Origin of the sequence: Pseudomonas sp. RW409, from assembly GCF_003184125.1 — a bacterium.
GTDB classification, from domain to species: domain Bacteria; phylum Pseudomonadota; class Gammaproteobacteria; order Pseudomonadales; family Pseudomonadaceae; genus Aquipseudomonas; species Aquipseudomonas chlororaphis_I.
In genome coordinates this window covers 706,282-761,696 of sequence record NZ_QHHP01000042.1, presented here as the reverse complement: position 1 = coordinate 761,696, position 55,415 = coordinate 706,282, and the positions used below count along the sequence as shown (strand labels likewise).

Here is a 55,415-nt window from a genome sequence, read left to right as displayed (position 1 = left end):
GCCAGCCTGACTGAAGAAAGCACCCTGACGCTCGACAAGGACACCCTGCTGCCGCAGTCCTATCACTTCGAGCGCGGCGGCCTGGGCAAAGCCAAGAAGGCCGACCTGGACTTTGACTGGAACGCCAAGATGGTCACCGGCACCGATCGCGGCGATGCGGTCAAGATCCCGCTCAATCGCGGCATGGTCGACAAATCCACCTACCAGCTCGCCTTGCAGCACGATGTGGCCGCCGGCAAGAAAAGCATGAGCTATCAGGTCGTCGATGATGGCGAAGTCGACACCTACGACTTCCGTGTCCTGGGCTCGGAAAAAGTCGACACCAAGGCCGGCCAGATCGACGCGATCAAGGTCGAGCGCGTGCGCGACCCGACACAAAGCAAACGCATCACCGTCATGTGGTTCGCCAAGGACTGGGATTACCTGCTGGTTCGCCTGCAACAGGTCGAAACCGACGGCAAGGAGTACAACATCATGCTCCTGAACGGCACCGTCAACGGCAAGACCGTCAAAGGCAGCTAAGCCGCACGACAATGAAAAAGCCCCGCCGATGCGGGGCTTTTTTTCGCCTGGTGTTTCTATTTGGCCGCTCAAGCACAGCCCTCCTGGCGACCCGACAGGCTCGCTCGCCGAGCAAAAATGCCCGGCACAACAGCCGCCCAACATGAAACTTTTGTCATGAAACTCCGGCCCCTGCGACCGAATGCCACAGTTTCCGCGGCCTGCGGGACTGTTTCGAAATCTGCAAAAGATTGTTGCATTTGAAAGCAATTTACTTAGCCAGCTAACAAAATATATAACGAAGTCCTGCACACGCCTTGCTGCAGATCAATAGAGATTGGAGCTAGCAGATGACTGTAAAAGTAACTGAACGCGACGATTCACACATGTCCCATGAAGGCGTAGCCGCAGGTGTACGGATCTGGGACGTGCATCAACAAGACTTGCTGGTGGGAATGTTTCATTCCGAGAGCGATGCCCATAATTACAAGGCCGAACTGGAGAAGCTGGAGCAGAACCGCGCACCGCAAAGCTCCTGACCTCACACTGACTGCCGCGGCTGCCGCCACGCATCGGTAGCCGCTTCAGAAACAACAAACCCCGCTCATGGCGGGGTTTGTTGTTTCTGCGGGTTTACCACATCAGATCGTCAGGGATCTGGTAGGCCGCGTACGGATCGTCCTCGTCCGGCGCCTCGGTCGGCGTGTTGAGCTGAACGATGCGCCGTGGATCGCGCTCCTGGATCTTCAGCGCGGCTTCACGCGGGATGACTTCATAACCGCCGGCATGGTGCACGATGGCCAGCGAGCCGCTGCTCAGCTTGTTGCGCATCAGGGCGTTCACCGACAGGCGCTTGACCTTCTTGTCGTCGACGAAGTTGTAGTAGTCCTCGGTGGTCAGCTTTGGCAGGCGCGACACTTCGATCAGTTGCTTGATCTGCGCGGCACGGGCCTTCTGCTCGGCCTTCTCTTGCTGCTGGCGGTTGAGTTCCTGGTCGCGCTTGACCTTCTCGGCTTGCGCCTCCTGGGCCAGGCGCGCCTGGGTATCGTCCGCCTCGACCTGGCCCTTATGGACCAGGCGTTGCTGCTTCTGTTTCTCTTTGCTGACCTGCTTGGCCTGCTTTTGGTTGACCAGCCCTGCTTTGAGCAACTGGTCGCGAAGGGAAAGGCTCATTGGTGCTCACTCACTTAGGCAACAGCCTCAGCCACAGCTGGGCAAATTCTTTTCCTGACATTTGGCTTCGCCCCACAAGGCGTCCAACTCTTCGAGGGTGCAATCTTCCATGGGTCGGCGGGTATCGCGCAATGCCTGCTCGATAAATCGAAAGCGCCGCTCGAACTTGGCATTGGCGCCACGCAAGGTGGTTTCCGGATCGACCTTCAGATGCCGGGCCAGGTTGACCACGGCGAACAGCAGGTCGCCCACCTCGTCGGCGATCGCCTGCGGGTCATTCTCGGACATGGCTTCGAGCACTTCATCGAGCTCTTCGCGGATCTTGTCCACCACCGGCAAGGCGTCCGGCCAGTCAAAACCGACCTGGGCCGCGCGCTTTTGCAACTTGGCCGAACGGGACAGGGCCGGCAGCGTCGCGGGTACATCGTCGAGCAAGGACAACTGCAAAGGCTCTGCCGATTTCTCAGCGCGCTCCTCGGCCTTGATCTCTTCCCAGCGCTGCTTGACTTGTTCTTCATCCAGCCGTGGCGTATCCAGCGGCGCGTACAGGTCCCCGGTAGGGAATACATGGGGATGGCGACGGATCAGCTTGCGGGTGATGCTGTCGACCACGCCGTCGAACTCGAAACGCCCCTCCTCCCGCGCCAGCTGGCTGTAATACACCACCTGGAACAGCAGATCGCCCAGCTCGCCCTGCAAGTGCTCGAAATCGCCTCGTTCGATGGCATCGGCCACTTCGTAGGCTTCTTCCAGGGTGTGGGGGACGATGGTGGCGTAGCTCTGCTTGATATCCCAAGGGCAGCCGTACTGCGGATCCCGCAGCCGCGCCATCAGGTGCAACAGGTCTTCAAGGCTGTACATCGGTCACTCTCATTGCCAAACCATGTTTTCTGTAGGAGCGAGGCTTGCCCGCGATGGCGATTTGTCTGACATACCGCTATCGCGGGCAAACCGGATCGCCGTCCGCTCGCTCCTACGCTCCGGATTTCAAGGGGTACGGTTACGGCGGGTCTCGATGATGTTCGGCAACTGGGAAATACGCCCCAGCAACCGCCCCAACGCGTCCAGCCCCGGAATCTCGATGGTCAGGGACATCAGCGCAGTGTTGTCCTCCTTGTTCGAGCGGGTGTTGACCGCCAGCACGTTGATCCGCTCGTTGAGCAGCACCTGGGAGACGTCACGCAGCAGGCCGGAGCGGTCGTAGGCGCGAATGATGATGTCCACCGGATAGGTCTGCACCGGCACCGGGCCCCAGCTGACCTGGATGATCCGCTCCGGCTCGCGGCCGGCCAGTTGCAGCACCGAGGCGCAGTCCTGACGGTGAATGCTCACCCCGCGGCCCTGGGTGATGTAACCGACGATCGCATCCCCCGGCAGCGGCTGGCAGCAACCGGCCATCTGGGTCAGCAAGTTGCCGACGCCCTGGATCTGGATGTCGCCGCGCTTGCCCGGCTTGTAGCCGGTGGCCTTGCGCGGGATCAGCTCCAACTGTTCGTTGCCGCGTTCCGGCTCCACCAACTGCTGCGCCAGGTTGACCAGTTGCGCCAGGCGCAGGTCGCCCGCGCCCAGGGCGGCGAACATGTCCTCGGCGGTTTTCATGTTGGCCTTGTCGGCCAGCTTGTCGAAATCCACCTGCGGCAGGTCGAGGCGATTGAGTTCGCGCTCGAGCAAAGTCTTGCCCGCCGCCACGTTCTGATCGCGCGCCTGCAGCTTGAACCAGTGGACGATCTTCGCCCGTGCCCTTGAGGTGGTGACATACCCCAGGTTCGGGTTCAGCCAGTCGCGGCTCGGCGTGCCGTGCTTGCTGGTGATGATCTCGACCTGCTCGCCGGTCTGCAGGCTGTAGTTGAGCGGCACGATGCGCCCGTTGATCTTCGCGCCCCGGCAGTTGTGGCCGATCTCGGTGTGCACGCGGTAGGCGAAGTCCAGCGGCGTCGCGCCTTTCGGCAAGTCGATCGCATGGCCGTCGGGGGTGAAGATGTACACCCGGTCCGGCTCGATATCCACCCGCAGTTGCTCGGCCAGGCCGCCGATATCCCCCAGTTCCTCGTGCCACTCGAGCACCTGGCGCAGCCAGGAGATTTTCTCTTCGTAGTGGTTGGAGCCGGACTTGACGTCGGTGCCCTTGTAGCGCCAGTGGGCGCAGACCCCCAGCTCAGCCTCTTCGTGCATCGCGTGGGTACGGATCTGCACTTCCAGCACCTTGCCCTCAGGGCCGATGACCGCCGTGTGCAACGAGCGGTAACCGTTCTCCTTGGGGTTGGCGATGTAGTCGTCGAACTCTTTCGGAATGTGCCGCCACAGGGTGTGGACGATCCCCAGCGCGGTGTAGCAGTCGCGCATTTCCGGGACCAGCACGCGCACCGCGCGCACATCGTAGATCTGGCTGAACTCCAGGCCCTTGCGCTGCATTTTGCGCCAGATCGAATAGATGTGTTTGGCCCGGCCGCTGATGTCGGCGTCGACGCCGGTGGCCTGCAGTTCGTTCTGCAGCTGGTTCATCACATCGGAGATGAAGCGCTCACGATCGAGGCGCCGCTCGTGCAGCAACTTGGCGATCTGCTTGTACTGCTCAGGCTCCAGGTAACGGAAGGACAGGTCCTCCAGCTCCCACTTGATATGGCCGATACCAAGGCGATGAGCCAGCGGTGCGTAGATGTCGAAGACTTCCCGGGCGACCCGGTTGCGCTTCTCGTCGTCGGCGTTTTTCACCGCGCGAATCGCGCAGGTCCGCTCGGCCAGCTTGATCAGTGCCACACGCACGTCATCGACCATCGCCACCAGCATCTTGCGCAGGTTTTCCACCTGGGCCTGGGTGCCGAGCACGAGGGATTGGCGGGGGCTGAGGCTGGCGCTGATCGCCGCCATGCGCAGCACGCCGTCGATCAGCTTGGCCACCACCGGGCCGAAGCGCTGGCTGACGGCCGGCAGCGGGATCTGGCCTTCACGGACGCCACGGTAGAGTACCGCGGCCACCAGCGAATCCTGATCCAGCTTGAGGTCGGCAAGGATCTCCGCGATCTCGAGGCCGGTGCTGAAACTCGACATGTCTTCGCCACTGAGATTCTTCGCGGCGATGTGTTGTTGCTCTGCCTCACGAGCGAACTCGCAGGCTTCTTTCAAGGCTTCACGGTCCAGTGCCATGTCGACGCTGACCGCATGATCGAGCCACGCCTCGAGATTGATACTGCCGTCGGTGTTGATCGGCTGGTGCGCTCTCACCTGTACCATCTTGCTTTACCTTCCCTACGACGCACATTCAATGCGTCAAATCGCTGACCTTCACTGCCAGTATTTCCTCGCTGGGCCGGCGAGTGCTGCCTGACGGGCCAACGGATTAGACGAGCCATCCTAGCTCGCTTCAAATAACGCCATGGCCTCGACATGTGCCGTCTGAGGAAACATATCGAGGATCCCGGCACGTTTTAACCGGTAGCCCTGCCTGACCAGTTCGACTGTGTCACGCGCCAGAGTGGCAGGGTTGCATGACACATAAACCAGGCGCTTGGCGCCCAGGCTCGCCAGCTTGCGTACCACCTCGAAAGCCCCGTCCCGAGGTGGGTCCAAGAGTACCGCAGAAAAGCCTTCGCGGGCCCACTCGGCGTCGCTCAGGGGCTGCGATAAATCGGCCTGAAAAAACCGGGTGTTATGCAAATTGTTGCTAGCGGCATTCTCCGCGGCACGCGCGACCATGGTCGCCACCCCTTCGACCGCCACCACTTCACGAACCTTCTGCGCCAGTGGCAGGGCAAAGTTGCCCAGGCCGCAAAACAGGTCCAGCACGCGCTCGTCAGCCTGTGGCGCCAGCCACTCCAGGGCCTGGGCCACCATCGCCTCGTTGACCCCGGCATTGACCTGGACAAAATCCCCCGGCCGATAAGCCAGCTGCAGATTCCACGGCTCCAGGCGATAGCCCAGGGCCTGGTCCGGGTCCACCGGTTGCGGCTCGCCTTCGCCATGCAGCCACAGCTGGGCCTCATGGAACGCGCAGAACGCCTGGAGAATCTCCAGGTCGGCCGCGGACAACGGCGCCATATGGCGCAGCAGCACAGCAATCGCCGAACCGCTGAACAACTCCACATGCCCCAGCGCCTGCGGTTTGCTCAGGCGCTGCAGCATGGCCGGCAAGCGGCTCATGATCGGTTGCAAGGGCTGTACCAGCACCGGGCATTCGTCGATGGCGACTATGTCCTGGCTGCCGGCGGCGCGAAAGCCCACTTCGAGTTTTTTCGCCTTGGCGTCCCAGCGCACCGCGACCCGCGCCCGGCGTCGGTAGCCGAACTCCGGACCGCTCAAAGGTGGCGCCCACTCCTCTGGCTCGACACCGGCAACCCGCGACAGCTGCTCGGCGAGCATGCGCTGTTTCAGGGCAAGCTGTTCGTCATGGGGCAGGTGCTGCACGCTGCAACCGCCACAACGGCCGGCATGGGCGCAAGGCGCTGGCCGGCGCAGATCGCTGGCGCTGAATACCCGCTCGGTACGGGCTTCCACCACTTTGCCGTGGGCGCCCAGTACTCGCGCCTCGACCTCTTCGCCCGCCAGTGCACCGACAACGAACCAGGTACGCCCTTCCAGAAAGGCGATGCCACGACCGTCGTTGGCCAGGCGCTCGATGGTCAGGCGCTGTTTTTTTCCAACGGGGATCTGCGCCGCCCGGCTCCCGCCCGAAGGCTGGAAGCGCAGGCCTCTGACTGGCTTAGCCATCAGTTGGGCGCATCGAAGATGCCGGTCGACAGGTAACGGTCGCCACGGTCACAGATGATCGCGACAATCACCGCGTTTTCGACTTCGCGGGACAAGCGCAACATCGCCGCCACCGCACCGCCCGAGGACACGCCGCAGAAGATGCCTTCTTCGCGGGCCAGGCGCCGGGTCACGTCTTCGGCTTCGCTCTGCGTCATGTCGACGATGCGATCGACGCGAGTGGCCTGGTAGATCTTCGGCAGGTATTCCTGCGGCCAGCGACGAATGCCGGGGATGGCCGAGCCTTCCATCGGTTGCAGGCCGATGATCTGCACGTTCGGGTTCTGTTCCTTCAGATAACGCGAGGTGCCCATGATGGTGCCGGTGGTGCCCATGGAGCTGACGAAATGGGTGATGGTGCCCTCGGTCTGGCGCCAGATTTCCGGGCCGGTGCCGGTGTAGTGCGCTTCCGGGTTATCCAGGTTGGCGAACTGGTCGAGCACCTTGCCGCGACCTTCGGCCTGCATCTTCTCGGCCAGGTCGCGCGCGCCTTCCATACCCTCTTCCTGGCTGACCAGGATCAGCTCGGCGCCATAGGCGGTCATCGCCGCCTTGCGCTCGGCACTGGAGTTGTCGGGCATGATCAGGATCATCTTGTAGCCCTTGATCGCCGCAGCCATGGCCAGGGCAATCCCGGTGTTGCCCGAGGTCGCCTCGATCAGCGTATCGCCGGGGTGAATCTGCCCACGCAGCTCGGCGCGAGTGATCATCGACAGCGCCGGGCGGTCCTTGACCGAACCCGCCGGGTTATTGCCCTCGAGCTTGAGCAGCAGGGTGTTGCTGGTGACGCCAGGCAGGCGCTGCAAACGGACCAGCGGGGTGTTGCCGACGCAATCGGCGATGGTGGGGTACTGCAAGGTCATGGCGTATTCGCAATCCGGACTGCGGGGGCGACTATCATACCGGCAAACGTTCGCAGGCCATATCACGCAAAGTGAGGGTCTTATGGCTTAACGATATAAGGCAGCGAATCAGCCTCGCTCGAAGGCGCTTGCACCCTAACGGCAGCCCGCAGACGCATGTTCAGGCGCAAGCCACGCCCGGCATTTTCCGCCCACAGCTGGCCGCCCTGACGCTGCACGGCGTTGCGCGCGATGCTCAACCCCAGGCCAAAACCGCCATTGCCCGGACGCGAGCCGTCGAGACGGGTAAAGGGATCGAAGATCCGCTGCAGATCGGCGTCGGCCACGCCAGGCCCTTCATCCTCCAGCCACAGCAGCCAATACTCGCCCTGGCGCTGGCCGTCCAGCAGCACACGACCGCCCGCGGGCGAATGACGAATGGCATTGCGCAGGATGTTCTCCAGGGCCTGGGCCAGGGTATTGAGGTTGCCCCGGACCCAGCACGAGGCATCCAGCGCGCAGTGCAGTTGCGCGCTGGACCAGGCGCTTTCGAAGCAGGCGTTTTCCGTGAGCATTTCCCACAAGGCCTGGATCTGGATGTCTTCCTCGGCCAGCGGCGCCCGCTCGGTGTCGAGCCAGGCCAGTTGCAAGGTGTCGTCCACCAGCCGCTGCATGCCATCGACTTCCCGCGCCAACCGCTCGCGCAATGCCGGCAGGCTCTGCTCGCCGTCGCAGGCCACCCGCAGTCGACTCAAGGGCGTGCGCAATTCATGGGAAAGGTCGCGCAGCAATTGCTGTTGCAAGGCCACGGTGCCCTGCAGGCGCTCGGACATCTGGTCGAACGCCCGGCCCAGTTCACCCAGCTCGTCCTGGCGACTGGTGGTCTGGCTCGACAGCCGCGCATTCAGTTGATCGGCGCGCCAGGCGTTGGCCTGTTCGCGCAACTGGTTCAGCGGCACCACCAACAGTCGATACAGCCCGACACACAGCAACAGGGTGAACAGGCCGGGAATCACCCCGTTGGTCAGCACCCGCCAGAACACCCGATAGCGCCCGGGCATGAAGCGCTGGGGCAGCTCGATCACCAGGCTGCCGGCGGACGGGTCGTTGGGAAACGGAATCTTCAGCCAGGGCAAACCACGGGTATGACGGCTGACCGGCCAATCCAGGCCGCGCAGGAATGTCAGGTGCTGGCTCTCGGCTTCGCTCAGCGGATAACTGCTCAGCGATTGTAGGTCGCGGCCGATGACCCCGATCCAATGCCGCTCACGCCCGGCCATGCCCTGCAACCAGGCATCGACCCCGGCGCTCTGCCCCTGGTTCCAGGCCTGTTCGGCCTCGGCGGCGTAACCGGTCAGCGTGCCGCGGGCCTCGTCGGAGAGGAACAGGTTCTTCTGTTCCATGTAGCGGCCCCAGGACCAGCTCAGCCAGATCATCAACAGGCAAAAGGCGACCAACAGACAGGCCAGCTTCCAGAACAGCGAATGCCTGCCGGGCAGCTCAGGCCATTTCATCGACGGCACTCAGCACATAGCCCTTGCCCCAGACCGTGCGCACTTCCCGCGCGACATAACCGACCGCCTTGAGTTTGCGGCGGATCTGGCTGATGTGCATGTCCAGGCTGCGATCATGGGGGGCGTAGCCGCGCTGCAGCACATGCTGATAAAGGAAGGGTTTGCTCAGGACCTCATCGCCGTTGCGGTTGAGTGTCTCCAGCAAGCGGTACTCGCTGCGGGTCAGCCCGGCCCACTGTTGCCCGTAATGCACGTCGCACAGCTCGTCGTCGAAACGCAGCCCCTGGGCTTCCTGCCTGAGCGGCGCCGGGGCCGGCCGGCGATCCAGGGCCACGCGCCGCAGGATGGCTTCGATCCGTACCCGCAACTCGGCCATGCTGAAGGGCTTGGGCAGGTAGTCGTCGGCGCCCAGGCGAAAACCGCTGATGCGATCGGCCTCGGCCCCCAGCGCCGACATCAGCAGCACCGGCGTGGAATGGCTCTGGCGAAAATGCGTGAGCACCGTCAGCCCATCCATCCCCGGCAGCAGGATGTCCATCAGCACCACATCGAAAGGCTGCTGGCAGGCCATCGCCAGCCCTTCCTGGCCGTTCTGGCACCAGGTGACATCAAACCCACAACGGCCCAATTGCTCGTGCACATAGGCACCGAGCACCAGGTCGTCTTCGATGCTCAGGATCCGGGGATGGCCGACAGATACGGGATTCATTAGCTTCTGCAAGTAATTCTCAGTTGGGCGATTATTCAAGATTGTCCGCGGCCGGGCAACCGACACCGGTCGACAAAGCGTCGCTACACCGGGGGAAGGCCGAGCGGTTCGACGGTTAATTTTGCGAAGATTGCGGCAAAGCAAATGGCTACACTGCGCAGGTGGTGCGCACCGGATGTGCGCAGGGTTCATTCAACATGGCGTGTTAGCAGGAGAGTTGCGTGCTTAAGAAACTGGGGATCAAAGGCCGCGTGCTGTTGCTGACCTTGCTGCCAACCAGCCTGATGGCGTTGGTGCTGGGCGGTTATTTCACCTGGATGCAGCAGTCGGACCTGCAAACCCAACTTCTGCAACGCGGCGAAATGATCGCCGAACAACTGGCGCCCCTGGTGGCACCGGCCCTGGCCCACCAGAACACCGCCCTGCTGGAACGCATCGCCACCCAGTCCCTGGAACAGCAGGACGTACGCGCGGTGACCTTCCTTGCGCCCGACCGCACGCCCCTGGCCCATGCCGGCCCGAGCATGCTCAACCAGGCGCCCACCGGTAACGGCAGCCAGATGCTGCAACGCACCGGCAGCGACGCCACCCGCTATCTGCTGCCGGTGTTCGGCCGCCACCGCAACCTGGCCGGCGACCTGATTCCCGACGAGTCCGACCGCCTGCTCGGTTGGGTCGAGCTGGAACTGTCCCACAACAGCATGCTGCTGCGCGGCTACCGCAGCCTGTTCGCCAGCCTGATGCTGATTACCGCCGGGCTGATCTGCACCGGCCTGCTGGCGCTGCGCATGGGGCGCACCATCAACAACCCGCTGAGCCAGATCAAACAGGCCGTCACCCAACTCAAGGACGGCAACCTGGAAACCCGCCTGCCCTTGCTCGGCAGCCAGGAGCTGGACGAACTGGCCTCGGGCATCAACCGCATGGCCGGCACCCTGCAGAATGCCCAGGAAGAACTGCAGCACAGCATCGACCAGGCCACCGAGGATGTCCGGCAAAACCTGGAGACCATCGAGATCCAGAACATCGAACTGGACCTGGCGCGCAAGGAGGCCCTGGAGGCCAGCCGGATCAAGTCGGAATTCCTGGCCAACATGAGTCACGAAATCCGTACCCCGCTCAACGGCATCCTCGGCTTCACCCACCTGTTGCAGAAAAGCGAGCTGACCCCGCGCCAGCTGGATTACCTGGGCACCATCGAAAAGTCCGCCGACAGCCTGCTGGGGATCATCAACGAAATTCTCGACTTCTCGAAAATCGAAGCCGGCAAGCTGGTGCTCGACAGCATTCCGTTCAACCTGCGCGACCTGTTGCAGGACACCCTGACCATCCTCGCCCCGGCCGCCCACGCCAAGCAGCTGGAACTGGTCAGCCTGGTGTATCGCGATACGCCGCTGTCGCTGGTGGGCGACCCACTGCGCCTCAAGCAGATCCTCACCAACCTGGTGAGCAACGCCATCAAGTTCACCCGCGAAGGCACCATCGTCGCCCGCGCCATGCTCGAAGAAGAACACGAAGACAGCGTGCAACTGCGCATCAGCATTCAGGACACTGGCATTGGCCTGTCGAACCAGGACGTGCGCGCCCTGTTTCAGGCCTTCAGCCAGGCCGACAACTCACTGTCGCGGCAACCCGGCGGCACCGGTTTGGGGCTGGTGATCTCCAAGCGCCTGATCGAACAGATGGGCGGCGAGATCGGCGTCGACAGTACGCCCGGCGAAGGTTCGGAGTTCTGGATCAGCCTGCGCCTGCCGAAAACCCGCGACGACGCTGAAGACCTGCCCGCCCCGCCGCTGCTCGGCAGGCGGGTCGCGGTGCTGGAGAACCATGAGCTGGCGCGCCAGGCCCTGCAGCATCAACTCGAGGATTGCGGCCTGGAAGTCACGCCGTTCAATACCCTGGAAGCCCTGACCAACGGGGTGACCGGGGTGCACCAGACCGAACAGGCGATCGACCTGGCGGTTCTCGGCATCACCACCAATGACATGCCGCCGGAACGCCTCAACCAGCACATCTGGGACCTCGAACACCTGGGCTGCAAAGTGCTGGTGCTGTGCCCGACCACCGAACAGACGCTGTTCCACCTGTCGGTGCCCAACCCTCACAGCCAGTTGCAGGCCAAACCGGCCTGCACCCGCAAACTGCGGCGCGCCCTGGCCGACCTGGTCAACCCCAAGGCGGTGCGCAGCGAGCCGAGCGAACCGATCGCCAGTCGCCCGCCGCGGGTGCTGTGTGTCGATGACAACCCGGCCAACCTGCTGCTGGTGCAGACCCTGCTCGAGGACATGGGCGCCAAGGTGCTCGCGGTCGACAGCGGTTACGCGGCAGTCAAGGCAGTGCAGAACGAATCCTTCGACCTGGTGATGATGGACGTGCAGATGCCCGGCATGGACGGTCGCCAGAGCACCGAGGCGATTCGCCAGTGGGAAAGCGAGCGCAACTGCACGCCGCTGCCGGTGATCGCCCTCACCGCCCACGCCATGGCCAACGAAAAACGCGCGCTGCTGCAAAGCGGCATGGACGACTACCTGACCAAGCCCATCAGCGAACGGCAGCTGGCTCAGGTGGTGCTGAAGTGGACCGGTCTGGCCCTGCGCAACCAGGGCCCGGAACGCACGGGCGAACCGTCCGGCAACGGCCTTGAGCTGCAAGTGCTGGATCACGACGAAGGTTTGCGCCTGGCCGCCGGCAAGGCGGATCTGGCCGCCGACATGCTGGCGATGCTCCTGGCCTCGCTGGAGGCTGATCGCGAAGCGATTCGCGCCGCCCGTGCCGCCAACGACCACAATGCCCTGATCGAACGGGTCCACCGCCTGCACGGGGCGACCCGCTACTGCGGAGTGCCGCAATTGCGCGCCGCCTGCCAGCGCAGCGAAACCCTGCTCAAGCAGGAAGACATCAAGGCCTTCGCCGCCCTCGACGAACTCGAACGGGCGATCAACCGCCTGGCCACGGAGGCCCGCATCAACGCCTGACTCAGGGCAACGACCCGGTTGCCCCGAAGGTTCATGCTGGGGGCAACCACCCACAAGGACGACGCCATGCGCACGATTCTCTTCAGCAGCCAGAACTATGACCGCGACAGCTTCCTCGGCGCCGAGCGGCCGCCGGGCCTCGAGCTACAGTTCCAGGCCGCGCGCCTGAGCCTGGACACCGCGGCCCTGGCAGAGCACCACGAAGTGGTCTGCGTCTTTATCAATGACGACCTGAGCGCCCCGGTGCTGGAACAGCTGGCCGCCGGTGGCACGCGCCTGATCGCGCTGCGCTCGGCCGGCTACAACCATGTCGACCTGGCCGCGGCCAAGCGCCTGGGCCTGAGCGTGGTGCGGGTCCCGGCCTACTCGCCCCATGCCGTGGCCGAGCATGCCGTAGCCCTGATCCTCGCACTGAACCGCCGCCTGCACCGCGCCTATAACCGCACCCGCGAAGGCGACTTCAGCCTGCACGGCCTGACCGGTTTCGACCTGGTGGGAAAAACCGTCGGTATCGTCGGCACCGGGCAGATCGGCGCCACCTTCGCCCGGATCATGGCCGGCTTCGGCTGCCAGTTGCTGGCCCACGACCCCTTCCCCAACCCAGAAGTCGAGGCCCTGGGCGCGCGTTACCTGAGCCTGCCGGAGCTGCTGGCCCAGGCGCAGATCATCAGCCTGCACTGCCCGCTCACCGCCGACAGCAAACACCTGATCAACCGCCAGAGCCTGGCCCGGATGCAACCGGGGGCGATGCTGATCAACACCGGCCGCGGCGGCCTGGTGGATACCCCGGCGCTGATCGAAGCCCTGAAGAACGGCCAACTGGGCTACCTGGGGCTGGATGTCTACGAAGAGGAGGCGCAGCTGTTCTTCGAGGACCGCTCCGACCTGCCGCTGCAGGACGACGTGCTGGCGCGGCTGCTGACCTTCCCCAACGTGATAGTCACCGCCCACCAGGCCTTCCTCACCCGCGAAGCCCTGGCGGCGATCGCCGACACCACCTTGCACAACATCGCTGCCTGGGCCGCCGGCACGCCCTGCAACCAGGTGGAAGGTTGAGTCGACGGACCGGCGGTAAGCGAAGGTCATCTGCCTGCAACCTGAGATATCAGGGTGCGTGCTAGCATACGCGCCAGATTTGGAGGACCCATGGTCGAACACGATTTCCGCTACAGCCTGATGAACCCGCAACACACCCTGATCGAATGCCGCGCCCTGGTGCCCGGCCGTTATCAGGTCACCGGCAACGGTGGTTCCATCCGCAACGACGACGTGCTGATCGTCACCCTCAAGGGCAGCAAGGACCTGTCGATGCGCCTGACGGTGGAAACCGTGCGGCACCTGATCAACCCGGTCGGCCAATGGGTCGCCGTGGCCCGCGGCCCGGTATTCGGCGAGCTGGCGATCCATCAGTGGCAGGTCAACTGCGACAGCTGCGCGGCCGAGCTGAGCTTCGAGTTCGCAGTGGATGCCAAGCTGGGCAGCAAGGCGCAAAAACCCGCGGCCAGCGCACGGATCGCCGAGCTGGGCTGGATCAGTGAAGGGGAAAAACACCTCTGCCCGAAATGCCAGCGAGCCGCCCAATGAAACGCCTGGCGTTGACCGCCGCGTTCGGCGCCGGCCTGCTGGGTTGCGCGGCGGAGCCGGTGAAACTGCAGCAGGATCGCAGCTATATCCTGGAGTGGATCGGCGAGCGTCCGCTGATCGACTACAGCCACCTGACCATCACCCTCGGTGAAGACGGTCGCGCCTACGGCAACGGCGGCTGCAACCATTGGTTCGCCCCCTACACCCTGGACGGCGACAAGCTCAGCTTCGGCAAGGTCGGCAGCACCCGCAAGATGTGCGCGCCCGCACTGATGGAGCAGGAACGACGCTTCCTGCAGGCGTTGGAAACCGTCCAGCGCTGGGACATTTCCCCGATCGAACAAGTGCGCTTCTGGCCGGCCGAAGGCAAGCCATTGCGCTGGTGGCTCGAGGAAGGCTGACCGCCCCCTGTAGCCGCTGCAGCAGGCTGCGATAAGGTCCGCAGGCCTTCAGCGATCCCGAGATCGCAACGGCCTTGCTAGCCGTTCGCAGCCTGCGGCAGCGGCTACGGATCAATGCCCGCGCAGGGCTTCCAGCTTCGCCATCACGCCCGCCGCGGTCTGCTCGCCCATCAGTTGCTCACGCACCTTGCCCTGGTCATCGATGATGTAGGTGACCGGCAACCCTTCACTGCGTGGCAGGTCGAAAATCTCCGCCGGGTTCTGCGCCAGCACGGTGAACTTGATGCCCAGTTTTTCACTGGCGCTTTTCAGTTCTTCGCCCTGGACGTTATCGAAATTGACCCCCAGCACACTCACCGGCTGGCCCTTGAGCCCTTCGGCCAATGCATTGAGTTCGGGGATCTCGGTGCGGCACGGCCCACACCATTCGGCCCAGTAATTGAGCACCAGCCACTGCTTGTCCACGCGCTCGGCGGCGACTTGCCGGCCATATTGATCGACCCCGTAATCGTTACCGCAGCCGCTCAGCAACAAGGTGCCGATGATCGCCAATGCCGCTGCCAGTTGCCTTGCCATGCCTTGATCCTTGTATTGAAAAAAAACAGTCAAACCCGCTTTCTCGTGCGACCCATCGCCTCGCAAGGTTCAGGACTGCCCGTCGCACAGGTAGAATAGCCGCCACCTTACGCAAGATGCGACCCGCCCATGACCGATCTGACGCTTTATCACAACCCGCGCTGCTCGAAATCCCGCGGTGCGCTGGAACTGCTGGAAGCCCGTGGCCTGACCCCGACCGTGGTCCGCTACCTGGAAACCCCGCTCGATGCCGCCCAGCTGCAAAGCCTGCTGGGCAAGCTCGGGATCGGCGCCCGCCAGCTGCTGCGCACCGGCGAAGACGAGTACAAGAGCCTCAACCTGGCCGACGCCAGCCTGAGCGAAGCGCAGCTGATCGCCGCCATCGCCGCGCACCCGAAACTCATGGAACGGCCGATTCTCGAAGTCGGCGACAAGGCCATCATTGGCCGGCCGCCGGAGAACGTGCTGGAGATCCTGCCTTGAGTACGCCGTACATCCTGGTTCTCTACTACAGCCGCAACGGCTCGACCACCGAGATGGCCCGGCAGATCGCCCGGGGTATCGAACAAGGTGGCATGGAGGCGCGCCTGCGCACCGTGCCGGCGATCTCCGCCGACTGCGAGGCCGTGGCCCCGAGCATCCCGGAAGACGGCGCGCTGTATGCCAGCCTCGATGACCTGAAGCACTGCTCCGGCCTGGCTTTAGGCAGTCCGACGCGCTTCGGCAACATGGCCGCGCCGCTGAAGTATTTCCTCGACGGCACCAGCAACCTGTGGCTGACCGGCGCCCTGGTGGGCAAGCCGGCCGGGGTGTTCACCTCCACCGCCAGCCTGCACGGCGGCCAGGAAACCACCCTGCTGTCGATGATGCTGCCGCTGCTGCACCACGGCATGCTGATCACCGGCCTGCCCTACAGCGAATCGGCCCTGCTGGAAACCCGTGGCGGCGGCACGCCTTACGGGGCCAGCCACCATGCCGGCGCCGACGGCAAGAGCCCGCTGAACGAGCACGAGGTCGCCCTCTGCCGCGCCCTGGGCCTGCGCCTGGCCAAGACGGCCCTGCAACTGGAGAGCAGCCGTGGCTAAAAAGCCGAAGATCCTGCCGGCCATCGAATGGCTGGAGCCGCGCGTACGCATCACCCGAGTGCTGAGCCTGATCTGCTTTTTCGGCCTGGTCGGCCTGCTCTGCGGTTACTACCTGTTCGTCGCCGACCTGCACGGCGCCCGGCCCTGGGTGATCCTGCTGATCGAACTGGTACCGCTGCTGCTGATGGCGCCGGGCATGCTGGTGGGCAGCGCGCGCGGGCATTCGTGGATGTGCTTTGTGGTGAACCTGTATTTCATCAAGGGCGCGCTGGCCGCCTACGATCCGAACCGCCAGCTGTTCGGCGTCCTGGAAATGCTCGCCAGCCTGGCGGTGTTCTGCTCGGCCCTGCTCTACGTGCGCTGGCGCTTCCAGCTCAACCGCAAGCTGGCGGGCGAAGGCGAGGTCAGCGCCGCCTGACGGTACGCCATCGCGGGCAAGCCTCGCCCCTACAGAAGCATGCGGTTTTCTGTAGGAGCGAGGCTTGCCCGCGATGAGATCAACCCCGAATCAGTGGTTGACCGTATAGGCCAACATCATCGAGATCTGGCACAGCGGCCGGCCACTTTCGGCGTGCCACTGGTTGAAGGCGCCCTGCACAGTGGCCAGGTCCTTGAGGCTGCTGGGCACCTTGTCGATGATCTGCTGCGCATTCAGCGCCGCCACCACGTCATAGGTCGGCACGAAGGTGTCCTTGCCGACCATCCGCAGAAAGCGCGGGGCCGACAGGCCGCCCAACTGGTGACCGTGCTTGGCCAGGTACTTCCACAGGCCGACGATGTCGGTCACCGGCCAGTCGGCGATCAAGGCGCCAAAGCTGCCCTTCTCCTTTTCCACGTCGAGCACCATCTGCGCGTTGCGCGGCACGCTCTTGAGCTTGCCCAGGTGGCGAATGATCCGCGTGTCCTGCATCAGCCGCTCGAGGTGCTCGGCGCCCATCAGCACCACTTTCTCCGGGTCGAAACCAAAGAACACTTCTTCGAAAGCCGGCCACTTGGCGTCCACCAGGCTGTGCTTCAAGCCGGCGCGAAACACCCGCAGGGCCAGGGTCGAGAGATAACGGTCATCGCTGATCTTGCGCAATTGCGCCGGGGTTTTCGGCACCGGCAGATGGGCTTCCAGCTCGGCCGCCGAACCGAAACGGTTCAGACAGTATTCGTGCAGCCACTTGTAATCGCGCATGCCCTCTCCTAATGACGATAAAGAAACGGCGCTCAGAGGAGCGCCGTGATTCCACGATACAGAGCCGCGAAACGACTCAGAGGTTCACCACATTGACGAAACGCGAGGCCGCGGTTTCATCGATCTTCAGGCTGGTGAAGTCGAACAGGTTACGGTCCGCCAGCTGCGACGGCACCACGTTCTGCAGGCCGCGGAAAATGCTTTCGGTACGGCCCGGGGTCTTGCGTTCCCATTCCTGGAGCATTTCCTTGACCACCTGGCGCTGCAGGTTTTCCTGGGAGCCGCAGAGGTTGCACGGGATGATCGGGAACTGCTTGAGGTCGGAATAGGCCTGGATGTCCTTCTCGCTGCAATAGGCCAGCGGGCGGATTACCACGTTGCGCCCATCGTCGGCCCGCAGCTTGGGCGGCATGGCCTTGAGCGAGCCGTTGTAGAACATGTTGAGGAAGAAGGTCTCGACGATGTCGTCGCGATGGTGTCCCAGGGCCATCTTGGTCGCGCCGATCTCGTCGGCGAAGGTGTACAGGGTGCCGCGACGCAGGCGCGAGCACAGCGAGCAGGTGGTCTTGCCTTCCGGGATCAGTTCCTTGACCACCGAGTAGGTGTCCTTCTCGACGATGTGGTACTCCACACCCAGTGTCTCGAGGTAGGCCGGCAGCACGTGCTCGGGGAACCCGGGCTGCTTCTGGTCCATGTTCACGGCGACGATCTCGAACTTGATCGGTGCAACCTTCTGCAGGTGCATCAGCACGTCGAGCATGGTGTAGCTGTCCTTGCCGCCGGACAGGCAGACCATGACCTTGTCGCCGTCTTCGATCATGTTGAAGTCGGCGACCGCTTCCCCGGCCTGGCGGCGCAAGCGTTTCTGCAGTTTGTTCTGGTTGACCGTAAGAGTGCCCATGGCGCTTGAAATCCGCGGTGTGTGACGAAAAGCCGGTCATTTTACGCAAAAACCGCGCGCGGGCGAAGCGCCGGGCGCCAGTCGACCGATCAAATCACCGAATGCGATTACCAGCTGCGTCGACAGCGCGATTTGCTCTAACGCCTGCGCCTTTTGCAAGGCAGTCCTTTCTATACTGCGACATAAGGTCGCACACATATTCAGACCTTTACTTACTTGGCCACTGGCCCGTAGGCGCTCCGTTGGGGGGCGATGGCAATAACAAAGGAGTGACTGACTATGATTCATCATGTCGTGGGACTCTTCACCCACCCCGATCAGGAATGGCGAGAAATACGTGGCGACGAAGAGGAAAGCATCAGCCACATGTACCTCACCCACACGCTGATTCTCGCGGCGATTCCAGCGATTTCGGCCTTTATCGGCACCACCCAGGTCGGTTGGGTCATTGGTAATCGAGCGCCGGTCATGCTGACCATGGAAAGCGCGCTGTGGATGACCATCATGTCGTACCTGGCGATGCTCGGCGGGGTCGCGGTCATGGGCGCCTTCGTCCACTGGATGGCCCGCACCTACGACGCCAGCCCGAGCCTTGCACGCTGCATCGCATTTGCCACCTACACAGCGACGCCGCTGTTCATCGGCGGCCTGGCGGCGCTGTATCCGCACATGTGGCTCGGCATGATCGTCGGCACGGCCGCCATCAGTTACACCGTTTACCTGCTGTATGTCGGGTTGCCGACCTTCATGAACATTCCATCGGACGAAGGTTTCCTGTTCTCAAGCTCCGTACTGGCCGTTGGGCTGGTGGTGCTGGTCGCGATCATGGCGTTCACCGTGATCGTCTGGGGTCTTGGCGTCGGCCCCGTTTACACCAACTGACGCTGCTCAAAAAACAAACACAATCTGCCAACACAGGCCGCCGCAAGGCGGCCTTCTAATCTGCGCAACGACCATTCGGCGCCTGGACGATTCGGAATGCATCAGCTTTGCGGCATACTCACCCGCTCTGGAGAGCCGTTAAGCATGCCCGAGCAACTCAATACCCGCGTCGAAGACTGTTTCCAACTCGCTGAATCCTTTTTCAAACGACCTTTCAAACGCCCGGTGGTCAGCCTCAAATTGCGCGGCCAGAAAGCCGGTGTCGCCCACCTGCACGAGAACCTGCTGCGCTTCAACCCGCAGCTGTACCGGGAAAACACCGAAGACTTCCTCAAGCAGACCGTGGCCCATGAAGTCGCGCACCTGATCGCCCACCAACTGTTCGGCGAGCGCATCCAGCCCCACGGCGAAGAATGGCAACTGATCATGCGCGGGGTGTACGAACTCCCGCCCAATCGCTGCCACACCTACGAGATCCAGCGTCGCAGCGTGACGCGCTACATCTATCGCTGCCCCTGCGACAACGATTTCCCGTTTTCCGCCCAGCGCCACCGCCTGGTCGCCCAGGGTCGGCGTTATCTGTGTCGGCGTTGCCGGCACACCCTGGTGTTCAGCGGCGAAATGCGGGTGGAGTGAACCCGGCCCTACAGGATGACCCGGCCCTGGCGTAGCTCAGCGATGCGCTGCGTGCTGTAACCCAGCTCGGTCAGCACCTGGTCGCTATGCGCCCCCAGCGCCGCCCCGATATGCCGCGGCTCCGGCAGCCCCTGGGCAAACTTCAACGGACAGGCCATCTGCGCCTGGTAGCTGCCATCGCCACGCGGCACCTGGCTGACCAGCTGCCGCGCCTGCAACTGCGGATGCACCACCGCCTCCGCCAGGCCCAGCACCGGTTCGACGCAGGCATCGACCCCGGCAAACAATTCGCAGAGCTCGGCAAAATCGTGTTTCTCGAACTCGACCTGCAAGGCCTGCTTGAGCGCCTGCTGTTGCTCCGGCTGTGGTGACAGCCCCTGGGCCGCCAGTTCCGGACGCCCCAGGGCCTTGCACAGCGCCTGCATGAACGGCGGTTCCAGGCTGCCCACCGACAGCCAGCGACCATCCCGACTGCGGTAATAGTCATAGAAGCTGCCGCCATTGAGCACCTGCTGCTCCGCCGCGGGCTCGATCCCGCACGCCAGGTAGCCGGCCCCGGCCATGGCATTCAGGCTGAACACACAATCGGTCATGCTCACGTCCAGGTGCTGCCCCAGGCCGCTGTGCTGGCGGGCAATCACTGCCGCCAGCAGGCCGATGACCCCATGCAGCGAACCTCCGGCGATGTCCGCCGCCTGGATGCCCAGGGGCAGCGGTCCATTGTCCTTGCGCCCGGTGTAGCTGGCCAGGCCCGCCAGGGCCAGGTAATTGATGTCGTGGCCGGCGCGCTCCCGATACGGGCCGGTCTGGCCGTAACCGGTGATCGAGATATAGATCAGCTTCGGGTTGATCGCCTTCAACGCCTCGTAGCCCAGCCCCAGGCGCTCCATCACCCCGGGGCGGAACTGCTCCAGCACGATGTCGTACTCCAGCACCAGTTGGCGGATCACCTCCAGCGCCTCGGGCTGCTTGAGGTCCAGCGCCAGGCTGCGTTTATTGCGATTGAGGTAGGCATGGCTGGCGGAAACGCCCTGATCGTGGGGCGGCAGCACCCGCAGCAGGTCCATGCGGGTCGGCGATTCGATGCGCAGCACCTCGGCGCCCATGTCCGCCAGCAGCAAGGAGGCGAACGGCCCCGGCAGCAGCGTGGAGAAATCCAGTACCTTGAGTGACGCCAGTGGCCCTTGCATGAACACTCTCCCTTGCCGATTGATTGCCCACAGAGTAGGCAGCGCCTCAAGGCCCGGCAATCACCGCAAGCGCCACCCGGGCTGACCGTTGCGCTCAAACGCCGGGCATGAAAAAACCCGCCGGAGCGGGTTTTTCATCAACGCGGTGAAGTTACTTCACGGTCGTCGGGGTCGGGCCTTCGGCAACGCCCAGGTCGTCTTCTTCGCGGGTGTCGCTGATAGCACGGCCACCGGAAGCCAGCTCGGCCTGCAGCTGATCTTCGTCCAGCTCCTTGACCCACTTGGCGACCACTACGGTGGCTACCGCGTTACCCACCAGGTTGGTCAGCGCACGGGCTTCGGACATGAAGCGGTCGATACCCAGGATCAGCGCCAGGCCGGCCACCGGCAGGTGACCCACGGCCGACAGGGTTGCCGCCAGCACGATGAAGCCGCTACCGGTCACGCCCGCAGCACCTTTGGAGGACAGCAGCAGCACCAGCAGCAGGGTGATCTGGTGAGTGATGTCCATGTGGGTGTCGGTCGCCTGGGCGATGAACACGGCCGCCATGGTCAGGTAGATCGAGGTACCGTCGAGGTTGAAGGAGTAACCGGTCGGGATCACCAGACCCACTACCGATTTCTTCGCGCCCAGGCGTTCCATCTTGATCAACATGCGTGGCAGGGCCGATTCCGACGAGGAAGTACCCAGTACGATCAGCAGCTCTTCACGGATGTAGCGGATCAGCTTCAGCACGCTGAAACCGTGGGCGCGGCAGATGGCGCCCAGCACCACCAGCACGAACAGCACGCAGGTGATGTAGAAGCAGATCATCAACTGGCCCAGCTGCACCAGCGAACCCACGCCGTAGGCGCCGATGGTGAAGGCCATGGCACCCAGCGCACCGATCGGCGCGAGCTTCATGATCATGTTGATGATGTTGAACATCACGTGGGCGAAGCGATCGATGAAGTCCAGCACCGGCTTGCCGTAGGCACCCAGGCGGTGCAGGGCGAAACCGAAGATCACCGAGAACATCAGCACTTGCAGGATATCGCCGTTGGCGAAGGCGCCGACGATGGTGTTCGGAATGACGTTGAGGATGAAGCCGACGATGCTCTGGTCCTTGCCGGCGGTGACGTAGGCCGCCACTTTCGAGGCATCCAGGGTCGACACATCAATGTGCATGCCGTTGCCCGGCTGCACGACGTTGACCACGACCAGGCCGATCAGCAGGGCGATGGTCGAGACGATTTCGAAGTACAGCAGCGCGTAGCCACCGGTCTTGCCCACCGATTTCATGTTCTGCATGCCGGCGATACCACTGACGACGGTACAGAAGATGATGGGCGCGATGACCATCTTGATCAGTTTGATGAACCCGTCACCCAGGGGCTTGAGGGCCACACCGGTCTGCGGGTAGAAGTGACCGAGCAGGATGCCGATGGCGATGGCAACGATCACCTGGAAATACAGGGATTTGTACAGTGGCTGACGAGTCGTCATTGCAAAGTTCCTCAAGAGCACCGTTGCACACCATCCATCGATGCACACGACGCCTAAAGTGCGAACCCTCCTGCACTGGAGGGATTTGTTGTGTAGAGCTGCGGGGAACACCTTTCGCTGCTCCCTTCTCCTCGCTCGCTATCGCAAAGCCCGTGCCAGCTTGCCCAAAAAACCTGAAGGCCTTTGGACATCAGGGTTTGCTCTCGCCCTTCGCGCTCCTCGCCCCACACGAAGTGGCGGATTTCCGCCCATCATCCGGCCCTCGTCCTACAATTTGGCGGATATCCGCCTTGTCCGGTCGCTGGCGGCTGTTAACATCCGCCACTTAATGGACGGATCAACCTTCATGCGCGAACGCACCATCGCCAGTCATTTCGCCCGCGCCGCCCTGGGCGGGGCCCGCCGACGGGGCTACGACTATTCGGAGTTGCTGCAGACCCTGGGCATCAGCCTCGAATTGCTGAACGAACCCAAGGCCCGTATCGCCCCCGAGCAGTTCGCCAGCCTGCTGCAACAGCTCTGGCAAGTCCTCGATGACGAGTACCTGGGGTTCGGCGACGGCCCGAGCAAGCGCGGCACCTTCGCCATGATGTGCCACGCCCTGATCCACTGCAGCAACCTGGAGAAGGCCCTGCAGCGCGGCCTGCTGTTTTATAGCCTGTTCCCCCAGGCGCCGCGGCTGAGCCTGACGCGCGAAGGGGAAATGACCCGCCTGAGCCTGGACGACGCTGGGCTGTGGGACCCGGACCACTTTCTCAGCGAGAGCCTGCTGGTGATCTGGCATCGCCTCGGCAGTTGGCTGATTGGCCAGCGCATCCGCCTCGAACAGGCCTGTTTCAGCTACCCGAAACCCGAGCATGGCAACGAGTACGACCTGCTGTTCCCCTGCCCCCTGGTGTTTTCCCGCGACTGCAGCAGCCTGTTGTTCCACAGCCGCTACCTGAGCATGCCGCTGCTGCAGGACGAACGAACCCTCAAGCACTTTCTCGAGCGCTCCCCCGCCGACCTGCTGGCCCGCCCGGATGACGGCGACAGCCTGAGCAGCCAGCTGCGCCACCTGCTCAGCCGCGACAGCAACCATTGGCCAGACCTGGAAAGCATCGCCCAGCACCTGCACATCAGCCCGCAGACTCTGCGCCGGCATTTGCGCGAAGAAGGCACGAGCTTTCAGGAATTGAAGGATCAGTTGCGGCGCGATATCGCCATCTACCATCTGCGTCGGGCCGACCTGTCATTGCAACAGATCGCCGAGCAGACCGGCTTTTCCGAGCCCTCGGCCTTTCACCGCGCGTTCAAGAAGTGGACCGGGCTGACGCCGGGCGCCTACCGCGCCCAGGAAACCTGAGCGCGCCGCTCAGATCGCCGGGAAGTGAATGCGGAACGCCGCCCCGCCCAGGGCGGAATCGCCAAGGGTCAGCTGCGCGCCGTAGCTGTCGATGATGTCCTTGACCACCGCCAGGCCGATCCCCTGCCCCGGATGCTGGCGATCCAGCCGTTCACCACGCTGGAGAATCCGCGCCCGCTGGTCCGGCGGCACACCGGGCCCGTCGTCCTCGACACACAACTGCGCGCCGTGAAGGTCTTGGCGGACACTGATGCGCACTTCGCTCAGGCACAGGCGGTAGGCGTTCTCCAGCAGGTTGCCCAGCAGCTCGAGCAAGGCCCCATGCTCGATCGGCACATAGCAACGCTCCGGCAGATCAAACGATACCCGCACCTGTTTGTCGCGATAGACCTTGTCCAGGGTGTCGCACAGGCTTTTCAGCACCGGACGCAGACGCACCTGGTGACGCACCAGGCCGCTCTTGCGCAGGCTGGCCCGCTGCAACTGGTAGCTGATCTGCTGGCTCATGCGTTCGATCTGGGTCTGCAGCACCCAGGCCTGTTCGCGATCCTGGGGGCGCAGGGCCATGTCCTCGCTGACCCCTTGCAACACCGTCAGCGGGGTTTTCAGGCTGTGGGCCAGGTCGTCCAGGGAATCGCGATAACGGCTGCGCTGCTCGCGCTCGCTGTGCAACAGGCGGTTCAACGAGCCGGTCAGGCGCAACAGCTCGCGCGGGTGTTCTTCACTGAGGCTTTCCCGGGTGCCGCTTTCGATTTCGTCCAGCTCCTGGCTCAGCCGGCGCAAGGCCTGCAGGCCCCAGGTCAGGCCAAGCCAGAGCAGCGCCAGGAGCACCAGCAACGCGGCGCCGAAACCGAGGTAGAGGTTTTCCCGCACGCCCTCCAGGGTCAACTGGTACTCACGTACCGGCTGCAGGGCGACGATGCTGAACGCCGCGCTTTTACCACCGAGCAGCTTGACCTCGACGTCGTAGACGAAAAACTCCTGGCCGTTGACTTCGCGGATGCGCGCGAACTCATTGCCGCGGCCGTCATAACGCGGCTTGTAGTTGATGTTCTCTTCCTGGGTCGCCTTGGAACGCCAGACCAGCCGCCCCTCCCGGTCATAGATGTAGCCCAGGAGGCGGCTGTCGGTCAGGTTGAAGCGCTCGTCCGGCAGTTGCGCCGGCATTTGCAGGTGATTGTTCTCGACCCGGGCCGCCGAGATCAGCGTGGTCACGTCGGAGGCCAGGCGCTGCTCGATGGAATCCTGCAGCGCCAGGCTGAACGCGCCTTGCATGGCCGGCAACAACGCCAGCATGAACAGCACCGCCAGCGTCGTGGCCGCCAGCATCAGGCGCAGGCGTAACGATCGAATCATCGGCAGCGCTCGTTGAACAGATAACCCAGGCCACGCACGGTATCGATGGGCTTGAAGCCCGAAGGACCTTCCAGCTTGCGCCGCAGGCGGCCGACCAGCACCTCGATCACGTTCGGATCGCGCTCGTCATCGTCCGGGTACAGCTGCTCCATCAAGCGGTCCTTGGCCACCACCTGCTGATGGTGGCGCATGAGGTACTCGAGAATCCGGTATTCGTAGGCGGTCAGCGCCAGCGGCTGTTCGTCGAGCGAGGCCTGTTTGCGATTCAGGTCGAGCAGCAGCGGACCAGCGATGATGGTCGACTGGGTGAACCCGCTGGAGCGGCGCAGCAGGGCATTCAGGCGCGCGTCCAGTTCCTCGAACTGGAAGGGCTTGACCACATAGTCGTCGGCGCCGGCGGCCAGCCCTTCGACCTTGTCCTGCCAGTTGCCGCGAGCCGTCAGGATCAGGATCGGAAATGCCTTGCCCCTTGAGCGCAGCTGGCGGATCAGGTCCAGCCCGCCCATGCCCGGCAGGCCCAGGTCGATCACCGCCAGATCATGGTTGAACTGCTCGGTCTGATACAGCGCCTCCTCGGCATTGGCCACGGACTCGACCACATGGCCGCTGTCCGTGAGGCGGGTTTGCAAGTGATGGCGCAGCAGCGCCTCATCTTCAACGACGAGCAGTTTCATGCAGCTCTCCCAGGCAAAATTCGACATCTCCAAGGGCGCTCAGGCGCCCTGATCGTATATATGGCAACGCCGGATCCTGCCTTGGCAGATCCGGCGCGGTCAGAACCAGGACGGTATTTTAGAAAGCGTAGTTGGCCGACAGGTACGTCTGGGCGCTGCTGGTCAGGCTCAGCGAACCCTGCTTGCTGCCACTGCGCTCGCTCATCTCGGTGCTGGCATTGCTGCGCAGGTAACGGTAACCCAGTTCGACCGAAGTGTTCTGTGAAACCTGCTGCAGGACACCGGCCTGCACGCCGACGGCGTAACCGATATCGCTGTCGCGGCTGAAGCCTGGGGAATCCTGGGTCAGCTTGGTCAGGCCCGCGGTGCCGCCGCCGAACAGCTTGGTGCTGCTGGTCACTGGCAGGAACACATCGTAGCTGCCGAGCAGGTTTTCCTGGCGCAGTTTAATGCCATTGTGGGAACCGGAGACATTGTCGTAGGTGGCGTAGTAGCGGTGCTGGTCATTCTGCTGCCCCAGGCGCACGCCCCAGGTGTTGTCCTTGCCGATCACACCGTCGGCGTTCGGGTTGTTCAGGTTGCTGTTGAGCAGACTGGACTTCTTCACCTTGTCGCTGGTCTGGCCGTAGGTAAGGCTGGCGAAGTTGCTGTCGGCGGCCTGGACGACAGCGCTGGCGCCGAGAACAGTGAAGGCCAGGATCATCTTCTTGAAAGTAGTCATGGGGGTATTTCCTCATTCGCTATGTGTTTTTGGGTACGGGGCCAGACTACCGACCCCGCCCTGAACTCCCCCTGAACACACTCTGAACCTCGGCTGAATCAAATCGACTAGGCTGTCTGGCAGTCTTTTAAAGGAGAACGGACTATGCGCGCGCTTTTTGCTTGCTTGTTGTTGACCTTCTGCGCAATGAGCCAGGCGGCCATCAAGACCCAGGAAATCCCCTACCAGAGCCCCGACGGTACCCGGCTCATCGGCTACTACGCCTATGACGACGCGCTGAAAGGGCCACGCCCAGGGGTAGTGGTGGTGCATGAATGGTGGGGCCTGAACGACTACGCCAAACGCCGGGCCCGGGACCTTGCAGCCCTGGGCTACAGCGCCCTGTCCATCGATATGTACGGCGACGGCAAGAACACCGAGCACCCGAAAGACGCCATGGCCTTCATGCAGGCCGCCTCCAAAGACAGTGCCGCCGCCAGCGCACGCTTCAAGGCCGGGCTCGACCTGCTGAAGAAACAACCGCAGACCGACCCGGACAAGCTGGCCGCGATCGGCTACTGCTTCGGCGGCAAGGTGGTGCTGGACGCGGCGCGCCAGGGCCTGCCCCTGCTCGGGGTGGTGAGCTTCCATGGCGCCCTGGTCACCAACACCCCAGCCACCCCCGGCAGCGTCAAGGCGAAGATTCTCGTTGAACACGGCGCCCTCGACAGCATGGTCACCGCCGATAACGTCAGCGCCTTCAAGGCAGAAATGGACAAGGCCGGCGCCGACTACCAGTTCGTCAACCTCGAGGGCGCCAAGCACAGTTTCAGCAATCCGGATGCCGACCGCATGAGCCACGGCGAACATGGCGGGCTGGACATCGGCTACAACAAGGCCGCCGATGAACGCTCGTGGGCGGACATGCAGGCGCTCTTCAAGAAACTGTTCAACTGATCCCGCACCGACCGCCCCGGGGGCCTCAACTCCCGGGACAGCGGCCTCAAGGCCGACGGTTGCCAGGCTACCCTCCGGCCTTACAACCCGGCAAAATGCCTGGCATGAATCTCATCCCTACCCTCCCCGCCTGCTGCACCCCACTCGACGACCAGTGGCCGCTGCCCGACGCCCTGCCGGACACCGTCCTGCTCGGCACCCATTTCGATGCCTCGCGCCTGGCCAGCGACGACTTCCAGCTCAGCGCCATCGAGCCGCCCGCGAGCATTCAACGTTCGGTGGCGAAACGGCAGGCCGAGTTTCTCGCCGGTCGCTTCTGCGCCCGCGCCGCCCTGCAACGCCTGGACGGCCTGGACTGCATTCCGCCGATCGGCGAGGACCGGGCTCCGGTCTGGCCGGCGCACATCAGTGGCTCGATCACCCACAGCACCGGGCGTGCCGCGGCGATCGTCGCGCGCAAGGAGCATTGGCGCGGGCTGGGCATGGACCTGGAGAACCTGCTCAACATTGAACGGGCGGAACGCCTGGCGGGGGAAATCCTTATCCCGGCCGAAATGCAGCGCATGGCGGCCGCCCCGCGCGAGCAACTGGCGCTCTGGGTCACCCTGACCTTTTCGGTGAAGGAAAGCCTGTTCAAGGCGCTGTACCCGATCGTCCAGCAACGCTTCTATTTCGAACACGCCGAAGTGCTGGAGTGGACAGCCAGCGGCCAGATCCGTCTGCGCCTGCTGACCGACCTGTCCAGCGAATGGCGCAGTGGCAGTGAACTGGACGCGCAATTCGCCCTGCAGGACGGGCAACTGCTGAGCCTGGTCAGCATCCGGGCTTGATGCCCGGACGAACCTGAGCGCAGGCCCTCAACCTTTATCCTGGTGCCGTGGCCAGCTCAGGCTGAAGCAGGCGCCGCCGAGGGTCTTGCTCCTGCTGATCAACGCGCGGCCGTCATGCCAGTGAATGATCCGCCGCACGATCGACAAGCCCAGGCCGTGACCGCCCGAAGCGCGGGTGCGGCTGTCATCCAGGCGCAGGAACGGGGTGAATATCCGCTCCCAGGCGCTTTCCGGAACCCCCGGGCCATCGTCCTCGACGTCGACCCGACAGCGCATCTGCCCCACCTGGTAACTGACCAGCACCTGCGACTCGGCGTGACGCATGGCGTTGCTCACCAGGTTCTGCAACGCCCGATGCAGGTAGCGCGGCTCGGCCTCGACCCAGGCGCCATCGCAATCCGCCGCAGACAGGCATGAGCCGCGCTGCACCTTGACCTGCGCACGCAACGGCGCCAGCTCGCTGATCACCTGGTTGATCAGGGCATCCAGGTCGATGCGCTGGAAGTTCAGCGCCGGCGAACCCTGCTCCAGCCGCGCATAGGTGAGCATTTCGTCCACCAGCCGGTCGAGGTCCTGGATATCGTTGTCCATGCCCTCCATGTATTTGTCCCGGGCCTGGGGCGTCGTCGCCGAGCCGATCATTTCCAGGCCGAAGCGCAGGCGCGCCACCGGTGTGCGCAACTCGTGGGAGACCGCGCGCACCAGCTCGCGCTGAATCGCCAGCAAGCGCTGCAAGTGCTCGGCCATGCCGTTGAAGGCCGCCGCCAGTCGCCCCACCGAGTCGGCGCCACCGGCCGGCACCCGGGCCTCCAGGCTGCCCTTGGCAATGCGCGTGGCCGCCGATTCCAGGCCACGCAAACGTCGCTCCAGCTGGCGCACCAATAAATAGACGATCAGGCCGATCAGGCTCAGTCCCAGCACCGCGATCAACACCAGCCACTGCGGCGGGTAGGGATTCATCTGGTACAGCGGGCCGATTTCCAGGACCCAGGGCGTGCCGACCATCCCCGCGAACACGCGGATCGAGTCGCCGCCCTTGCCCAGGGCCATCACCGTATCGCCCTCGGCAACCCGGCGACGCTGGTCCTCGTCCATGTCCGCGTCGTCCTGGGTGACCAGGTGCATGTCGAAGCCAAAGCCCTTGTCCTTTTTCAAGGCCGCCAGGCGCTCCGGCTGCTCGGCCACCGGAAAGCGCACCAACTCGTCGGCCAGCAGATAGATAGTCGCCCGCGCCAGTTGTTCGCTGATCTGCTGCACCTCACCGGTCAGCAGCAGTTGTTCCCGCTCGCTGACCAGGCGATAGACCCGCGCCGCGTAAGGCCCGGTCTGCTCCACCAGGGCCTGGCCGCGCAGCACGCGGTTGCGCTGCCCGAGGTCGAGGCCGGTCTGGGTGAAGGTTTGCAGGGTCAGCGGAATGCCCAACAAGCGCTCCCATACCGCCAGGGCGCGGCGGCGCTCGATTTCGCTCATCGGTTGCAGGTTGTCGGCCATCAGCGAAAACGTGCCGTGGGCCAGGCGCTCGCGGTATTGCTCGCTGCGCACCTGATTGAGCAGGTGCAGCGCCAGCACGCCCAACAGCGCCACCAGAATCAGCGCGGCGCACATGCCGCCGTAGATGCGCAGAAATATGGAGTTCACGACGACAGATCGGCAGCGGCTTCGGGGACGAACAGATAACCCTTGCTGCGGATGGTCTTGATCAGCCGCGGGTGTTCCGGGTCGTCGCCGATTTTCGGGCGGATCCGGGAGATGCGCACATCGATGGAACGGTCCTGGCCGTCATAACCGATGCCGCGCAGGGCGGTGAAGATTTCCTCGCGGGACAGAATGCGCCCGGCATTGGCCACCAGCAGCCAGAGCAGATCGAACTCGGCGCTGGTCAGCTCGATACCGGCATCGTGCAACCAGGCTTCGCGCAAGGCGCTGTCCACCACCAGCGGGCCGAATTGCAGGCGCCGGGATTTCTCCGGCGCGGCGCCGTCCACGGGTTCGCTGCGCCGCAACAGGGCCTGGATCCTGGCCAGCAATAGACGCGGACGGACCGGCTTGCACACGTAATCGTCGGCGCCGGTGTCCAGCCCCAGCACCTGGTCCATGTCGTCGGTGCGCGCGGTCAGCATCAGGATCGGTCCGTCGTAACGATCGCGGACCTTGCGGCAAATGCTCAGGCCATCCTCGCCGGGCAGCATCAGGTCGAGGATCACCAGGTCGGGTTGTTCGGCAATGATCCGCGCCGCGGCCAGGGCGCCATTGCCCTCGATGGCGACGCGCAGTCCGTTGCTCTGCAGGTATTCACAGGTCAACTCGGCCAGTCGCTGATCGTCCTCGACGATCAATATCTGCCACGCTTCTTGCTCCACGGTGACCTCTGCTTGCCAGGTACGGGCTCCGGAAGAATCCGCCCGTCTTTTTGTAATGTGAAATGGATAAAACGATGCATCGAAGGCCCGATTGTAGCAACGGCAAAGGCCGTGAACACAAGGCGCTGAATGCGCTCGGTAAAGGCGTTTTTTTGTGATAGGGTTCGCGCCCGCAAAAATCCGCCCCGGGCAGTTTTGCAGGGTAAAAAACAGTGACAAACGGTAGGATCCAGCCCTGCTGCGGCCTGCGTGAGGTTTACTCGCTTCATACACAATTTACGCACAACCTTATCCACAGGCTGTACGTTGCAATCACCCCCAAAAACGCATTATCTTGTAGCTCGGCCGCAAAAAAACCCTATATCTAGGGTTTCAGGCCAAAAACCAAACACAAATCAGACAAGAAACTCAAGCGCTTTTCTTGCACTTCTTTGGTTGAACCAATCGGATTTTCAGAAGCCAAACCGCGCGTGCGGATGGCTGCGGTTTTCCAGCCCACGGCAAGGAAAACGGTACGGGTGTTGCAGTACATGACTGTCACCCACCAGGAATACGGTCACGAGCCCCAGGCTCGCGACCTATGACTTCGGCATGGAAGCGGCGCCAACAGCCCCCCTTCCTGAACTGTCCCGAAGTCGTTATGCCCGGCGTGCGCCGGTTGTAGTGCTTCAGGACGGAACGGTGGGCACCCAAAGGGTGCCCAAACAAACATAGAGAACGTGGAGACACCCATGCAAACCGACACAACTCGCGAGAACCCGCAGGCCAAAGCGCCGCAGGCTGCCGATTCCAACCTGGATCTGTCTGCCACCGCGCCTGGCCAACTGCGAGTGATCAAGCGTAACGGCACTGTCGTTCCTTACACCGATGACAAAATCACCGTCGCCATCACCAAAGCGTTTCTCGCAGTTGAAGGCGGCACCGCTGCCGCTTCGTCGCGAATCCACGACACCGTCGCTCGCCTGACCGAGCAGGTCACCGCCACCTTCAAGCGTCGCATGCCTTCGGGCGGCACCATCCACATCGAAGAGATCCAGGACCAGGTCGAACTGGCCCTGATGCGTGCCGGCGAGCAGAAAGTTGCCCGCGACTACGTGATCTACCGTGACTCGCGCGCCAAGGAGCGCGCCACCCGCACGCCAAGCGAAGAGCCGGTGCAGGCTCACCCGTCGATCCGCATCACCCGCACCGACGGCAGCTTCGCGCCTCTGGACATAGGCCGCCTGAACACCATCGTCACCGAAGCCTGCGAAGGCCTGGAAGAAGTCGACGGCGACCTGATCCAGCGCGAAACCCTGAAGAACCTTTACGACGGCGTAGCGCTCAAGGACGTCAACACCGCCCTGGTGATGACCGCGCGCACCCTGGTAGAGCGCGAGCCGAACTACTCGTTCGTGACCGCCCGCCTGCTGATGGACACCCTGCGCGCCGAAGGCCTGAGCTTCCTGGAAGTGGCCGAGAGCGCCACTCACCACGAGATGGCCGACCTGTACGCCAAGGCACTGCCGGCCTACGTCGCCAAAGGTATCGAGTTCGAACTGCTGAACCCTGTGCTGGCCGACTTCGACCTGGAAAAACTCGGCAAGGCGATCAACCACGAGCGCGACCAGCAGTTCACCTACCTGGGCCTGCAGACCCTGTACGACCGCTACTTCATCCACAAGGACGGCGTGCGTTTCGAACTGCCGCAGATCTTCTTCATGCGCGTGGCCATGGGCCTGGCGATCGAAGAGAAGCAGAGAGAAGACCGTGCCATCGAGTTCTACAACCTGCTGTCGTCCTTCGACTACATGGCTTCGACTCCGACCCTGTTCAACGCCGGTACCCTGCGTCCACAGCTGTCGAGCTGCTACCTGACCACCGTGCCGGACGACCTGTCGGGCATCTACGGCGCCATCCACGACAACGCCATGCTGTCGAAATTCGCCGGCGGCCTGGGCAACGACTGGACTCCGGTGCGTGCGCTGGGCTCCTACATCAAGGGCACCAACGGTAAATCCCAGGGCGTCGTGCCGTTCCTGAAAGTGGTCAACGACACCGCCGTAGCCGTGAACCAGGGTGGTAAGCGCAAAGGCGCTGTATGTGCCTACCTGGAAACCTGGCACATGGACATCGAAGAGTTCATCGAGCTGCGCAAGAACACCGGTGACGATCGTCGTCGTACCCACGACATGAACACCGCCAACTGGATCCCTGACCTGTTCATGAAGCGCGTCTTCGATGACGGCAAGTGGACCCTGTTCTCGCCATCGGAAGTGCCGGACCTGCACGACCTGACCGGCAAGGCCTTCGAAGAGCGCTACGAGTACTACGAAGCCCTGTGCGAATACGGCAAGATCAAGCTGTTCAAGACCATCCAGGCCAAAGACCTGTGGCGCAAGATGCTGTCCATGCTGTTCGAAACCGGCCACCCTTGGCTGACCTTCAAGGACCCGTGCAACCTGCGCAGCCCGCAGCAGCACGTGGGCGTGGTCCACAGCTCGAACCTGTGCACCGAGATCACCTTGAACACCAACAAGGACGAGATCGCCGTTTGCAACCTGGGCTCGATCAACCTGCCGAACCACATCGTCGACGGCAAGCTGGACACCGCCAAGCTGCAACGCACCGTGAACACCGCCGTGCGCATGCTCGATAACGTGATCGACATCAACTACTACTCGGTACCGCAGGCGAAGAACTCCAACTTCAAGCACCGTCCGGTCGGACTGGGCATCATGGGCTTCCAGGACGCGCTGTACCTGCAGCACATCCCTTACGGTTCCGATGCTGCCGTCGACTTCGCCGACAAGTCCATGGAAGCGGTGAGCTTCTACGCGATCCAGGCTTCCTGCGACCTGGCCGACGAGCGTGGCGCCTACGAGACGTTCCAGGGTTCGCTGTGGTCCAAAGGCATCCTGCCGCTGGATTCGCAACAGATCCTGATCGAAGCCCGTGGCCAGAAGTACATCGATGTCGACCTGAACGAAACCCTGGACTGGGCACCAGTGCGCGCCCGTGTACAGAAAGGCATTCGTAACTCCAACATCATGGCCATCGCTCCGACCGCGACCATCGCCAACATCACCGGCGTGTCGCAGTCGATCGAACCGACCTACCAGAACCTGTATGTGAAATCGAACCTGTCGGGCGAATTCACCGTGATCAACCCATACCTGGTTCGCGACCTCAAGGCTCGCGGCCTGTGGGACTCGGTCATGATCAACGACCTGAAGTACTACGACGGTTCCGTGCAGCAGATCGAGCGCATCCCGCAAGAACTCAAGGAGCTCTACGCGACTGCCTTCGAAGTGGAAACCAAGTGGATCGTCGATGCCGCCAGCCGTCGCCAGAAGTGGATCGACCAGGCTCAGTCGCTAAACCTCTACATCGCCGGCGCTTCGGGCAAAAAGCTCGACGTGACCTACCGCATGGCCTGGTACCGTGGCCTGAAAACCACTTACTACCTCCGTGCCCTGGCCGCGACCAGCACCGAGAAGTCGACCATCAACACCGGCAAGCTGAACGCTGTTTCCAGCGGCGGCAACCACGGTGACGACTCGGTCCTGGCCGCTCCAGCCGGTCCTGCTCCAGTGCCGAAGGCTTGCGCCATCGACGAGCCGGATTGCGAAGCTTGCCAATAAGCTGAGCCGATAGGCGCCTCCCCGGCGCTTATCCGAACCCCCGACAGGCCCTGCCTGCCGGGGGTTTTCTTTTGCCTGGGGAAAAACCGCCCCACCCATTCTCCGCAGCCGCGACGGGCTCGCGAGATTGCGTCCGAGCACGGCCCGCAGCCTCGGCAGCCGCTATCGGCTGACGCCCTATCTGCGCGTCAATGGCTCATCGCGAGCAAGCTTCGCTCCTACAAAAGCGGGTCGTGGTCGATGAAGCTTGCGGGCACAAAAAAGCCCCTGCGATGAGGGGCTTTTTTTCAAGCGCTGTCAGCCAGCCATTATCAGGTCATCTGAATAATGGTCTGCATGATGGTGCTCTGGGTGGAGATGGTCTTGGCGTTCGCCTGGTAGTTGCTCTGGGCCTTGATCAGGTCCACCAGCTCGTTGGTCAGGTTGACGTTCGACTCTTCCAGGGAGTTGGACACGATCGAACCCAGGGTACCGGTCTGAGGAGCATCGTAGCCCGGCACACCCGAAGCGTAGGTTTCTCTCCAACTGGTGCCGCCTACCGGCTGCAGGCCTTGTTCGTTGGTGAAGCTGGCCAGGGAGATCTGCCCGATGGCCTTGTTCTGGCTGTTGCTGAAGTTGGCGAACAGGGTACCGGTGCCGTCGATGGTCAGGTTGGTGATCTGGCCAGTGGCGTAGCCGTCCTGCACCGGCAGCGAACGCGCGGTATCGGCGTTGAACTGAGTGGTGCTGGTCATGGAGATGGTCACGCCACCGGGATTGGCGCTGGCACCGTTGGCCTTCCACGTACCGTTGGTCACAGTGCCAGGCACCCAGCCCGCCAGGGTCAGGTTGTTGCCCGGATTAGGCGTAGTGGCAGGCGGCGTGATGACCGAAACCAGTTTGCCGGCGGAGTCGAAATTCATGGTCGATGCGACTGGAGCGGTAGCACCGGTGGTGGTCGGAGCGGAACCATCGAGGTTACGACCATCGACCAGGGTGTAGGTCTTCCAGGTGTTGGCACCGGTTTTCACCATGTACTGGTCCAGCTTGTGCTCGTTGCCCTGGCTGTCATAGATCGGTGTGCTGAACTGCTTGGTGTAGGTTTCCACCTTGGTCGGATCGAAGGCAAAACCTGTCACGCTCTGGTCGATGACCGGCGCGGTGGAGTTCAGGTTGATGGTCGAGGACACCGAGCTGGTGGCCTTCGGCGACAGGTTCGAGGTGTCGATGCGCAGGTCGGTCAGCACGCCGTTGACGATCTTGCCATTGGCATCGACCGCATAACCTTGCAGACGGGCAGTGCCATCGGTGTTGGTGATGTAGCCGTCCTTGTCGGTCTTGAAGGTACCGGCGCGGGTATAGGTCAGCGAGCCGTTGTCGCTCAGCACAAAGAAACCCGAACCCTGGATACCCATGTCCAGTACGTTGCCGGTGTTGTTCACGTCACCCTGGCCGAACTGCTGGGAAACGTTGGCCAGACGCACGCCATTACCGATGGTCTTGCTGCCGGTGCCCAGCTTGGTGGCCGAGTAGACGTCGGCGAATTCGGCACGCGACGATTTGAAGCCGGCGGTCGCCACGTTGGCGATGTTGTTGCCGGTCACGTCCAGTTGCTTGTTGGCAGCGTAGAGACCGCTAAGGCCGATATTAAAAGACATATTCCACTCCTTGTGCCGCGTTAGTCGGCTCTAGATACCAATGGTTTGAACTTTGGAGAGCGCCACGGGGCTGCTCAGTCCTGCGAGGTTCAACATCAGCTCACCGCCGGTCTGGCTGATGGTGACGCTGTTGACCGTCGCTGGCAGGTAGGTGACCAGGTCGGTCGCCTTGCCATCGATCGTTGTGCTGGCCTTGAAGGTGTAATTGCCCGGATCGGCCTTGGTGCCGTCGGTCTTGGTGCCGTCCCAGACGAAGCTGGTGCTGCCGGCCTTCTGACTGCCCAGGTCGAGGGTCTTGACCTCCTTGCCATCCTTGTCAGTGATGGTCACCTTCAGACCGCTGACGCTGGCCGGAACCGTCACCGAACCGGTCATGCTCTTGGTGGTGTCGACCTGGGTGGTACCGGCCTGGACGATCACCGAACGCCCCACCAGGGACGAAGCCTGCAGGGCCTGGGACGACTTGTAGCTGCCAGTGATGGAGTTCACCGAGGTATTGAGGGTGGTGATCCCTTCCAGGGTGGAGAACTGCGCCAACTGGGCAACGAACTCGCTGTTGTCCTGCGGGTCCAGCGGGTTCTGGTTTTTCAGCTGGGTCACCAGCAGCTTCAGGAACGCGTCCTTGCCCAGCTCGTTTTTACCCTTGACGCTGTTGGTGGCCGCCGCCAGGCCATCATTGCTGGTGGTCGGGGTCTTCTTCGAGGAGTTCGCCAGGATCTCCTTGAGCGTCAGGCCACTGGTGCTATCGGAAACACTCATCTGAGTCGCCTCTTATCACTGACCGAGGGTCAGGACCTTCTGCATCATGGTTTTGGCGGTGTTCATCATTTCCGCGTTGGTCTGGAACGAGCGGCTGGCGGAAATCATGTCGGCCATTTCTTCCACCACGTTGACGTTGGGGTAGTAGACATACCCCTTGGCGTCGGCGGCCGGATGGTTAGGCTCGTAACGCGCCTCGAGATTGCTCTGGTCCTCGACCACACCCAGCACCTGGACGCCCTGACCGGCCGCGTCCTGGTTCTGGAACAGCGACTGGCTGCCGCCGCTTTGCGCGCCCTGGAACATGGTGGCGAACACCGGGTGGCGCGCACGGTAGGTCTGGTCGATGCTCGAGGAGACCGTCTCGGCGTTGGCGATGTTACTGGCGACGGTGTTCAAGCGAGTGGTCTGGGCACTCATGCCACTACCGGCAATATTGAAAACACTGGCGAGGGACATGGATTACTCTCCGCGCAGGGCTGACACCAGCCCTTTGAATTTGCTGTTGAGCAGCGTGAAGCTGGCCTGGAAGTTCACCGAGTTCTCGGCGTAGTTCGACTGTTCCAGTTGGGCATCCACGGTGTTCTGGTCGATCGATGGTTGCATCGGCGTGCGATACAGCAGCGACTCGTCGCCGCTGCTCAGGCCTTCAGCTTCGATGTGCCGGCTGTTGGTCATGTTCAGGGCAAAGGTGCCGCTCTTGGCTTTCTCATTCTGCTCGGCGAGCACGGCGGAGAAGTCCAGATCCCGAGCCTTGTAGTTCGGGGTGTCGGCGTTGGCGATGTTGTTGGCCAGCACCTCGGCACGCTTGGCGCGAAAGCCAAGAGCCTGTTCATGAATGCCGAGCGCTTTATCGAAGCTGATGCTCATGTCGGGAAACCTTCGACCAGATTTTTCGTAAGCTGGACATAGCAAGCCGCGTGCCAAGTGCTCGAACCCCGTAAATCAAGGCTTTGCGGGCAGCGGCAAAGCGGCAATGCCAGAAAAGCGGCAAGGCATTTCCGCGAAACGTCAGCAAAGCGGCAATGCAACGGTTGCCGCCCTGCGCCACAGAAGGAATCGCAGGCACAAAAAAAGAGGCCCAAAGGCCTCTCTTTTCAACAGCGACAATCCTACTTCGCCTGGTAAATGATCCCAGGGCTGCACTGGACCATCTGATAGTGGTCGGGCAATCCATTGAGCGCTTCGGACGCCCCGAGAAACAGGTAACCACCCGGTTTCAGGGTGCTGTGAATGCGCATCAGGATGTCCTTCTTCACCTCGGCGGAGAAGTAGATCAGCACATTGCGGCAGAACACTACGTCGAATTTGCCCAGGCTGGCATAGCTGTCCAGCAGGTTGAACGAGCGGAACTCGACCCGGCTCTTGATCGGCGCCTTGACCACCCAGCGCCCCGGCCCCTTGGGGTCGAAATAGCGCTGCAGGCGGTCGGCCGACAAACCGCGACCGATCGCCAGGCTGTCGTACTCGCCGGTCTTACAGTTGTTCAACATGGTCCCGGACAGGTCAGTGGCAACGATCTGCACCCCCATCTTCAGTTGCCCCATGTTGGCCTTCTCGAACTCGTCGATCGACATGGACAACGAATAGGGCTCCTGGCCCGAGGAACAGGCCGCTGACCAGATGCGCAAGCGCTGGTTGGGACTGGCCTTGATCGCCTCCGGCAGGACCTTGTTCTTCAACACCTCGAATGGATAGGTATCGCGAAACCACAGGGTCTCGTTGGTGGTCATGGCGTCGACCACCATCTCTCGCAAACCGCTGCGCGGCTGGCTCTGGATGCGCTGAACCAGCTCCCCGAGGGATTTGATGCCTTGCTGTTCCATCAGCTTGTTGAGACGGCTCGACACCAGATATTGCTTGTTCTCGCCCAGCAAGATCCCACAGGCTTTTTCCAGGAACACCCGGAACTGTTCGAAATCCAAATTACCCGTAGACAATGATGCCGCCTCTTAAATCGTATGACCGCCGGGGATGGATATCCCTAGCTGTTATCTGCTGCTTTGATCCGGTCGACAACCCGGGATGCCAGGTCATCAGGACGAAACTTGGCAAGGAAGTCATCGGCACCGACCTTCTTCACCATCGCCTGATTGAATACACCTGACAACGAAGTATGCAGGATGATGTGCAGCTTTTGCATGCGTGGATCGTTGCGTATTTCGGCCGTGAGGGTGTAGCCGTCCATCTCCGGCATCTCGATGTCGGAGATCATCATCAGAAACTCTTCTTCAGGTTTCTTGCCCTCGTCGACCAGCTTGCGCAGGTAATCCAGCGCCTGTCGGCCGTCGTTCAGGGCCACCACTTCGACCCCCACGGTCTGCAGGCAACGCGTGACCTGCTTGCGCGCCACCGACGAGTCATCGACCGTCAGCACCCGCAGCGAAACCGCCTTGTGCTGAGTCTCGACATCCACCACGCCCACCGAAATGGTCTCGGGTGTCGGCGCGACCTCGGCCAGCACCTTCTCGACGTCGATGATTTCCACCAACTGATTGTCGACCCGCGTCACCGCCGTCAGGTAGTGATCGCGCCCCGTCCCCTTGGGTGGCGGATGGATCTCTTCCCAGTTCATGTTGACGATGCGCTCGACCGACCGCACCAGAAACCCCTGGGTCTTGGTGTTGTACTCAGTGATGATGACAAAGGGGTTGCTCAGATCCTGCAACCCGCCTGAACCGGTGGCCATTGCCAGGTCCAGGATCGGAATGGTCGCCCCTCGAATATTCGCGACACCGCACACCACAGGACTGGATTTGGGCATCAACGTCAGTTTGGGGCATTGCAGTACCTCCCGAACCTTGAACACGTTGATCCCATAGAGTTGCTGCCCATCGAGACGGAACAACAGCAGCTCAAGGCGATTCTGCCCTACCAGTTGCGTGCGCTGGTTCACCGAATCCATTACACCAGCCATGCCCAGACTCCCCAAAGCTTAAGTTCCGACGCGCGCTCATCGCTAAACGGCACGGCGCTTGCTTTTTAACTGTTATGAACGCCAAAACGACATTTTCCCGACGCCTGACATCAAACTACCGCAGATTGCTGTACGGGCTGTCGGCTTTGTTTTTTGTAAACCCTGGCCATCCTGCCGTTGCTGACTCGGTAACCCTGCCTGATCTACTTATCGGCGTCACTCAGGGGTTTCTTGAATTCACCGTAGAAGACTATTTAGCCACCAGTCAAACCCCGGGGCGCTACGAGATCCAGGTCAATCAGCTCGACCCGCGGCTGCGCATGCCGCACTGCGACAAGGAATTGACAGCGACCTTGGAAAGCCCGGCGCAACCGCTGGGACGCGTAACCGTTCGTGTGCGTTGCGACGGCGCCTCGCCCTGGACCGTGTTCGTGCCCGCCCAGGTCAAGCTGTTCCGCGAAGTGGTGACCACCACCCGGCCACTCAAGCGCGCCGGCATCATCAGCCCCGAAGACGTGATGCTGCGCGAGCGCGATATCGGCCAGATCAACCAGGGTTATCTGACCTCGGTGGACCAGGCCATCGGGCAGAAGCTTGTCCGACCAATGGTCGCCGACCAGCTCGTCACCCTGGTTCACCTGGAACAGGCGGAAGTGGTGCGCAAGGGCGATCAGGTGGTGATCTCCGCCCGCAGCGGCACGCTGAACGTGAAAATGCCGGGTGAAGCCTTGTCCAATGGCGGCATGAGCGAGCAGATACGGGTCAAGAACCTCAATTCACAACGGGTCATCAAAGCGCGGATCACCGCGCCGGGACAGGTGGAAGTCGCGATGTAGACGACTGGCGCTGCGCACTCTTGCCCCCTAAACTGTGGCCCATGCAGGGCAATAGCGGCGCGTGCGGGCTTATCGATATTTGAAGCCTAAAGTTTTCCGGGGTATTGCCGAAAACAAGTCAAGCGTCCAAATACCCAGAGGTTTTTTACCATGGTCATCGATTTCAGCCGTTTAAACAGCTCTCCCTCACTCACCGGTAGCACGCGCACCAGCGCCAGCAAGGAAACCGGCGACGCCGACAAATCCGCGCCGCTGAACGCTCCGGCCGAACAGGCCAGCACCAGCGGGGAGTCGGTACACCTCAGCAATGAGGCTCAACAGTTGCAGAAGATCACTGACAAGCTGCGCGACCAGCCTGCCGTCGACAACGCCCGCGTGGCCGAGTTGAAGCAAGCGATTGCCGATGGCAGCTATAAAGTCGACAGCAACCGTGTAGCCAGCAAACTGCTCAATTTCGAAGCCCAGCGCTAGCCAATAAGGCCTGCGCCAGTTTTTTGGACGCTTAAAACCCAAGGCCATACATGCACGACACTAATTTGCTGCAACTGATCACTGACGACTTTGCTCCAGCTCAACAATTGCTGGAATTGCTGCGCACCGAATCCCTCGCCCTGCACGGTCGCGACATGCCGCTGCTGGAAGAGATTCTTGCGCAGAAGCAAGCCCTGATCATTTTGCTCGAGCAGCATGGCCGCAAACGCAGCGAAATCCTTGCCAGCCTGAATCTTCCCGCCAGCCGTGCCGGCCTGGAACAACTGGCCAGCCATTCTTCGGTTGGCGAGCAGTTGTTGACCCAGAGCGATGTGCTGACCCAGATGCTTGCCGATTGCCAGGCGGCGAACGAACTCAACGGTCGCTCGATCCAGGTTCAACAGGCCACCACCGCCAATCAATTGAAGATCCTCACCGGTGGCGAGCCTCCAGCCCTCTATGATGCCCGCGGCTCAACCGCCAAGCTGGCCAAGCCTCGCCCGCTTAGCCAGGCCTGACCCCAGAGATGAGCGCGCCCTATCAAGTCGTGGAGCATGCTGGCAAAATGCCGGCACTTGCGTGTAGTCGTATTTTGTCTGGAGATTGATGAACCGTGTTCAATGCCGTAAACGCAGAAGATGCGCCGCAGCCACCCAAGGTGCTCACCACCCCCTTGGAAATCAACTCCACGCTGCGCTTGCTGCAAGACAGCCATGACCCGCTGATCATCACTTTCCACGAACGCAGCCAGCGCTTTCAAAGCTATCTGGTCGAGGTCGATCGTGACAGCAACATGATGGCCCTGGACGAAATGATCCCCCGCGATGGCGAACGCTTCATGCTCGCCGGCGAACCCTTTCGCGTCGAAGGCTTTCACGAAGGCGTGCGCATCGCCTGGGAAAGCAACGGCATCCCGACCATCGACGAATCCAATGGCGGACGCTGCTACCGCGGCACCCTGCCGGACGAGGTGGTCTATCACCAGCGCCGCAATGCCTTTCGCGCAGCCCTGAAGCTGGCGCAACTGGTCAACATCGAGCTGGGTGGCGAAAAACTCAAGGCGCCGATCGCCGGCAAACTGCTGGATATCTCCGCCACCGGCTGCAAGCTGCGCTTCGACGGTGACATCTCCAGCCGCCTGCAACTGGGCCAGGTCTACGAGCGTTTTATCGCCGCCCTGCCCTTCGGCAGCATGACCGCGCCGGTGGAACTGCGTTATCTGCACTACGAAGAGAAGATCGACACGACTTTCGCCGGCGTGCGCTTCCACAACATGAGCGGCCTGGTTCAACGCCAGGTCGAGCGCTTTGTCTATCAGTTGCAACGCGAAGCCCGGCGCTTCGACAAAGACGACCTCTGAGTTTCGCAGGTCGATAAAAAAACGGGCAGCCCCTTGCGGTGACTGCCCGTTTTTTGTTTCTAGGGCCTGGCCCCACTGAACTGGTCCGGCCCCGGCTCTTCCGGTTTCACCACTGGATCCTCAACCTCATCCATGGCTTCTTCGCTCGCGACCGGGGGCTCGGCTTCCGGCGTGCTGCTCTGCTGCATCTGATCCTGCACCACCTGCTCGTCGACCCGCGGATCGAGCGCGGCCACCAATGGCGAACTGGACATACTGTCCGGCATCGCCACGTGATGCAGCGGCGCATCATCGACCTGATGCAGGTTGGTCACGGCTTTCGGCCGGATGCGCCAGACCAGTACCAGGGCAAAAAAACTGAAGAACGCATAAAGCATCTGACTGCCGAACAACTTCATCAGCACCCCTGCCACCAATGGCCCGACACTGGCCCCGACGCCATAGGTCACCAGCAACATCGCGGTCAACGAGACCCGCCGATCGCCTTCGACATGGTCGTTGGAAAACGCCACCGCCAACGGGTACAGGCAGAACTGCACCAGCGAACAGAGGAACCCCAGGGCGAACAGCACCTCCAGCGGCACCTGGGGCAGGATCGCCAACGGCAAGGCCACGACCGCCAGGAAGCAGGCAAAGCAGCGAATCAGCAGGGCCCGGTCATAACGGTCGGACAGCCACCCCAGCGGCCACTGCACCACCAGCCCGGCAAAAATGCAGCTGCCCATGAACAGGCCGACCTGCTCGGTACTCAAGCCCTGCTGGGAGGCATACAACGGCGCCAGACCATAGAACGAACCGACAATCAGCCCCGACCCGAGCACCGTGCTCAGCGACTGCGGAACGCGCTTGATAAAGAAGCGCGGTTCCATGGGCGCCGGATGCAAAGGCGCCGGGTGAATGCGTCGGGTCATGGCCACCGGCACCAGGCACAGGGCAAAACACAGGGCCACCAGCATCAGCAATTCAAGCCCGAGGGCCGGGTGCATGACCAGAATCAACTGCCCCAAAACCAACCCCAGATACGAGGCGATCATGTAGCCGCTGAACACCAGCCCGCGTTGCTTGGCGTCGGCCTGCTCGTTGAGCCAGCTTTCGATGACCATGTACTGGCACATCATGCCCAGGCCGACGATCATCCGCAGCACCAGCCAGGCCGGCAACCAGTCCACCAGGCCGTGCCCCAGCACCGCCGCGCCGACAATCCCGGCACAGGTGGCGTAGGCCCGGATATGGCCGACCCGGGCAATCAGGCGGTGGCCGATTTTGCCACCCAGCACCAGGCCGAAGTAGTTGGCCGCCATCAAGGCACCCACCCATAACCCGTCGACATGATCGGCGGCCAGGCGCAACGCCAGGTAGGTACTGAGTAGGCCCGAGCCGATCAACATCATCAGCGAGGCGAAATAAAGCGCTCGAAAGGATTTCCAGATTTGGCGCATCGGCGTTCCGAGCGGCTCCTTGAATTGAGTGCCGGGCCATCCGAACGATGGCCCGACTGCGACGGTTCGGTTAAGCCTGGGCCGCCAAGACGCGCCGCTCCCAGGGAGTTATTTCATCAAAGAAACTGGTCAACTCCATGGTCTTCGAAGCGACATAACCTTCGACGAACTCATTGCCGAACAATTCCTTGGCCAACTGGCTACGTTTCAGACGCTCGAGAGCGGCATGCAAGGTACAAGGCAAAGATAAACTGTCCGGCACGGCAAACTCACCCTGAATCGCCGGCGTCGGTTCCAGCTCGTTTTCGATGCCGTGCAAACCGGCCGCCAGGCTCGCAGCGATCGCCAGATACGGGTTGGCATCGGCGCCCGGCAAACGGTTCTCGACCCGCCGCGCCACCGGCGAGCTGGCCGGAATACGCAGACCCGCCGCCCGATTGTCATGGGACCAGCAGGCATTGTTCGGCGAGGCGTAAGGATGACACAGGCGCTGGTAGGAGTTGACGTTCGGTGCGAACAGCGCAGTGAAATCCGCCATGCCCGCCTGCAGCCCGCCAATGAAGTGGCGGAACATCGCGGTCGGCTCTCCGGCCTCGTCGCTGAACACGTTACGCCCGCTGGCCGACTCGACCAGGCTCTGGTGAATATGCATCGAACTGCCCGGCGTATGCGCCAGTGGCTTGGCCATGCACACCACGATCAGGCCATGCTTGAGCGCCACTTCCTTGAGCAGGTGCTTGAACAGGAAGGTCTGGTCGGCCAGCAACAGCGGATCGCCGTGCAGCAGGTTGATCTCAAACTGGCTGACGCCCATTTCATGCATGAAGGTATCGCGCGGCAGGCCCAAGGCCGCCATGCAGGCGTAGACCTCACTGAAGAACGGCCGCAAGCCGTTGTTGGAGCTGACACTGAACGCCGAATGCCCGTCTTCGCGACGACCGTCCAGGCCAATAGGTGGCTGGAAAGGCTGGGTCGGATCGGTATTGGGCGCAAACACGAAGAATTCCAGCTCGGTCGCCACCACTGGCGCCAGGCCGCGAGCGGCGTACCGCGCGATGACCTCCTTGAGCTGGCCGCGGGTGGAAAGGCGCGAGCTTTCGCCGCTCAACTCGTCCGCGTCGCAAATCGCCAGCGCACGCGGCTGCGAGCTCCAGGGCAGGCGATGAATCTGTTGCGGGTCGGCATTGAGCGCCAGGTCGCCGTCGTCACTGCCGTAGAAACGCGCGGGTGGATACCCACCCATGATGCATTGCAGCAGCACCCCGCGGGCCATCTGCAAACGCCGCCCTTCGAGGAAACCCTCGGCAGTCATCACCTTGCCCCGTGGCACGCCGTTCAGATCCGGAGTGACACATTCAATCTCGTCAATGCCCGTCAATCGCTGTGCGAGTGAACTGCGGCCATCGGTTGTCATGACTCAATCCTTGTTGTTGTACGAGCCGAGAACGGCGACCCGTACAAAATAGGCTCCGGCTGTTCGGAATATCAAGCAGCCTCGAACAAAAAGCCCTCGGGATCGGAGACACCACCGAAATGCGGCGAAGCCCCTACAAGCTCGGCAACCGCTTCAAGGCCGGTTTCAAGGCAGATAGAGACTGAACACACCACCACCCAGAGGCCCGCCATTACGGATCTCGGTACGCCCGCAGACACCATTGCGCTGATGCAGCGCGGCAATGCGCCCGGCGAAGTACAGCCCCAGGCCGGTGCTGCCGCTGCTGTGATTGATACCTTGCACATAGTCGGCCTGGTTATCGATCATCTGCTGCGGATAACCCTCGCCATCGTCATTGATGGTCAGCACCGTCTGCCCGCCTTCATCGTGCACGCTGACCAGCAGCGCATGGCGCGCATAACGAATGGCGTTGTTGATGCAGTTGGCCAGCACCGAGGCGATCAGCTCCCGATCGAAAAAACCCAGGGGGGTCAAAGGATCGACTTCATAGGTCGCGGCAATGCCACGACTGGCGAACACATCCTGATGGCTGACCAACTGCGCTTCGATGAAGTCATCCAGTTCGTGGTAGCCCGGCTGCACCGGCAACTGGTTGACTCCCAGCTTGTAGAGCCCCAGCAGTTGCACCAGCATGCCGTTGAGGTGGGCGAATTCGAACTCCATCACGCCCTGCTCCGGCGCGCCCTGCTGCGCCTGCGGCAATCTTGCCAGCCACTGGGCATGGGCCTGCATGAGCAGGGTCAGGGAATTCTTCATGTCGTGCACGGTAGAGGCGATCACCGTGGAAAAGTCGAGAGCCTGTTCGTGGGTATTCATTCGCCAAACGCCTTGCTTCGCAGCTTCTGATAACGCGGATAACGCGCGTCGGTATCGGGCATCAGGCCGACCATTTTCAGGCAGGTCCGGCACTCTTCCAGCAGCGCCGTATCCTGGGTGATGTCAGTGCCGTGCAATAACGACTGCGCCATGTTCAGGGCAATACTGATGTTCTTCGGTTGCATGGCCAGGGCCCGGCGGAACAGGTCCCGGGCCTCGCCCAGGGCGCCAGCCTTGTAACTGCGCACACCCTGGCGGTTCATGTCCGCCGCGGCGTTGGCGGAGTTGAGGATCGCCGGGTCATCGGTGAGCTTGGCGATACCCTCCATCACCTTCGGGTCGTCGCCGTAGATTTCCGCACAGTTTTTCAGCATCGACGCGCCGGCATCGGCCTGTCCCAGCATCTGCAGTTGCTTGGCCACCAGCAGCGCCGCTTCCGGGCTCATGAACTGTTCCATCCCGTCCAGGCGCAACATCGCCTGCTCGGTGAGCTTTTCCGCCGTTTCAGCATCGTTGAGCAACAGGCTGGTGGCCTTCATCAGGCGGGCGCGAATCTGCAACCCCGGATCGCTGGGGTTTTCCTTGGCCACCGCACTCAGGGTGCTGTTGATTTCCAGGCGCGTGCGGGTATCCAGACCCCTTTCACTGCCCTTGCTGATCAGCGCGTGCGCCAGGCCAAGGTTGCTTTCCGGGTCCTTGAAACGCGATTGCGCACCTTGCGATACCGCCTGGCGATAGGCCCTGGAGGCGGTCTCGAAGTCTTCGTTGGTCATCGCCAGCTTGCCCAGCAGCGCTTGCCGGCGCACGGCCAGCGGCGACAGGCGCACGGCCTCCTCCAGCACACTCTGGGCACGCTTGGAGTCTCCTTCGGCAAGCAGCACTTCGGCCATGCCATCGTAGAGCGCCGGCATCATCGGAAAGGCTTTCAAGGCCTTTTCGTAGATGGCCTTGGCCTGGGTCACCTGGCCACGCTTGAACAGCAGACGCCCCAGGCCGACATAGGCCCATGGCAACGGGCGATCCGCCAGAATGCTCTCGTACAGCCGCTCCAATGCTTCGTTCTGGTTCATATCACGCAGGGCATCGGCCCGGTAGCGCAGGCACAGCGGCGAATAGCGCGGATCCTGCTTGCACAGGGCGATGCAGGCATTGAGCACTTCGAGCGGCTTGCCGCGATCGAGCGCCTGCAGGATCGGTTTGAGCAACGACTTGCGCTGCTGCAGCCGCTCCAGCCGCTGAGCCAGGCTGGAGCGGTTGAAAGGCTTGGTCAGATAGGCATCCGGCTCGTGCTCGAGGGCGCTGAGCACCATCGATTGGCTGGTCTCGGCGGTGACCATCAGGAATACGCTTTCATGACTGATCAGCTTGTCGGTCATCAGGTCTTCGAGCACCTGCTGGCCGTTCTTCTTGCCGTCGCCCAGGTGGTAATCCTGCAGGATGAAGTCATAGCGCTTTTGCGCACACATGCGCAGCGCCTGCTCGCCTGTATCGGCAGTGTCCACGTCCTTGACGCCCAGCTCACGCAGCATGGACCGGACAGAACTGCGGAAATCCGAGAAATCATCGACGATCAAAAAGCTTTTTTGGTGGTACGCCAGCATCGAAGATTCCAGACCCGTAAAAAAGATGAAGCCCGCGGCAACAGCAGGACACGCTCAAGGTCGTCACCTTTGTTGCACCCGGACAACGATAATGGCCACAGGCCATCAATGCATTCTACATCAACCCGCAAAAGCGCCCGTCTGCTCTCACCGGGCACTCGGTCCATGGCCCCGCCATTTGACCTGCAACAACATCCATGATGGTTATCGGCCGATTCTGGCGTTCCCTTATAGATAGTTGCCAAAAGCCTTCGATATCCTTGCTCGCGCCGCCCGCCAGCCCCGGTTGCGGCAAATTCCATCGGGAATATCAGCCGGGCGGCATCAACTTCAGGCCAGCCACGCCGATACCTTGCAGACAGACAGCAACAGTCAAAACGAGCGCAACATGCAAACCTGTATCCAAAACCTCATCGACCAGGGCGCCCACATCTTTGGCGAGATCCTGGACGCTGACCGCACGCAGGCGCTGTACCGCGAGATGGTCGCCGCACGGGCCTTCGGGGCCGGGCTGTTCATGGACGAGGCTGAATACCTGGCCCAGGAAAACCACCTCAACGCCAACCCGAACAAGACCTTCAACTTCCTCAATGCCTTCGAGCCGCAGCTGCAGTTCATCGAGCAGGATCCGCGCCTCAGCGCGGTGCTCGATGAAGTGCTCGGCGCCGACTATGAAGTGGTGATCAAGAAAGCGGTGTGCGGCGTACCGGACTCATGGCTGCCGGACTGGGTACGGGAAAAGATCCGCGATGTGAATGTGGCGAACCTGGGGCCGTACATCAAAAAGCCCTTTCGCGACATCACCTACTTCCGCGGGATCGACTTTCACCAGGACATCATCGACTGGCCCCAGGGCCGGGTGGAACTCGACCCTTCGACCTTCCTGACCCTCTATGTGTACCTGCACGAAGTCACCGAAAACGACTCACCGCTGCACCTGATGCCCGGTACTCACCGTTTTGGCGCCACGTTGTTCCCTCATCAGTTGGAACATCAGGAACACGACCAATGGACCTACGCCGACGATCAGGGGCAGCAGATGGCCTGCCAGGATTACCGGCTGACGGGCGGACCGGGTTACGTCGGGCTCTGGCACAACTGCACCTTGCACGGTACGCGGCCGGTGGCCAATGAATCGGAACAGTTCCGCCTGTCGCTGCGCTACCTGCTGGGCAAGTCCCGGAGTAACACCGGCAAGACCGCGATTGATACCATCAACGCCGCAATCCAGGGCGAGCTGCAACCGATAAGGACCCGACGCGACCTGAACGCCAAGGGTATCGCCCAGATCAAGGGCAACATCATCAATAACAATGGCTAGCGTCACCGCCTTTACCGAGCGGGCGAACCGCTCGGGTGACGATCTACCACCGGCTGCACCAGCAAGACGAGGTCAATGTGTCGACAGGGTTTGGACAAAAAGCGCGGGTGCTGATATTCGGTACCGGCGCCGGCGGGGTCAACTTCTACAAGTACAACCGCCGCCGCTACCGGGTGATCGGCTTCGTCGATAACAACCAGCAGAAGCAGGGCCAGCGCCTGTTCGGCAAACTGATCCACGCGCCTCAGCAATTGAGTTCGCTGGCTTTCGACAAGATCATCATCGCCAGCGATTACTACCGCGAGATCCATCCGCAGCTCACTGAGAAGCTGGCCATCAATGAGCAAAAGGTCGAAGTGTTCCATGGCGCGCAGATCAGCTCGCAGCTCCCATGGTTCCAGCGTATTGGCAAACGCCTCGAGCAACTGGGCTATGAACGACTGTGCAGAAAGCCGGGACTGATCAGCGACCTGCTGTATCGACTGTTTTTTCGACGCCAGGATACCCGGCGCCTGGCCTTGCGCTGGCTGGATGAAAGCGACGAGCACAAGGTCCATGTCTTTCGCCCGAGCCAACCGGGCACCAGCCAGCCGCCACGATTCATCCATCAATCGACACCGGCGATCACGCTGGAATTACCCGAGATAGCTCTCTACCACTTCCGCCAGGGGCAAGTCTGTTCAGTGTCCCGCTCGGTGATACTGCCGGACGGGCAATTGGTGCTGGAGCGAGTGCCCACGGCGAAATCCCTGCAGGCCGACTATAGTGCTGCGCACCTGATCTACCATGGGCAGCGCTTGGCCCTGGTCAGGAGCGGCAAGCCTGTGGAGCTGAAAAAAGGCCTGCTGATCAGCGGCTGCAACGAGCAGAACTATTACCACTGGACGGTAGAAGTGTTGTCGCAACTGCAATTCGTGGCCGAACTGCCGCCGCACTATGCGGACTATCCACTGCTGATCTCCAAGAGCAGCCAGAACATTCCCTCGATCAAGGCCCTGATCGAGGCAATCGGTGTTGACCGCCCGCTGGTGCTCCTGGAAAACATCACCAGTTACCAGGTGGCCGACCTACTGCTGATCAGTGCCCCGAACAATATGATCCCGAACTTCAAAGGCGCGGCACAGAACAGTGCCAGCAGCGGCTTCGTCCGCCCGGAGTCGATCCATTTCCTGCGGGAAAAGGCGCTGCATCTGGCCCATGACATTCCCATCAGTGAACTCCCCAAACGAGTATTCCTGGCCCGCAAAGGCTTTCTTCGGCACTACAACCAGGCCGAGATCCTCAAGCTGCTGGAACCCTATGGGTTTACCTGCGTGTACATGGAAGAACAGGACATCAACCATCAGGTGGCGATCATGGCCAATGCCGAAGTCATAGTCGGCCCCACCGGGGCGGCCTGGACCAATCTGATTTTCGCCTCGAAAAACGCTCGCGCCCTGTGCTGGATGGCCGAGGAATACGCAGAGCTGTCGTGCTTTTCCAACCTGGCGGCGGTCGTCGGCGTCGAAATGGACTACATCGCTTACCGGGTAGGCTCGACCGACTCCAGGGAACTGTATTACCGAAATTATCGGGTCGACGCCAAGAGCGTTGAAAACTGGCTGCAACAGCATTTGTCGAAACGGCTCGAAAAGGAGACGCGATGAAGATTCACATTCTGCCGCTGCAGACCCACGGCGATGACCGTGGCTCGCTGATCGCCCTGGAAGAAGGGAAAAACATCCCCTTCCCAGTCAAGCGGGTGTACTACATGTTCAATACCGGTGAAGGGGTTCGCCGCGGCTACCATGCCCATAAGACCCTCAAGCAGGTGGCAATCGCCGTACGCGGCTCGTGCCGTTTTCTGCTGGACGACGGCCGGGAAAAGATCGACATCACCCTGGACAATCCTTGCCAGGGCCTGCTGATCGAATCCTTTATCTGGCGTGAGATGTATGACTTCTCTCCAGACTGTGTACTGATGGTTCTGGCCGATCAACTCTACGAAGAAGGCGACTATGTCCGAGATTATGCCCAGTTCATGGACATGCTCGGACAATGACTCACATGATGAATATCCCGTTTCTGGATTTGAAAGGCATCAATCACGAATATGCCGATCAGCTCAAAGCCGCCTGCAGCCGCGTGATCGACTCCGGCTGGTACCTGATGGGGCGAGAGCTTGAGCAATTCGAGGCCGCCTTCGCCGAATACTGTGGCAGCCGCCATGCCATCGGCGTCGCCAATGGCCTGGATGCCCTGACCCTGATCCTGCGTGCCTGGAAAGAGCAAGGCAAGCTTCAGGCCGGCGATGAAGTGATAGTGCAGAGCAACACCTTTATCGCCACTATCTCGGCCATTCTGGCAAACGATCTGGCGCCGATCCTGGTGGATGTCGACCCTGCCACCCACAACCTGGAGATCGAGGCCGTCGAACGGGCCATCTCGGACAAAACCCGAGTGATACTGCCAGTGCATCTTTATGGCCAGCTGTCGCCGATGCCACAGATCATGGCGCTGGCCCACAAACATGGCCTGCTGGTGCTTGAAGATGCCGCCCAGGCCCATGGCGCTGAACTGGCCGGGCGCAAGGCCGGCAACTGGGGCGATGCCGCGGCGTTCAGCTTCTACCCCGGGAAGAACCTCGGTGCCCTGGGCGACGGCGGCGCCATCACCACCAACGACGCCGAGCTGGCAGCCCTGGTCCGGGCGCTGGGCAACTACGGCTCACGCATCAAGTACCAGCACGATTATCAAGGGGTGAACAGCCGCCTCGATGAAATCCAGGCCGCGATGCTGGGGGTGAAACTAGCGCATCTAGACAGCGATACTGCCCGTCGACGCAGCGTCGCCCGCTACTACAGCGAACACATCCGGCACCCAGGCATCACTCTGCCTTCGGTCACGACAGCAAGCGCCCATGTCTGGCACCTGTATGTCATTACCTGCCCATGGCGCGATCAACTGAAGGCGTATCTGGCCGAACGTGGCATCCAATGCCTGGTTCACTATCCGCTGGCGATTACCGAGCAGCGGGCCTACAGCGATCTGGCCAGGACCTCCAAGGTGTCCCGGCCCCCGCTGCATGACTCGATCCTGTCATTGCCGATCTATCCGACATTGAGCCAGGAACAACAGCAACACATTGCCACCGCCATCAACCAGTTCACAGCCCGCTGATGCGCCTGTTGCGAGGTGTCTAGATAGCGCCTCGCAACTGAGCGAACTGCTCGTTCGTCACATAGTCGGCGAGTGCCCGACCGGAATGATCGACAGCCTCCAGCCTAGCGCCCCTGCGCAGCAATAACGGAAAGGTTCTACGACAACGCCCGGCCAGGTAGGCGTCCTTGGCATACATCAAGGGCGTCGTGCCTTTGTTGTTGCTCCGCTCCGGGTCGGCCCCTTGCTGCAACAGCCAGTCAACCACCTCATAGGCGCCCGCATAACTGGCGACGATCAGCGGCGTCCAGCCTTGCGAGTTGGCATCGTTGTAACCGGCAATATTGGCCTGCAGCGCCATCACCGCCTCCAGATCACCCAACTCACAAGCCTTGAGCATCTCCGGCAATCGATCAAAATTCAGCCGGATGTCGTAATCGATGGTGCAGAGCTCGACATAATCCTCGGTTGCGTTGATCAGGGTCCCGGCCTTGAATTGTGAACGCCCAGGCAGAATCGTCGCCGAGACCACCGGCTTTCCTTCCCAGCGCAAGAACTGATATTCACGAAAGGCGAACGCCCTGATCTGATTGCGTAGTGCCCAGGCCGTCGACAGCGGATCGATTCTCAACGCCCCATAATCGATGGCGTCCTTTGAGAAGTAGCTGGACCCCACCGCACTCTGTGGCTCTGCTCCGAGGTCCCCATCGACCAACGTGGCAAACCACTGCTCCAGCAACTGGCCGGCATGCTGATTAAAGGCGAAATACAGATCGCGACAGGTCCACCAGCACAGGATCGGGAATACCTGTTGCGCGACGATGTCCCCGGTGTCGATACCCCGGTCGATGAAATGCAGGGTCACACCCGCTTCTGCCCTGGACTCCAGCAACGGCCAGACCGAGGTAAACATGCCCTTGTATTCCGGCAGCTTCGAGAAATGAATGTTGAACACGCGACTGATGGAGAAGCGCTCAGGCACGACGATCCGGTCGAACTCCAGGGAAATGAACGCAACGGATGCTAGTTCGTAAGCCGTCTCCAGGCTGATCTCACGTACGCCATATTTCAGCGCCGCCGCCCGCAACGAACGTTGCCAACCGTCGACACCCGTGTCGTTACGGTTGCAGACCACGGCAATTTCGTCAGGCGAAAATTGTTGCAGAGCCTGTTCCAGGCCAAATACCGAAATATTGTTTTTTCCAGCAATGACAATCATGGATGACTCCACAGCATCGAGAACTGTGTGCACAAACGTAGCCGCTGCTGCGAAATAAGGGCGAGAACCACGTTTGGCCTGAAAGCCCGGAAGTAGATGGTGTCCCAGGGCAGGTTCGAACTGCCAACCTTCCCCTTAGGAGGGGGATGCTCTATCCAATTGAGCTACTGGGACAAATTGACCACCGCGGATACTGCTGCGGCGCAAAGGACGGCGTGCATGTTAACGGCCAGCCCTGATTTTGTCATGTTGTGAGTAGGGCTTTTTAACCGGTGGCTACCTCTAGCCATCAGGCAACTTGCCAGAGCCGTCGTGAAAATTGCATCACTGCAAAAAGCCATCATTGCAAAATGCAATCTCCTGCCTTCTAAAAACCCTATTAATTCATTGTTTTTAAAGGGTTTATTAGAGGTTAGACTCTTGGCATGAGCGCTGCTTCATCTCTATGAAAGAACAGTGGAGATCAAGCCCATGAACAGCGCCCTTCTTCTATCGAATGCCATTGCCATCGCCGTACTGGTGATCTTCCACTTTCAGCCTGATGACAGCGCTGATCAGAGTACCCAGTACAGGGCCCACTCCGTGCAACACCAGGCCCCGCAATGGGCTGTGATGAGCAGCACATCGGAGAATCCTGGTATGGCGCAGGTCGCCGATACCCCGGAAGCCGTTGTTCTACCTGCCAACCCAAGACCCGAAAGCTGGGTATTTTGAATATGACCCTATCAGGAGCCTGTTAATGTCCCGACTTGCCAAAGGCCTTCTCATCCTGGCAGTACTCAGCGCCACACTGGGTTGCTTCACCACTGAAAAGGCCGTGGGTGATGTGTCCTTGATTGCTTGTGGCGTTTTTTCCGGCTTGTTCCTGCTAGCACTGGTGTTGGGACGCAAAATCAAGTTCGACCCGGTACTGCGCTGATCCCCTGATCTCTCAATAGCTTCAGAAAACGCTCAAGCGTCACGGACAGCTCGCTTGAGTTGTCCAGAAAAAACACGGACTCTCCCAGCACAGGTCCGTCCTCAGCGGAAAAAAGAGCGCTTCTCTTGAGCCTCGCCTCGATCTGCTCCGCACTTTCGCGACCGCGACTCGTCAGCCTTTGCCGCAGCACGTCGATGTCCACCGTCAACAGAATCGCCAAAAGCTGCGGATAACGCTGGCGAGCCTGATCCAGGTAAGCCCTGGAGCCATTGATCAGGACATGACGCCCACTGGCCAGCCATTCGTCGATCTGCACGGGAATTCCGTAGGCCAGGCCATTCGCCCGCCAGCACAAGGCAAAGGCGTCCTGCCGCTCCAGGCGTTCGAACTCGTCAGCGCTTACCCCATGGGCTTCTTCCCCCACGGATTCCGCGGAACGGGTGATCACCCGCCGCACCACATCGCAGCCGAACTGCGCCAAAGGCCGGCGCGCAGCCTCGATCAGGCTGTCCTTGCCAGACCCGGAAGGCCCCATCAAATAAATCAGTCTGCCTGGCATTCAAAGACTCCATGGCGCTCGCAGCCTAGTAAATCGGCAATTTGCCACTATCCTGTACAAGGTAGGAAACAATGATCGGATCCGCATGCAAGCCCGTCTGGCGACGCACAAGCGTGCCAGCTCTCGGACACCAGGACGCGGGCAGATAGGCGGACAGGCAATCTTTTCAAACCAGTCCGCATTTCTGATAATTGGTGCTGGCATAACGCCTTTATCCAGTTCAATATTTGTCACAGAATTGACGCCAAGGATCTGGCTATTTTGAGGCATGATGCGGGCCTCTTAACAATTCAGGTTGAACATTTGGCAGCAACGCTTGTCCTAACTGACATCCCGCGGCCAACTCCGAGAACCGCTCCCCTGAACTAACCGGTTAAATATATGCGCCCATTGAAACAGGCAATTTATTCCAGCCGTACGGCTGACAAGTTCGTCGTACGTCTACCCGACGGGATGCGTGAACGCATTGCCGAGGTGGCACGCAATCATCACCGCAGCATGAACTCCGAAATCATCGCGCGCCTGGAGCAGAGTCTTATTCAGGAAGGCGCCTTGGGTGAAGAGTTGAGCATGCGCCTGGACAGCCCAGAGCTCTCCTTGCATGAACGCGAACTGCTTCAACGTTTCCGTCAACTTTCCCATCGCCAGCAGAACGCCCTCGTTTCGCTGATCGCCCATGACGCCGAAATGGCCGCAGACGCTTCCTGATTCGACCTCGAAAGCTAGAGCCAGCCTTGTGCTGGC

Annotated in this window: 56 protein-coding genes and 1 tRNA gene (1 of these 57 running past the window's edge); 26 read left to right on the top strand and 31 right to left on the bottom strand. The window is 61.7% G+C overall.

Translation table 11 applies throughout. The features are described 5' to 3' along the window. Window positions 1-522: the 3' portion of a DUF3108 domain-containing protein gene (locus tag DK261_RS30525; protein WP_007927772.1), read on the top strand. It extends 192 nt beyond the left edge of the window; the window shows 522 of its 714 coding nt (coding positions 193-714); its start codon lies off the left edge, out of view; its stop codon occupies window positions 520-522. A 329-nt stretch (window positions 523-851) separates the two neighbouring features. Then, window positions 852-1,040: a hypothetical protein gene (locus tag DK261_RS30520; RefSeq protein WP_016702508.1), complete on the top strand. Its 189-nt coding sequence runs from the start codon at window positions 852-854 to the stop codon at window positions 1,038-1,040. A gap of 94 nt (window positions 1,041-1,134) precedes the next feature. Here the strand turns inward: DK261_RS30520 and DK261_RS30515 are convergent, their stop codons facing one another. The 7 genes from DK261_RS30515 to DK261_RS30485 all read right to left on the bottom strand — a co-directional run bounded on the left by DK261_RS30515 (window position 1,135) and on the right by DK261_RS30485 (window position 9,482). After that, complete coding sequence (locus tag DK261_RS30515; protein WP_038634286.1) at window positions 1,135-1,674, bottom strand: DUF2058 domain-containing protein; 540 nt, start codon at window positions 1,672-1,674, stop codon at window positions 1,135-1,137. Window positions 1,675-1,701: 27 nt separating this feature from the next. Next, window positions 1,702-2,535 carry a nucleoside triphosphate pyrophosphohydrolase gene (gene mazG / locus DK261_RS30510; RefSeq protein WP_038634288.1) on the bottom strand — a complete coding sequence of 278 codons (834 nt, stop codon included), beginning with the start codon at window positions 2,533-2,535 and terminating at the stop codon, window positions 1,702-1,704. 126 nt (window positions 2,536-2,661) lie between these two features. Then, window positions 2,662-4,905 carry a GTP diphosphokinase gene (gene relA / locus DK261_RS30505; protein ID WP_009050274.1) on the bottom strand — a complete coding sequence of 748 codons (2,244 nt, stop codon included), beginning with the start codon at window positions 4,903-4,905 and terminating at the stop codon, window positions 2,662-2,664. A 120-nt stretch (window positions 4,906-5,025) separates the two neighbouring features. Continuing rightward, entirely contained in the window at window positions 5,026-6,378 is a 1,353-nt protein-coding gene (gene rlmD / locus DK261_RS30500; RefSeq protein WP_028683150.1) for a 23S rRNA (uracil(1939)-C(5))-methyltransferase RlmD, read from the bottom strand. Beyond that, on the bottom strand, window positions 6,378-7,280 hold the full coding sequence (gene cysM, locus DK261_RS30495) for a cysteine synthase CysM (protein ID WP_009050276.1): 903 nt from the start codon (window positions 7,278-7,280) through the stop codon (window positions 6,378-6,380). The genes rlmD and cysM overlap by 1 nt, the downstream gene beginning before the upstream one ends. An 80-nt stretch (window positions 7,281-7,360) precedes the next feature. After that, the gene (locus DK261_RS30490) at window positions 7,361-8,773 is read right to left on the bottom strand and encodes a sensor histidine kinase (RefSeq protein WP_110177285.1); all 1,413 of its coding nucleotides are present in this window, start codon (window positions 8,771-8,773) and stop codon (window positions 7,361-7,363) included. Then, window positions 8,760-9,482 carry a response regulator transcription factor gene (locus DK261_RS30485; protein ID WP_096375163.1) on the bottom strand — a complete coding sequence of 241 codons (723 nt, stop codon included), beginning with the start codon at window positions 9,480-9,482 and terminating at the stop codon, window positions 8,760-8,762. Before DK261_RS30485 ends, DK261_RS30490 begins: the two co-directional genes overlap by 14 nt. Before the next feature lie 221 nt (window positions 9,483-9,703). Here DK261_RS30485 and DK261_RS30480 point away from each other — a divergent pair, with 221 nt between their 5' ends. From DK261_RS30480 to DK261_RS30465, 4 genes are all read left to right on the top strand, one after another. After that, a complete protein-coding gene (locus tag DK261_RS30480; RefSeq protein ID WP_009050279.1) occupies window positions 9,704-12,457 on the top strand; it encodes a response regulator in 2,754 nt (917 codons plus the stop codon). 66 nt (window positions 12,458-12,523) lie between these two features. Then, window positions 12,524-13,513: a 2-hydroxyacid dehydrogenase gene (locus tag DK261_RS30475; RefSeq protein WP_110177283.1), complete on the top strand. Its 990-nt coding sequence runs from the start codon at window positions 12,524-12,526 to the stop codon at window positions 13,511-13,513. A gap of 90 nt (window positions 13,514-13,603) precedes the next feature. Continuing rightward, entirely contained in the window at window positions 13,604-14,041 is a 438-nt protein-coding gene (locus DK261_RS30470; RefSeq protein WP_009050281.1) for a hypothetical protein, read from the top strand. Next, on the top strand, window positions 14,038-14,442 hold the full coding sequence (locus tag DK261_RS30465) for an META domain-containing protein (protein ID WP_023966598.1): 405 nt from the start codon (window positions 14,038-14,040) through the stop codon (window positions 14,440-14,442). Before DK261_RS30470 ends, DK261_RS30465 begins: the two co-directional genes overlap by 4 nt. Before the next feature lie 111 nt (window positions 14,443-14,553). Here the strand turns inward: DK261_RS30465 and DK261_RS30460 are convergent, their stop codons facing one another. Next, window positions 14,554-15,018, bottom strand: a complete 465-nt coding sequence (locus DK261_RS30460; RefSeq protein ID WP_009050283.1) for a TlpA disulfide reductase family protein — start codon at window positions 15,016-15,018, stop codon at window positions 14,554-14,556. Between the two features lie 129 nt (window positions 15,019-15,147). On the opposite strand from DK261_RS30460, the gene arsC reads away from it, so the two are divergent. Genes arsC through DK261_RS30445 form a run of 3 tightly spaced genes read left to right on the top strand, consistent with a single transcriptional unit; the run spans window position 15,148 to window position 16,521 of the window. Next, window positions 15,148-15,501, top strand: a complete 354-nt coding sequence (gene arsC / locus DK261_RS30455; RefSeq protein ID WP_009050284.1) for an arsenate reductase (glutaredoxin) — start codon at window positions 15,148-15,150, stop codon at window positions 15,499-15,501. Beyond that, window positions 15,498-16,103, top strand: a complete 606-nt coding sequence (wrbA, locus tag DK261_RS30450) for an NAD(P)H:quinone oxidoreductase (RefSeq protein ID WP_009050285.1) — start codon at window positions 15,498-15,500, stop codon at window positions 16,101-16,103. The genes arsC and wrbA overlap by 4 nt, the downstream gene beginning before the upstream one ends. Then, on the top strand, window positions 16,096-16,521 hold the full coding sequence (locus DK261_RS30445; RefSeq protein ID WP_009050286.1) for a DUF2069 domain-containing protein: 426 nt from the start codon (window positions 16,096-16,098) through the stop codon (window positions 16,519-16,521). Before wrbA ends, DK261_RS30445 begins: the two co-directional genes overlap by 8 nt. Window positions 16,522-16,611: 90 nt before the next feature. Here the strand turns inward: DK261_RS30445 and DK261_RS30440 are convergent, their stop codons facing one another. Further along, complete coding sequence (locus tag DK261_RS30440) at window positions 16,612-17,283, bottom strand: DNA-3-methyladenine glycosylase I (RefSeq protein ID WP_009050287.1); 672 nt, start codon at window positions 17,281-17,283, stop codon at window positions 16,612-16,614. Window positions 17,284-17,359: 76 nt separating this feature from the next. After that, window positions 17,360-18,184: a tRNA 2-thiocytidine(32) synthetase TtcA gene (gene ttcA, locus DK261_RS30435; protein ID WP_009050288.1), complete on the bottom strand. Its 825-nt coding sequence runs from the start codon at window positions 18,182-18,184 to the stop codon at window positions 17,360-17,362. Window positions 18,185-18,463: 279 nt separating this feature from the next. Between ttcA and DK261_RS30430 the strand changes: the two genes are divergently transcribed. Further along, window positions 18,464-19,066, top strand: coding sequence for a Yip1 family protein (locus DK261_RS30430; protein WP_009050289.1), 603 nt, complete (start codon window positions 18,464-18,466; stop codon window positions 19,064-19,066). 144 nt (window positions 19,067-19,210) lie between these two features. Then, window positions 19,211-19,702 (top strand): SprT family zinc-dependent metalloprotease, encoded by a 492-nt coding sequence (locus DK261_RS30425; RefSeq protein ID WP_007931787.1) that lies wholly within the window; start codon window positions 19,211-19,213, stop codon window positions 19,700-19,702. An 8-nt stretch (window positions 19,703-19,710) separates the two neighbouring features. Here DK261_RS30425 and DK261_RS30420 read toward each other — a convergent pair whose 3' ends face one another. Further along, entirely contained in the window at window positions 19,711-20,892 is a 1,182-nt protein-coding gene (locus DK261_RS30420; protein WP_110177281.1) for a CaiB/BaiF CoA-transferase family protein, read from the bottom strand. A gap of 151 nt (window positions 20,893-21,043) precedes the next feature. Beyond that, complete coding sequence (locus DK261_RS30415) at window positions 21,044-22,378, bottom strand: dicarboxylate/amino acid:cation symporter (protein ID WP_009050291.1); 1,335 nt, start codon at window positions 22,376-22,378, stop codon at window positions 21,044-21,046. 346 nt (window positions 22,379-22,724) lie between these two features. On the opposite strand from DK261_RS30415, the gene DK261_RS30410 reads away from it, so the two are divergent. Continuing rightward, window positions 22,725-23,723, top strand: coding sequence for an AraC family transcriptional regulator (locus DK261_RS30410; protein ID WP_110177280.1), 999 nt, complete (start codon window positions 22,725-22,727; stop codon window positions 23,721-23,723). A 9-nt stretch (window positions 23,724-23,732) separates the two neighbouring features. On the opposite strand, the gene DK261_RS30405 is transcribed toward DK261_RS30410, so the two are convergent. From DK261_RS30405 to DK261_RS30395, 3 genes are all read right to left on the bottom strand, one after another. Beyond that, window positions 23,733-25,079 (bottom strand): ATP-binding protein, encoded by a 1,347-nt coding sequence (locus DK261_RS30405; RefSeq protein WP_016702515.1) that lies wholly within the window; start codon window positions 25,077-25,079, stop codon window positions 23,733-23,735. Further along, complete coding sequence (locus DK261_RS30400) at window positions 25,076-25,753, bottom strand: response regulator (protein ID WP_007931776.1); 678 nt, start codon at window positions 25,751-25,753, stop codon at window positions 25,076-25,078. The genes DK261_RS30405 and DK261_RS30400 overlap by 4 nt, the downstream gene beginning before the upstream one ends. Window positions 25,754-25,871: 118 nt before the next feature. Beyond that, complete coding sequence (locus DK261_RS30395) at window positions 25,872-26,474, bottom strand: hypothetical protein (protein ID WP_007931772.1); 603 nt, start codon at window positions 26,472-26,474, stop codon at window positions 25,872-25,874. 144 nt (window positions 26,475-26,618) lie between these two features. Here DK261_RS30395 and DK261_RS30390 point away from each other — a divergent pair, with 144 nt between their 5' ends. Beyond that, a complete protein-coding gene (locus DK261_RS30390) occupies window positions 26,619-27,410 on the top strand; it encodes a dienelactone hydrolase family protein (RefSeq protein ID WP_009050294.1) in 792 nt (263 codons plus the stop codon). A gap of 104 nt (window positions 27,411-27,514) precedes the next feature. Continuing rightward, window positions 27,515-28,240, top strand: a complete 726-nt coding sequence (locus tag DK261_RS30385) for a 4'-phosphopantetheinyl transferase (RefSeq protein WP_038634305.1) — start codon at window positions 27,515-27,517, stop codon at window positions 28,238-28,240. Between the two features lie 27 nt (window positions 28,241-28,267). On the opposite strand, the gene DK261_RS30380 is transcribed toward DK261_RS30385, so the two are convergent. The 3 genes from DK261_RS30380 to DK261_RS33100 all read right to left on the bottom strand — a co-directional run bounded on the left by DK261_RS30380 (window position 28,268) and on the right by DK261_RS33100 (window position 31,132). Further along, window positions 28,268-29,878, bottom strand: a complete 1,611-nt coding sequence (locus DK261_RS30380; protein WP_009050296.1) for an ATP-binding protein — start codon at window positions 29,876-29,878, stop codon at window positions 28,268-28,270. After that, on the bottom strand, window positions 29,875-30,600 hold the full coding sequence (locus tag DK261_RS30375) for a winged helix-turn-helix domain-containing protein (protein ID WP_016702519.1): 726 nt from the start codon (window positions 30,598-30,600) through the stop codon (window positions 29,875-29,877). Before DK261_RS30375 ends, DK261_RS30380 begins: the two co-directional genes overlap by 4 nt. 364 nt (window positions 30,601-30,964) lie before the next feature. Further along, complete coding sequence (locus DK261_RS33100; protein WP_155290718.1) at window positions 30,965-31,132, bottom strand: hypothetical protein; 168 nt, start codon at window positions 31,130-31,132, stop codon at window positions 30,965-30,967. A gap of 199 nt (window positions 31,133-31,331) precedes the next feature. Between DK261_RS33100 and DK261_RS30370 the strand changes: the two genes are divergently transcribed. Continuing rightward, entirely contained in the window at window positions 31,332-34,223 is a 2,892-nt protein-coding gene (locus DK261_RS30370) for a ribonucleoside-diphosphate reductase subunit alpha (protein ID WP_110177279.1), read from the top strand. 311 nt (window positions 34,224-34,534) lie between these two features. Here DK261_RS30370 and flgE read toward each other — a convergent pair whose 3' ends face one another. The 6 genes from flgE to DK261_RS30340 form a co-directional block, all read right to left on the bottom strand. Continuing rightward, window positions 34,535-35,860, bottom strand: a complete 1,326-nt coding sequence (gene flgE, locus DK261_RS30365; RefSeq protein ID WP_009050299.1) for a flagellar hook protein FlgE — start codon at window positions 35,858-35,860, stop codon at window positions 34,535-34,537. A gap of 30 nt (window positions 35,861-35,890) precedes the next feature. Continuing rightward, complete coding sequence (gene flgD, locus DK261_RS30360; RefSeq protein ID WP_009050300.1) at window positions 35,891-36,619, bottom strand: flagellar hook assembly protein FlgD; 729 nt, start codon at window positions 36,617-36,619, stop codon at window positions 35,891-35,893. Window positions 36,620-36,634: 15 nt separating this feature from the next. Then, complete coding sequence (flgC, locus tag DK261_RS30355; RefSeq protein WP_009050301.1) at window positions 36,635-37,078, bottom strand: flagellar basal body rod protein FlgC; 444 nt, start codon at window positions 37,076-37,078, stop codon at window positions 36,635-36,637. 3 nt (window positions 37,079-37,081) lie between these two features. Then, entirely contained in the window at window positions 37,082-37,489 is a 408-nt protein-coding gene (gene flgB, locus DK261_RS30350; RefSeq protein ID WP_009050302.1) for a flagellar basal body rod protein FlgB, read from the bottom strand. Between the two features lie 242 nt (window positions 37,490-37,731). Further along, window positions 37,732-38,559, bottom strand: a complete 828-nt coding sequence (gene cheR / locus DK261_RS30345) for a protein-glutamate O-methyltransferase CheR (RefSeq protein ID WP_009050303.1) — start codon at window positions 38,557-38,559, stop codon at window positions 37,732-37,734. 44 nt (window positions 38,560-38,603) lie between these two features. After that, window positions 38,604-39,536 (bottom strand): chemotaxis protein CheV, encoded by a 933-nt coding sequence (locus DK261_RS30340; protein ID WP_007921626.1) that lies wholly within the window; start codon window positions 39,534-39,536, stop codon window positions 38,604-38,606. A 74-nt stretch (window positions 39,537-39,610) separates the two neighbouring features. Between DK261_RS30340 and flgA the strand changes: the two genes are divergently transcribed. From flgA to DK261_RS30320, 4 genes are all read left to right on the top strand, one after another. Continuing rightward, complete coding sequence (gene flgA, locus DK261_RS30335; protein WP_028683154.1) at window positions 39,611-40,372, top strand: flagellar basal body P-ring formation chaperone FlgA; 762 nt, start codon at window positions 39,611-39,613, stop codon at window positions 40,370-40,372. A gap of 150 nt (window positions 40,373-40,522) precedes the next feature. After that, a complete protein-coding gene (flgM, locus tag DK261_RS30330) occupies window positions 40,523-40,843 on the top strand; it encodes a flagellar biosynthesis anti-sigma factor FlgM (protein ID WP_009045139.1) in 321 nt (106 codons plus the stop codon). A gap of 50 nt (window positions 40,844-40,893) precedes the next feature. Next, entirely contained in the window at window positions 40,894-41,361 is a 468-nt protein-coding gene (locus DK261_RS30325; RefSeq protein ID WP_009050305.1) for a flagella synthesis protein FlgN, read from the top strand. Window positions 41,362-41,456: 95 nt separating this feature from the next. Continuing rightward, on the top strand, window positions 41,457-42,203 hold the full coding sequence (locus DK261_RS30320; protein ID WP_009050306.1) for a flagellar brake protein: 747 nt from the start codon (window positions 41,457-41,459) through the stop codon (window positions 42,201-42,203). A gap of 59 nt (window positions 42,204-42,262) precedes the next feature. Here DK261_RS30320 and DK261_RS30315 read toward each other — a convergent pair whose 3' ends face one another. From DK261_RS30315 to DK261_RS30300, 4 genes are all read right to left on the bottom strand, one after another. Then, a complete protein-coding gene (locus DK261_RS30315) occupies window positions 42,263-43,642 on the bottom strand; it encodes an MFS transporter (protein ID WP_009050307.1) in 1,380 nt (459 codons plus the stop codon). Window positions 43,643-43,712: 70 nt separating this feature from the next. Next, window positions 43,713-44,954: a glutamine synthetase family protein gene (locus tag DK261_RS30310; RefSeq protein WP_173477455.1), complete on the bottom strand. Its 1,242-nt coding sequence runs from the start codon at window positions 44,952-44,954 to the stop codon at window positions 43,713-43,715. Between the two features lie 267 nt (window positions 44,955-45,221). Beyond that, window positions 45,222-45,914: a sensor histidine kinase KdpD gene (locus DK261_RS30305; protein ID WP_110177277.1), complete on the bottom strand. Its 693-nt coding sequence runs from the start codon at window positions 45,912-45,914 to the stop codon at window positions 45,222-45,224. Beyond that, window positions 45,911-47,515, bottom strand: a complete 1,605-nt coding sequence (locus tag DK261_RS30300) for a tetratricopeptide repeat-containing response regulator (protein WP_009050310.1) — start codon at window positions 47,513-47,515, stop codon at window positions 45,911-45,913. The genes DK261_RS30305 and DK261_RS30300 overlap by 4 nt, the downstream gene beginning before the upstream one ends. A 388-nt stretch (window positions 47,516-47,903) precedes the next feature. On the opposite strand from DK261_RS30300, the gene DK261_RS30295 reads away from it, so the two are divergent. From DK261_RS30295 to DK261_RS30280, 4 genes are all read left to right on the top strand, one after another. Continuing rightward, entirely contained in the window at window positions 47,904-48,836 is a 933-nt protein-coding gene (locus tag DK261_RS30295; RefSeq protein WP_009050311.1) for a phytanoyl-CoA dioxygenase family protein, read from the top strand. A gap of 77 nt (window positions 48,837-48,913) precedes the next feature. Beyond that, on the top strand, window positions 48,914-50,482 hold the full coding sequence (locus tag DK261_RS30290; protein ID WP_110177515.1) for a glycosyltransferase family 61 protein: 1,569 nt from the start codon (window positions 48,914-48,916) through the stop codon (window positions 50,480-50,482). After that, complete coding sequence (locus DK261_RS30285) at window positions 50,479-50,877, top strand: FdtA/QdtA family cupin domain-containing protein (protein WP_007921600.1); 399 nt, start codon at window positions 50,479-50,481, stop codon at window positions 50,875-50,877. Before DK261_RS30290 ends, DK261_RS30285 begins: the two co-directional genes overlap by 4 nt. Next, window positions 50,874-51,995, top strand: a complete 1,122-nt coding sequence (locus DK261_RS30280; RefSeq protein WP_041989066.1) for a DegT/DnrJ/EryC1/StrS aminotransferase family protein — start codon at window positions 50,874-50,876, stop codon at window positions 51,993-51,995. Before DK261_RS30285 ends, DK261_RS30280 begins: the two co-directional genes overlap by 4 nt. A 19-nt stretch (window positions 51,996-52,014) precedes the next feature. On the opposite strand, the gene DK261_RS30275 is transcribed toward DK261_RS30280, so the two are convergent. Further along, window positions 52,015-53,193 (bottom strand): ankyrin repeat domain-containing protein, encoded by a 1,179-nt coding sequence (locus tag DK261_RS30275; protein WP_110177275.1) that lies wholly within the window; start codon window positions 53,191-53,193, stop codon window positions 52,015-52,017. Window positions 53,194-53,290: 97 nt separating this feature from the next. Beyond that, a tRNA-Arg gene (locus DK261_RS30270) sits at window positions 53,291-53,367 on the bottom strand. 297 nt (window positions 53,368-53,664) lie between these two features. Here DK261_RS30270 and DK261_RS30265 point away from each other — a divergent pair. Both DK261_RS30265 and DK261_RS30260 read left to right on the top strand, forming a co-directional pair. Beyond that, window positions 53,665-53,907 carry a hypothetical protein gene (locus DK261_RS30265; protein WP_110177513.1) on the top strand — a complete coding sequence of 81 codons (243 nt, stop codon included), beginning with the start codon at window positions 53,665-53,667 and terminating at the stop codon, window positions 53,905-53,907. Between the two features lie 25 nt (window positions 53,908-53,932). Beyond that, window positions 53,933-54,112, top strand: a complete 180-nt coding sequence (locus tag DK261_RS30260) for a PA3371 family protein (protein ID WP_009050316.1) — start codon at window positions 53,933-53,935, stop codon at window positions 54,110-54,112. Here DK261_RS30260 and phnN read toward each other — a convergent pair. Beyond that, the gene (gene phnN, locus DK261_RS30255; RefSeq protein WP_009050317.1) at window positions 54,087-54,671 is read right to left on the bottom strand and encodes a phosphonate metabolism protein/1,5-bisphosphokinase (PRPP-forming) PhnN; all 585 of its coding nucleotides are present in this window, start codon (window positions 54,669-54,671) and stop codon (window positions 54,087-54,089) included. The genes DK261_RS30260 and phnN overlap by 26 nt on opposite strands. Window positions 54,672-55,052: 381 nt before the next feature. Between phnN and DK261_RS30245 the strand changes: the two genes are divergently transcribed. Further along, a complete protein-coding gene (locus DK261_RS30245; protein WP_003178899.1) occupies window positions 55,053-55,379 on the top strand; it encodes an Arc family DNA-binding protein in 327 nt (108 codons plus the stop codon). Window positions 55,380-55,415: the final 36 nt, after the last annotated feature.

What these genes read in the sequence shown, in the direction of transcription:
- DK261_RS30520 (WP_016702508.1), top strand. Translation starts at nt 852, where the DNA reads ATGACTGTAAAAGTAACTGAACGCGACGATTCACACATGTCCCATGAA.
- DK261_RS30515 (WP_038634286.1), bottom strand. Translation starts at nt 1,674, where the DNA reads ATGAGCCTTTCCCTTCGCGACCAGTTGCTCAAAGCAGGGCTGGTCAAC.
- mazG (WP_038634288.1), bottom strand. Translation starts at nt 2,535, where the DNA reads ATGTACAGCCTTGAAGACCTGTTGCACCTGATGGCGCGGCTGCGGGAT.
- relA (WP_009050274.1), bottom strand. Translation starts at nt 4,905, where the DNA reads ATGGTACAGGTGAGAGCGCACCAGCCGATCAACACCGACGGCAGTATC.
- rlmD (WP_028683150.1), bottom strand. Translation starts at nt 6,378, where the DNA reads ATGGCTAAGCCAGTCAGAGGCCTGCGCTTCCAGCCTTCGGGCGGGAGC.
- cysM (WP_009050276.1), bottom strand. Translation starts at nt 7,280, where the DNA reads ATGACCTTGCAGTACCCCACCATCGCCGATTGCGTCGGCAACACCCCG.
- DK261_RS30490 (WP_110177285.1), bottom strand. Translation starts at nt 8,773, where the DNA reads ATGAAATGGCCTGAGCTGCCCGGCAGGCATTCGCTGTTCTGGAAGCTG.
- DK261_RS30485 (WP_096375163.1), bottom strand. Translation starts at nt 9,482, where the DNA reads ATGAATCCCGTATCTGTCGGCCATCCCCGGATCCTGAGCATCGAAGAC.
- DK261_RS30475 (WP_110177283.1), top strand. Translation starts at nt 12,524, where the DNA reads ATGCGCACGATTCTCTTCAGCAGCCAGAACTATGACCGCGACAGCTTC.
- DK261_RS30470 (WP_009050281.1), top strand. Translation starts at nt 13,604, where the DNA reads ATGGTCGAACACGATTTCCGCTACAGCCTGATGAACCCGCAACACACC.
- DK261_RS30465 (WP_023966598.1), top strand. Translation starts at nt 14,038, where the DNA reads ATGAAACGCCTGGCGTTGACCGCCGCGTTCGGCGCCGGCCTGCTGGGT.
- DK261_RS30460 (WP_009050283.1), bottom strand. Translation starts at nt 15,018, where the DNA reads ATGGCAAGGCAACTGGCAGCGGCATTGGCGATCATCGGCACCTTGTTG.
- arsC (WP_009050284.1), top strand. Translation starts at nt 15,148, where the DNA reads ATGACCGATCTGACGCTTTATCACAACCCGCGCTGCTCGAAATCCCGC.
- DK261_RS30440 (WP_009050287.1), bottom strand. Translation starts at nt 17,283, where the DNA reads ATGCGCGATTACAAGTGGCTGCACGAATACTGTCTGAACCGTTTCGGT.
- ttcA (WP_009050288.1), bottom strand. Translation starts at nt 18,184, where the DNA reads ATGGGCACTCTTACGGTCAACCAGAACAAACTGCAGAAACGCTTGCGC.
- DK261_RS30430 (WP_009050289.1), top strand. Translation starts at nt 18,464, where the DNA reads ATGATTCATCATGTCGTGGGACTCTTCACCCACCCCGATCAGGAATGG.
- DK261_RS30425 (WP_007931787.1), top strand. Translation starts at nt 19,211, where the DNA reads ATGCCCGAGCAACTCAATACCCGCGTCGAAGACTGTTTCCAACTCGCT.
- DK261_RS30420 (WP_110177281.1), bottom strand. Translation starts at nt 20,892, where the DNA reads ATGCAAGGGCCACTGGCGTCACTCAAGGTACTGGATTTCTCCACGCTG.
- DK261_RS30415 (WP_009050291.1), bottom strand. Translation starts at nt 22,378, where the DNA reads ATGACGACTCGTCAGCCACTGTACAAATCCCTGTATTTCCAGGTGATC.
- DK261_RS30410 (WP_110177280.1), top strand. Translation starts at nt 22,725, where the DNA reads ATGCGCGAACGCACCATCGCCAGTCATTTCGCCCGCGCCGCCCTGGGC.
- DK261_RS30405 (WP_016702515.1), bottom strand. Translation starts at nt 25,079, where the DNA reads ATGATTCGATCGTTACGCCTGCGCCTGATGCTGGCGGCCACGACGCTG.
- DK261_RS30400 (WP_007931776.1), bottom strand. Translation starts at nt 25,753, where the DNA reads ATGAAACTGCTCGTCGTTGAAGATGAGGCGCTGCTGCGCCATCACTTG.
- DK261_RS30395 (WP_007931772.1), bottom strand. Translation starts at nt 26,474, where the DNA reads ATGACTACTTTCAAGAAGATGATCCTGGCCTTCACTGTTCTCGGCGCC.
- DK261_RS30390 (WP_009050294.1), top strand. Translation starts at nt 26,619, where the DNA reads ATGCGCGCGCTTTTTGCTTGCTTGTTGTTGACCTTCTGCGCAATGAGC.
- DK261_RS30385 (WP_038634305.1), top strand. Translation starts at nt 27,515, where the DNA reads ATGAATCTCATCCCTACCCTCCCCGCCTGCTGCACCCCACTCGACGAC.
- DK261_RS33100 (WP_155290718.1), bottom strand. Translation starts at nt 31,132, where the DNA reads ATGTACTGCAACACCCGTACCGTTTTCCTTGCCGTGGGCTGGAAAACC.
- DK261_RS30370 (WP_110177279.1), top strand. Translation starts at nt 31,332, where the DNA reads ATGCAAACCGACACAACTCGCGAGAACCCGCAGGCCAAAGCGCCGCAG.
- flgE (WP_009050299.1), bottom strand. Translation starts at nt 35,860, where the DNA reads ATGTCTTTTAATATCGGCCTTAGCGGTCTCTACGCTGCCAACAAGCAA.
- flgD (WP_009050300.1), bottom strand. Translation starts at nt 36,619, where the DNA reads ATGAGTGTTTCCGATAGCACCAGTGGCCTGACGCTCAAGGAGATCCTG.
- flgC (WP_009050301.1), bottom strand. Translation starts at nt 37,078, where the DNA reads ATGTCCCTCGCCAGTGTTTTCAATATTGCCGGTAGTGGCATGAGTGCC.
- flgB (WP_009050302.1), bottom strand. Translation starts at nt 37,489, where the DNA reads ATGAGCATCAGCTTCGATAAAGCGCTCGGCATTCATGAACAGGCTCTT.
- DK261_RS30340 (WP_007921626.1), bottom strand. Translation starts at nt 39,536, where the DNA reads ATGGCTGGTGTAATGGATTCGGTGAACCAGCGCACGCAACTGGTAGGG.
- flgA (WP_028683154.1), top strand. Translation starts at nt 39,611, where the DNA reads ATGAACGCCAAAACGACATTTTCCCGACGCCTGACATCAAACTACCGC.
- flgM (WP_009045139.1), top strand. Translation starts at nt 40,523, where the DNA reads ATGGTCATCGATTTCAGCCGTTTAAACAGCTCTCCCTCACTCACCGGT.
- DK261_RS30325 (WP_009050305.1), top strand. Translation starts at nt 40,894, where the DNA reads ATGCACGACACTAATTTGCTGCAACTGATCACTGACGACTTTGCTCCA.
- DK261_RS30315 (WP_009050307.1), bottom strand. Translation starts at nt 43,642, where the DNA reads ATGCGCCAAATCTGGAAATCCTTTCGAGCGCTTTATTTCGCCTCGCTG.
- DK261_RS30310 (WP_173477455.1), bottom strand. Translation starts at nt 44,954, where the DNA reads ATGACTGCCGAGGGTTTCCTCGAAGGGCGGCGTTTGCAGATGGCCCGC.
- DK261_RS30305 (WP_110177277.1), bottom strand. Translation starts at nt 45,914, where the DNA reads ATGAATACCCACGAACAGGCTCTCGACTTTTCCACGGTGATCGCCTCT.
- DK261_RS30300 (WP_009050310.1), bottom strand. Translation starts at nt 47,515, where the DNA reads ATGCTGGCGTACCACCAAAAAAGCTTTTTGATCGTCGATGATTTCTCG.
- DK261_RS30295 (WP_009050311.1), top strand. Translation starts at nt 47,904, where the DNA reads ATGCAAACCTGTATCCAAAACCTCATCGACCAGGGCGCCCACATCTTT.
- DK261_RS30285 (WP_007921600.1), top strand. Translation starts at nt 50,479, where the DNA reads ATGAAGATTCACATTCTGCCGCTGCAGACCCACGGCGATGACCGTGGC.
- DK261_RS30280 (WP_041989066.1), top strand. Translation starts at nt 50,874, where the DNA reads ATGACTCACATGATGAATATCCCGTTTCTGGATTTGAAAGGCATCAAT.
- DK261_RS30275 (WP_110177275.1), bottom strand. Translation starts at nt 53,193, where the DNA reads ATGATTGTCATTGCTGGAAAAAACAATATTTCGGTATTTGGCCTGGAA.
- DK261_RS30265 (WP_110177513.1), top strand. Translation starts at nt 53,665, where the DNA reads ATGAACAGCGCCCTTCTTCTATCGAATGCCATTGCCATCGCCGTACTG.
- DK261_RS30260 (WP_009050316.1), top strand. Translation starts at nt 53,933, where the DNA reads ATGTCCCGACTTGCCAAAGGCCTTCTCATCCTGGCAGTACTCAGCGCC.
- phnN (WP_009050317.1), bottom strand. Translation starts at nt 54,671, where the DNA reads ATGCCAGGCAGACTGATTTATTTGATGGGGCCTTCCGGGTCTGGCAAG.
- DK261_RS30245 (WP_003178899.1), top strand. Translation starts at nt 55,053, where the DNA reads ATGCGCCCATTGAAACAGGCAATTTATTCCAGCCGTACGGCTGACAAG.